The following is a 51,213-nucleotide window of genomic DNA, read 5'->3' on the forward strand; positions in this document are numbered from 1 at the left end:
GCCTCGCCGCCGGGCGCGCCGGGCGCAATTTCGGGCCGCGGGCCGGAACGGGATGGCGGGCGTTGCGCGGGACGGCCGTCGGGTCGGGGGGCAGGCCGTGCGCCAGCGGCTGGCTGGCGTGGCGAAGAAGGCTTGGCGGGACGTTGTTCTGACATTGGCCGGGATTATAATCCGCGGCATGAATGCCAGAACCGACACGCCCCCGCAGGCGCCCGCTCCTTCCGAGCCGGCCGAGCCACAGCCTGCCACCGAATCGCAGCCCGCCGTGGGCGCGCCCCAGACCGAAGCCGGCGAGCGCGGCGCGCCGGACCATCAGCAATTCGTCGACTGGCTGCGAACGGTCGCACCGTATATCCACACGTTCCGCGGCAAGACCTTCGTGATCGCGTTCGGCGGCGAACTGGTCAAGGCCGGCGTCCTCAACGCGCTGGTCAATGACGTGGCGCTGCTGCATGCCATGGGCATGCAGATCGTCCTGGTGCACGGCTCCCAGCCGCAGGTGGAAGAGCAGCTGGCCCTGCGCCATGTCGAGTCCCAGTTCTTCAATGGCGTTCGCATTACCGACAACGCCGCGCTCGAATGCGCCAAGGAAGCTTCGGGCGAACTGCGGCTGGACATCGAGGCCGCTTTCAGCCAGGGGCTGCCGAATACGCCGATGGCCGGCGCGCAACTTTCCGTGATTTCCGGCAACTTCGTCACGGCACGGCCGGTGGGCATCGTCAACGGCGTGGATTTCCAGCACACCGGCATGGTGCGCAAGATCGACGGCGAATCGGTCCGCATGTCGCTGTCCCACGGCAAGATCGTGCTGCTGTCCCCGCTCGGCTTCTCGCCGACCGGCCAGGCCTTCAACCTGACGATGGAAGACGTGGCCAGCGCCACCGCCACCACGCTGAAGGCCGACAAGCTCATTTTCATCACCGAAGTCCCGGGCGTGCTCGATCCGGTCGGCAAGCTGATGAAAGAGATGTCGCTGCGCACCGCGGTGGACCGCCTGCAGAACAACGACCTGCAGCCCGACGTGGCCTACTTCCTCGAACACCTGGTCAAGGCGCTCAAGGGCGGCGTGCCGCGTGCGCACCTGATCCCTTATGACCTCGACGGCTCGGTGCTGCTGGAACTGTTCCTGCACGACGGCGTCGGCACCATGATTTCCGACACCGACCTGGAAAGCCTGCGCGAGGCCACGCTGGACGACGTCGGCGGCATCCTGCAACTGATCGCGCCGCTGGAACAGGACGGCACGCTGGTTCCGCGCGGCCGCCACCTGATCGAGCGCGACATCGGCAACTTCTCGGTGATCGAGCATGACAGCGTGCTGTTCGGCTGCGCCGCACTGTACGACTATCCGCGCGAGAACATGGGCGAAATGGCCTGCCTGACGGTGTCGCCTGAAGCACAGGGCACGGGGGACGGCGAGCGCCTGCTCAAGCGCATCGAACGGCGCGCACGCGCGCTGGGGCTAGAGCGCCTGTTCGTGCTCACCACGCGTACCGAGCACTGGTTCCTCAAGCGCGGCTTCGTCCACGCCAACGTGGACGACCTGCCCGAAGACAAGCGCAAGCTCTACAACTGGCAGCGCAAGTCCATGGTGCTGATGAAAAAGCTGTAGGAAATGTAGGGGCAATGCCGCCATGCGGCGGCGCCCTGCCCTGCTTGGCTACAATATCGCACCAGTCGTCCACTGAACCACAAAAACGGGAGCGCAGGACGCGCGGCATGCCGCGCCGGCTTCCGACCACGCACACAAGGAGTCCCCATGGCCCGCATGGTCCAATGCATCAAGCTGAACAAGGAAGCCGAAGGGCTCGATTTCCCGCCCCTGCCCGGCGAACTCGGCAAGAAGATCTGGCAAAGCGTCTCGAAGGAAGCCTGGGCCGGCTGGCTCAAGCACCAGACCATGCTGATCAACGAGAACCGCCTGAACATGGCCGATGCACGTGCCCGCCAATATCTGCTCAAGCAGACGGAGAAGTACTTCTTCGGTGAAGGCGCGGACGAGGCAGCTGGCTACGTGCCGCCGCAGGCCTGATCTTCCTGCTCGATTGAAATGAAAAAGGGGTGCCGCCGGCCCCCCTTTTTCATTGTGGCTTGCGCCGCTGGCCGATCAGTAATCGGTACGCTGCACGCCCTCGCCCGTGCCGAGCAGCAGCACGTTCGCACCGCGCAGCGCGAACAGGCCCACGGTCACAACGCCAGGAATCTGGTTGATCGATTCTTCCAACCCCCGCGGATCGGTGATCTTCAGGCCGCTTACGTCGAGAATCACGTTGCCGTTGTCGGTCTTGTAGATGCCGCCGTCCTTGTTCATGCGCAGGCGCGGTTGGCCGCCGAGCGCCGCCAGCTGACGCGCGACCGCAGCACGTGCCATCGGAATCACTTCGACAGGCAGCGGGAAGGCGCCCATCGCTTCGACCAGCTTGCTGCCGTCGGCGATGCAGACGAAACGGCCGGCGACCGAGGCCACGATCTTCTCGCGCGTCAGCGCGCCGCCACCGCCCTTGATCATCGCGCCGCTGCCATCGATCTCGTCGGCACCGTCGACGTATACGGGAATATCGTCGACTTCATTCAGGTCGAGCACCTTGAAGCCATGCTGCTGCAGCCGACGCGTGGACGCCTCGGAGCTCGATACCGCACCCGCGAAGCGATCCTTGAACGCTGCCACCGCGTCAATGAAAAGATTGGCCGTGGAACCGGTGCCAACGCCGAGCACGGCGCCTTCCGGGACTTCCTGCTTCACGTAGTCGGCCGCGGCTTGCGCCACCAGCGCCTTGAGTTCATCCTGAGTCATGACAACAGCCAGATGGCTTTCGGGGAAAAACGCGTAGTGTAGCGGATTGCGATGGCAAGACTTCCCGCGACGGTACAATGCCTCAAACGGCGCCGCGAGTCGGCCGCCTTCCCGCCTCCCCATGACGACTGCAACGACTTACCGATCATGAACCAGCTCGAACAACTCAAGCAGTTCACCACGGTCGTGGCCGATACCGGCGACTTCCAGTTGATGAAGCAGTACACGCCCCAGGACGCCACCACCAACCCGTCGCTGATCCTCAAGGCAGTGCAGAAGTCCGAATACCGCGGACTGCTGGAGCAGGCCGTGCGCGACTACCACAACGAAGGCGGTGTCGACGCCGTGATGGACGGCGTGCTGATCGCGTTCGGCTGCGAGATCCTCGCCATCGTGCCGGGGCGTGTGTCGACGGAGGTCGATGCGCGGCTGTCGTTCGATACCGAAGCCACGGTCGAGAAGGCCCGCCACCTGATCCGCCTGTACGAGCAGCGCGGCGTGGCGCGCGAGCGCGTGCTGATCAAGATTGCGTCGACGTGGGAAGGCATCCGCGCGGCGGAGATCCTGCAGCGCGAAGGCATCCGCTGCAATATGACGCTGCTGTTCTCGCTGGTGCAGGCCGTCGCGTGCGCCGAGGCCGGTGCGCAACTGATCTCGCCGTTCGTCGGGCGGATCCTCGACTGGTACAAGAAGCAGGCCGGCGACCAGTGGGATGCTGCCGCCAATGCCGGCGACAACGATCCAGGCGTGCGCTCCGTGCGCCAGATCTACGACTACTATAAGAAGTTCGGCTATTCGACCGAAGTGATGGGCGCCAGCTTCCGCAGCACCGCGCAGATCGTGGCGCTGGCTGGCAGCGACCTGCTCACGATCAGCCCGGACCTGCTCGAGCAACTGGCGCGCACCGAAGGGACAGTCGAGCGCAAGCTGTCGATCGACCTCGCGCAGGCAGGCAATATTGCCCGTATCCCGGCCGATGAGCGCGCATTCCGCTGGCAGCTCAACGAAGACGCCATGGCCACAGAAAAGCTGTCTGAAGGCATCCGCCTGTTTGCCGCGGACTCGGTCAAGCTGGAAAAGCTGGTTGCGGAAATCGCCGGCTGAGGCGCCGACTGAAGCGGCCGCTCAGTCCATTTCCGTATCGGACCCGGACTGCGGCCACAGCAGCGGCAGGCTTGCGCCTGCTGCGGCTTGCAGTACCACATCGGCGGTCTGATCCAGCACCGAAGGCTGGGGATTCACCACGATAACGCGCGCACCGTGGTCCCTGGCCAAACCCGGCAGTCCGGCTGCCGGATACACCAGTCCCGACGTTCCCACCACCAGGCACAGGTCAGCCGTCTCCGCGGCATGCTCGGCGCGGAAGCGCGCCACGCGCGGCAGGTCTTCCCCGAACCACACAACCCCGGGCCGCATCAGCGCCCCACACAGGCTGCAGCGCGGCGGATCACCGGGAATGGCCGTCGCCTCATCGCAGCGCCCACAGCCGTTCAGCCATTTATTGGCGAACAGGTTGCCATGCAGCTCGATCACATGATCGCTGCCAGCGCGCTGGTGCAGCCCGTCTACATTCTGCGTGACCAGCGTCACCGTCTTCTGCGCAGCCAGTGCCACCAGCGCATAGTGCGCAGGATTCGGCCGGGCGGCAGCCACGAGTTCGCGGCGATGCTGATACCACTCCCACACCAGGGCGGGCTGGCGGCGGTACGCCTCTTCACTCGCAAGTTCTTCTGGATCGAATCGAGCCCAAAGACCCGTCAGCGCATCGCGGAACGTTGGCACGCCGGATTCTGCGGAGATGCCCGCTCCGGTCAGCACGAACACGCTGCGAGCCTGGGCAATCAGGTCCCGGGCTTCTTTCAGGCCAGGCCATGGTGACGACAAGGGGATCAGGGGATCATCGTTCATGCTGTCATTTCCCGCCTGTCGGCCGGGCTTCCGGGATAACGGCAATGCACTGCATGGCAATCTCATTCACGAAGTCGGACATGGATGGCACGGCGGCAACGGCCCGCTCGCACGCGGTGCCGGCGCGGCCAGACGCCACGGATGATGCAGATTCTAGCCCTTGGGACGTGGCCAGCGCGCCCCGGGCATCTTTCCTAGACTAGACGGCAAGCAACCCGACGGGTCACCCCCGCCCTTGTGCGCGCGCAACGGAGAAGGATCATGCTGACGCAGAAGACGAAGGACATCGTAAAAGCCACCGCACCGGTACTCGCGGAACATGGTTACGCCATCATCAAGTGCTTTTACACGCGCATGTTCGAGGCGCATCCGGAATTGAAGAATGTCTTCAACATGGCCCATCAGGAACAAGGGCAGCAGCAGCAGGCACTGGCGCGCGCGGTCTATGCCTATGCCGAGAATATCGAGGATCCCGGCAGCCTGATGGCCGTATTGAAGAACATCGCCAACAAGCACGCGAGCCTCGGCGTGCGCGCCGAACAATATCCGATCGTCGGGGAACACCTGCTGGGCGCGATCAAGGAAGTACTGGGTGCCGCCGCCACCGACGACATCATTTCGGCCTGGGCACAAGCCTACGGAAACCTGGCTGACGTCCTCATGGGCATGGAAAGCGAACTGTATGAGCGCTCCGCCGCGCAGCCTGGCGGCTGGTCCGGCTGGCGCAGTTTTGTCGTGCGCGAAAAGACGCCGGAAAGCAGCGTCATCACGTCTTTCATCCTTGAGCCGGCCGATGGTGGCCCCGTGATGAATTTCGAACCGGGCCAGTACATCAGCATCGCAGTCGACGTACCGGCACTCGGCTTGCAGCAGATCCGCCAATACAGCCTGTCGGACATGCCGAACGGCCGCAGCTATCGCATATCCGTCAAACGCGAAGACGGCGGCCCGAAGCCTGCGGGCTACGTCTCATCGCTGCTGCACGAACATGTCAATGTCGGGGACACCGTCAAGCTGGCGGCACCTTATGGCAGCTTCCATATCGACGTGAATGCGAAGACTCCGATCGTGCTGATCAGTGGCGGCGTCGGACTGACACCGATGGTCAGCATGCTGAAACGGGCCATACAGGATCCGCAGCGCCAGGTGGTGTTCATTCATGGCGCGCGCAACAGCGCTGTCCACGCCATGCGCGACCGCCTGCGCGAAGCCGCACGGACTTATGCAAACTTCAGCCTGATGGTCTTCTACGACGATCCATTGCCGCAGGATGTCGTGGGCCAGGACTACGATCGTGCCGGATTGGTCGATGTCCGGGCAATCAGGGACAAGCTCCTGCTGCCTGACGCCGACTACTACATCTGCGGACCGATTCCCTTCATGCGCCTGCAACATGATGCGTTGAAGTACCTGGGCGTCCACGAAGCACGTATCCACTACGAGGTATTCGGCCCGGACCTGTTTGCGGAATAGCCAGGGACGAAGGAGACGCTGCCGACTGACGGCCGGCAGCGTGACAGCGGCAAAGATTCAAGGACGCTTTACTTCAAGCGCCGCTGACGCACGGCCTCGTACAGGCAGACGCCGCTGGCAACCGACACGTTCAGGCTTTCGACACCGCCAAGCATCGGGATGCCGACCAGCTCGTCGCAGGTCTCGCGCGTCAGGCGACGCATGCCCTCGCCCTCGGCCCCCATGACAATCGCCATCGGGCCCTTCAGGTCCACGTCGTAGAGCGTCTTGTCGGTGCCGTCGGCCGTGCCGACCACCCAGATGCCGCGCTCCTGCAGTTCGCGCAACGTGCGGGCAAGATTGGTCACGGTGATGTAAGGCACGGTCTCGGCCGCGCCGCTCGCCACCTTGGCCACGGTCGTATTCAGTCCGACACTGCGGTCCTTGGGCGCGATCACCGCGTGCGCGCCGGCGCCATCCGCCACACGCAGGCAGGCGCCGAGGTTATGCGGATCGGTCACACCGTCGAGCACGAGCAGCAGCGGCGTGCCCTCGATGCCATCGAGCAGTTCGTCGAGATTCAGCGCGAGCGCCACGTCTTCGGCACGTGCCACCACGCCCTGGTGACGGTCGGTGCCGGCCATGCCGCGCAAGCGCTCTGCATCCACGGGGTGCAGGCGCACGCCAAGGCTCTCGGCCAGGCGGATGAAGTCCTGCATGCGACGGTCGCGGCGCGAAGCCTCGACATAGACATCGGTGACGCCCTTGGCGTCCTGGCGCAAGCGCGCGGTGACGGCGTGAAAGCCGATCAGAAGTTTTTGTTTAGCCATGGCGCGATTGTACTCGCCCCGCCCGGGCCATCGCGCTTGCGCGCGCCGTCGGGGCGGCCGCCGATATGGCGGCGCCCCAGACGGCTCAAGCTCAACGCTTGCGCGGCGTGCGCGAAGTCTTGCCCGCCGTCTTGGCCGGGCGCGTCTTCGAAGCCGGCTTGCGCGACTTGTCCAGATGGGCCGGCTTTGGCTTGGCGGCACGCTTGGCCGGCTTGCCGCCGGTCTTGACGTGCGGACGAAGCGGCGTGATCACGGCTTCGAACACCGGTTGCTCTTCGATCACGCGGTCCAGCGTTTCATCGAACGATTCCTCCGGCTTGGAAGTGCCGCCGAGCAAGGCCGCGAGTTGCCGGCCCTTCTTGCGCGCCGGCACCGCATGGGCGGCCGGCACGCGCGGCGGCTCGCCGACGCCGGCACGGGCCCGCAGCGTTTTGGCCGACGGCTCCTGCACCAGGCGGAAGTCGATCTTGCGCGCGTCGAGATCCACGCGCGACACTTGCACGCGCACACGGTCCGTCAGCCGGTAGCGGATACCCGTGCGTTCGCCGCGCAGTTCGTTGCGGGCCTCGTCGTACTGGAAGTAGTCGCTGCCGAGTTCGGTGACGTGCACCAGCCCTTCGACGTACAACTCGTCGAGCTGCACGAAGATGCCGAACGACGTCACGGCGCTGACGGTGCCGGCGAAATCGCTGCCCAGCTTGTCGCGCATGAAGTAGCACTTGAGCCAGGCCTCGACATCGCGCGATGCCTCATCGGCACGCCGCTCGTTGGCCGAGCAATGCAGGCCCAGTTCGTCCCAGATCGCTTCGTTGCGCCGTGCGCGCGCCGCGGTCAGTTCCGCCTTCTGCTCGGCGTCCTTGGCTTGCAGGCGCCGCGCCTTTGGCGAGATCGCGGTGTTCAGTTCGGTACCGTGCGCGAAGGCCGGCTGGTACTTGGTATGCGCGAGGACGGCCTTGATCGCGCGGTGCACCAGCAAGTCCGGATAGCGGCGGATCGGGCTGGTGAAATGCGCGTAGGCTTCGTACGCCAGGCCGAAGTGGCCGATATTGTCGGGGCTGTACACGGCCTGCTGCATCGAGCGCAGCAGCATGGTCTGCAGCATCGGCGCATCGGGGCGCGACTTGATCTTGTCCATCACCTCGGCGTAGTCGGACGCCTGCGGCTTGTCGCCGCCGCCGAGCGACAGGCCCGAGGTCTTCAGGAACTCGCGCAGGTTCTTGAGCTTTTCCTCGCTCGGGCCCGCGTGGATCCGGTACAGCGCCGGATGCTTGAAGCGCTCGAGGAAATCGGCCGCGCAGACGTTGGCCGTCAGCATGCATTCCTCGATCAGCCGGTGCGCGTCATTGCGCGTGCGCGGCAGGATCTGCTCGATCTTGCCCTGCGCATTGCAGACGATGTAGGTCTCGGTGGTATCGAAATCGATCGCGCCACGCTCGCGCCGCGCCTTGAGCAGGACCTGGAACAGCTCGTACAGGTTCTGCAGGTACGGCACCAGCTCGGCCCGCTTGTGGGCCTCGGGCCCCTTGGTGTTCGACAGGACCGACCAGACCTCGTTGTAAGTCAGCCGCGCCGCCGAGTGCATGACCGCCGGATAGAACTGGTACCCCTTCAGCTCGCCCTTCGCCGTAATCACCGCGTCGCACACCATGCACAGGCGGTCCACCTGCGGATTGAGCGAGCACAGCCCGTTGGACAGCTTCTCCGGCAGCATCGGGATCACCCGGCGCGGGAAGTAGACGGAGGTGGCGCGATCGAGCGCGTCGGCATCGAGCGGCGTACCGGGCCGCACGTAGTGCGAAACATCGGCAATGGCCACGATCAGGCGCCAGCCCTTGCTGCGCCCCATCTTCACGGGCTCGCAGTAGACCGCATCGTCGAAGTCGCGCGCGTCTTCGCCGTCGATCGTGACGAGCGGGACGTCGCGCAGGTCGATGCGGTGGTCCAGATCGGCCTGGCGCACCTCATCGGGCAGCGCCGAGGCTTCCTTGGCCGCGGCTTGCGAAAACGCATGCGGCACGCCGTACTTCCGCACCGCAATCTCGATTTCCATGCCGGGATCGTCGATATCGCCGAGCACTTCCACCACACGCCCGACAGGCTGGACGTAGCGGTCCGGGAATTCGATCAGTTCGACGCTGACCACCTGGCCGACGCGCGCCTTGCCCTGCGCCTTCGGCGGAATCAGGATGTCCTGGCCAATGCGCTTGTCCTCGGGCGCCACCACCAGCACACCGCCTTCACTGAGCAAGCGGCCAATCACGTAGCGGTTGGCACGTTCGAGAATCTCGACGATCTGCCCTTCCGGGCGGCCACGACGGTCGTAGCCGACCACACGCACCTGCGCGCGGTCGTTGTGCATGGCCTTTTGCAGCTCGCGCTCGGGCAGGAAGATATCGTCCTCGCCATCGTCGCGAATCAGGAAGCCGAAACCGTCGCGGTGCCCCTGCACGCGGCCGGTAACGAAATTGGGTTGATGGGCCAGTTCATAGCGGCCCTTGCGATTCAGTTCGATCTGCCCGTCGCGTTCCATCGCGGCCAGGCGTTTCTGGAATCCGTCATGCTCCTTGCGCGTGACGGACAGGGCCTTGGCGATATCGCCGGCCGACAGGGGCGACCCCGATGTTCTCAGTACGCCGAGGATTTCTTCACGGCTTGGGATCGGATAGTTGTTTTGATTCAATTTTTTCTGAAAACTATTTGACAAAGTTTCGGCGCTCTCTATAATGAGCGCTTCGGTTGTTTCGACACCTGCCCAGGTGGCGGAATTGGTAGACGCACTAGGTTCAGGTCCTAGCGGTGGCAACACTGTGGAGGTTCGAGTCCTCTCCTGGGCACCAGATCAGCGAGAAACCCGCAGCGCTTTCAAAGCCTGCGGGTTTTTTGTTTTCCGCCTTCGCCTTGCGCATTTGATCCGGCAATTTGCACTCCTCGATTTGCAACCAGTCGCAGTTGCATTCCGTTTGTTGATTTACCGCAGCCACATAGACTGCTGCGAACCAGTGTATCAGTTTCAGTGGCGATTCCGGCATTCTGCTGCCACCTTTACGACACAAAATCGCGACAGTCGCCTTGGATCTGCATTTTGACGCCTGAGCATCTTTCCCCACGGTTGACAATCACATTGATGTGTAACTATCATAGTTTCACATCTAATCTCCATCATGACCACGAGTAGCCGGTTCGCCGTCGCCGTCCATATCCTCACCTTGCTGGCCAGCGCCAGCGAGCCTTTGCCATCGTCACTGATTGCCGGCAGCGTGGGGACCAATCCGGCGTTGATCCGGCGGCTGATCGGGCAGCTAGCCGAAGCGGGACTCGTCACCAGCATCATGGGCAGCACCGGCGGCTCCACACTGAGCCGCCCCGCTGAACGCATTACCCTGCTGGACGTATTCCGTGCGGTCGAGACGACGGCACTGATTACCCTGCACCAGAGCGCGCCTAATCCTGCGTGCATGGTCGGCAGGGAAATCACCGGCGCGTTGCGGCAGGTGGCGGACCGCGCCCAATCCGCCATGGATAACGCCCTGGCCGAAATCACCATTGCCAGCATGCTCGCCGATGTCGAGCGCGCTGCCCAGCGCCGCAAGCGCTGAAATTTTTTTACCCCGATGTGTAACCGAATTGGTTTCAGATCAGAGCCGCCACACCAGACACGTGGCAACCGCTAACCCACTTTCATCCTGACACAAGGAGCAATCATGAATATCGCCATCATCGGCGCCACGGGCCGCGTCGGAACGCGCCTGATCGACGAAGCACTGCGCCGCGGCCACCGCGTTACCGCGCTGGCCCGCACGGCCAGCCGCCTGCCAACACGAGACGGTCTGACCACGCGCGATGTCGATGCAACGGACAGCCAGGCACTCGCGGCTGCGCTGGCCGGCCACGACATGGCCATCAGCACTGCACGTTTCGAGCAACTGAAGGCGCCGCAGATCGTGGGACCGGTCAAAACCGCCGGCGTACCGCGCCTGCTTGTGGTGGGCGGCGCGGGCAGCCTGTTCGTGGCGCCCGGCACCCAACTCGTCGATACACCGGGATTCCCGGCCGCGTACAAGAGCGAGGCATCGGCGGGACGCGACTTCCTCAATGCACTGAGCGCGGAAGCGGATCTGAACTGGACGTTCCTGTCGCCATCCGCCTTGTTCGAGCCGGGCGAGCGCACCGGCAAATACCGCGCGGGCAAGGATGAGTTGCTGGCGGATGCCGCCGGCAAGAGCTGGATCTCAATGGAGGACTACTCGATTGCAATGCTCGATGAGATCGAGCGGTCAGCACATCCGCGCCAGCGCTTCACCGTCGGCTACTGACGCCGGTGGTGCGCGGCCCCTGCATGGGGCCGCATTCCAGACGATAGCCCGTCAGCCTTGTGCGCTGTCCTGTCCGTCCTGCGAACGCTTGCCGCGCTTGAGCCAGGCCGACAGGTTGTGCGGACGAAGCGTGTCGTATTCCTCGAACGGCTGGTGGATCCACGGATTCGACGGCAGGAACGTGACGTGGTAGTCCGGCTTCACCTTGGAGCAGGCCTTGTACCACAGCACGGCCGAACGGACTTCCGTTACGGCGGGATAGCGCTCCTGCAGGTGGCGCCCCACGCGCTCGAGCGTCACGCCCGAATCCACGAGGTCGTCGACCAGCAGGATCTTGCCCGTCAGCTCGCCGCGCGTCATGGTGATGTACTGGGCAATATCGAGATCGCCCTGCTGCGTACCGGCCGCCTCGCGATAGCTGCTGGTAGCCAGGATGGCCAGCGGCACGTCGAAGATGCGTGACATCTGGTCGCCCACGCGCAGGCCGCCACGGGCCAGGCACAGGATCTTGTCGAATTTCCAGCCCGATTCGTGCACGTTCAGCGACAGGCGTGCGACCAGGCGATGGTACTCATCCCAGGATACCCACAGGTTCTCGTCGTCGTTCGTTGGCTGATTCATGATTTGCTCTTTCTGCTTACTGTCTTCGGGTCGGTTGACCGATATAGTTCGGCCCGCATGCGCGGGCCGATTTGTTCTTTTCAGCCGCAGCGCTTGTGGCGAGCGGCTGTTGCAACGTATGTACGCCGGATCAGGCCAGGTACGGGTGACGCAGCAGGATGGTCTCGTCGCGGTCCGGACCGGTCGAGATCATGTCGATCGGGATGCCAACCACTTCTTCCACGCGCTTCAGGTAGACGCGCGCCGCTTCCGGCAGCGCGTCCCACGCCTTCACGCCGAAGGTCGACTCGTTCCAGCCCGGGAATTCCTCGTAGACCGGCTCGCAGCGGGCGACAGCATCGGAGCCACGCGGCAGGATGTCCACGGTCTTGCCGTCGAGCGTATAGCCAACGCACAGCTTGATGCATTCCAGGCCGTCGAGTACGTCGAGCTTGGTCAGGCACAGGCCCGACACGCCATTGATCTGCACCGAGCGCTTGAGCGCGGCGGCATCGAGCCAGCCAGTGCGGCGCGGACGGCCCGTGACCGAACCGAATTCCTTGCCCACGTTGGCCAGACGCACGCCGACCGGATCCTGGCGCACGGGATTGTCGTTGTCGTACAGTTCGCTCGGGAACGGACCAGCGCCAACGCGCGTGCAATAGGCCTTGGTGATGCCCAGGATGTAGTTCAGGCGACCCGGGCCCACGCCGGCGCCTGCCGCAGCCGCACCAGCCACACAGTTGCTGGACGTCACGAACGGGTAGGTGCCGTGGTCGACGTCGAGCAGCGTGCCTTGCGCGCCTTCGAACATCAGGTTGCCACCACCGGCATTGACTGCGTACAGCTCGGCGGAAACGTCAGCGACCATCGGGGCCAGGCGCGGCGCAAAGGCCAGCGCGTCATCAAGCGTCTGCTGGTAGTCCACGGCTTCGGCGCCGAGGTACTGCGTCAGCATGAAGTTGTGGAAATCCAGGTTCTCGCGCAGGCGTTCGGCGAACTGCTGCGGATCGAACAGGTCTTGCACGCGCAGCGCACGGCGTGCCACCTTGTCTTCGTAAGCAGGGCCAATGCCACGGCCGGTCGTACCGATCTTGGCGGCGCCACGGCGCGCTTCGCGCGCCTTGTCGATGGCCACGTGGTACGGCAGGATCAGCGTTGCGGCTTCCGAAATGCGCAGACGCTTCTGCACTTCCAGGCCAGCCGTTTCGAGTTCTTCGATTTCGCGGAACAGGGCTTCCGGCGACAGCACCACACCATTGCCGATGTAGCAGACGGTGCCTTCGCGCATGATTCCCGACGGAATCAGTCGCAGGATGGTCTTCTTGCCGCCGATGATCAGGGTGTGGCCAGCGTTGTGGCCGCCCTGGAACCGCACCACGCCTTTTGCATGATCGGTAAGCCAATCGACGATTTTCCCCTTGCCTTCGTCACCCCACTGGGTGCCGATCACGACGACGTTGCGTCCCTGGCCTACTGCGGATGCGGACATATTGCTTTGGTCAATAGGTTAAAAACGTATTCTACTCTTGTTACCGGTCGATTCCCGCTTTTTGGGGCGATCTCCCGGTGTCAAGTCCTAGCGAGGCGCGACGACCCAGCCTGCTTCCTGGCGTACGAGTTGCCGGTCGCAGTTGAATTCGTCGAGCTCCTTGGTGTGGCCGGGCAGCGACTGGATCACAATCTCCCCTGCTGCACGCAATGCCACGATGGCGGCGCGAAGCGCCGGATCGGCATCCCACGGCGCAAAAATCGCCTGGGCGCGCACTTCGATCGGCGACAAGGCTGCAACTTCGCGCAAATCGAGTGAAAAGCCGGTAGCCGGCCGCGCACGGCCAAATGCTTCACCGACCTTGTCATAACGGCCGCCACGTGCCACGTAATTGGGCAGACCCGCCACATACGCCGCGAACATCACGCCGCTGTGATAGTGGTAACCGCGCAAATCGGACAGGTCGATATTGATGCTCGCCCCGCGCACCTGCGTGGCCAGGGCAGCCAGTTCATCGAGCGCACGGCCGATGGCCGGGCTGGCCGGCAGCGTCGCGCGGGCACGGTCGATGACCTCCACGCCGCCGTACAGGGTCGGCAGCGCCAGCAGTGCGTCGCGCTCGGTCTGGGGCATGCCTTGCGTGATCTCGCGCAGCGCCGAAACATCCTTGGTTTCCAACGCAGCGAACAGCGCGTCTTCGATCCGGCGGATCGACGGCAAACCGTCCAGCAGTGCCTCCAGGATGCCGGCATGGCACAGGTCGATGCGGATATCCGACAGGCCCGCAGCCTGCAGCGCGGCCAGCATCAGTTCCTGGATCTCGACATCGGCTTCCAGGCCGGCGTGGCCATAGATCTCGGCGCCCACCTGGATCGGCTCGCGCGTCGCGTGGAAGCCGGCCGGGCGAGCATGCAGAACGTTGCCGGCATAGCACAGGCGGGTCACGCCGGGGCGGTTCAGCAGATGCGCATCGATACGGGCCACCTGCGGCGTGATATCGGCGCGCAGGCCCATCGTGCGGCCCGACAGCTGGTCCACAAGCTTGAGCGTGCGCAGGTCCAGGTCATGCCCGGTGCCGGTCAGCAGCGACTCCAGGTATTCCAGCATCGGCGGCATGACCATCTCATAGCCGTAGGTGCGGAACAGGTCCAGCATGCGGCGGCGCAACTCTTCGATCTTGCGGGCCTCCGACGGCAGGACGTCGGCAATGTTTTCTGGCAGCAGCCAATGGTTGGACATGATGAATCTCTTCTCTGTATGACACGTTTGCGGGCAGGCGAGGCCTGCACACCCGGCGAGTCCGGTATCGGCCGGCGCGCGTCCGCGCCGTCACTTCAGGCGCCGACCTCCAGCCGGACAAAACCCCGGCAAGCCGGGGTTTTGTCATCTCGCCACAAATTCCGCGGTCTCGCTAGCGCCGCCCTCCGGACGCGCCGCTTGCCGCCGGCGCCGCAGCGCCACCGCTCGATCGCATGTAGCGGAAGAAGTCCGAGTTCGGCTCCAGCACCATGATGTCGCGCTTGTCGCGGAAGGTATTGCGATACGCCTCCATGCTGCGCCAGAACTGTGCGAACTGCGGATCCCTGCCGAAAGCGTCGGCATAGATCTGCGAAGCCTTGGCATCGCCCTCGCCCTTGATCACCTGGGCATCGCGATAGGCTTCGGCCAGCACCACTTCGCGCTGACGGTCGGCATCGGCGCGGATCTTTTCGCCTTCAGCGCCGCCGGTGGAGCGCAGCTCGTTGGCCACGCGCTTGCGCTCGGCTTCCATGCGGCGGTACACCGATTCGCTGATGGCCGGCAGCAGGTCCACGCGCTTGAGGCGCACGTCGAGGATCTCGACCCCGACCGACTGCGCATACTCCGACATGCCGGTGCGGATATTCTGCATGACCTTCTCGCGCTCGCCGGCGACCACGTCAGCGACGGTGCGCTTGCCGAATTCTTCGCGCGCCACGGCGTCGATACGCTGCGTCATGCGGTCCTGTGCGCTGCGCACATTGCCGCCGAACGCGACGTAGAACTTGCGCGGATCGGTGATGCGCCATTTGACGAACCAGTCCACCACCATGCTCTTCTTTTCAGCGGTCAGGAAGCGCTCGTTGGCGGCCACGTCGATGGTCTGCAGTCGGCGGTCCATGAACACCACGTTCTGCAGCGGCGGCGGCAGCTTGAAGTGCAGGCCCGGCTCGCGCACGACCTGCTTGATCTCGCCGAACGCGAACACCACGGCGTATTGGCGCTGGTCCACGACGAACATCATCGATGACGCCACGGCGAGCACGATAAAAGCGCCGATCGCAAAGGAAATCAGTCGGTTCATGACGGTCTCCTCAACGCGAATCGCGGTCACGGTTGCGCAGCGATTCGCGCGACCGGTTATCGGCGCCGGAATCCTGCGAGGGCGCCTGCGTGCCGGCACCGCTGGCGGGCTGCGACGGCGTCTGTGTGCCGCGGCTGTCGGCCTGGCCCTGCGCCATCAGCTTGTCGAGCGGGAGATAAAGCAGGTTGCTGCCCTGGCGCGCATCGACGAGCACCTTGGTCGAGTTGGCGTAGATCTGCTGCATGGTTTCGATATAGATGCGGTCGCGCGTCACCTGCGGCGCCTTGGCGTACTCGCCCTGCACCGAACGGAAGCGCGAAGCGTCGCCCTCGGCCTGTGCCACCACGCGCGCACGATAGGCCTCGGCTTCTTCCTTCAAGCGCGCCGCCGTACCCTTGGCGCGCGGAATCACGTCATTGGCGTAAGCCTGACCTTCGCTGATCGCACGCTCGCGATCCTGGCTGGCCTTGTTCACGTCGTCGAACGCAGCCTGCACCTGCTCGGGCGGCTGCACGCTCTGCACGTTCACCGAAATCACGCGGATACCGGTCTTGTAGGCGGTCAGGATCGACTGGATCGACTTCGCCAGCCCCTGCGCAATCTGCTCGCGGTTTTCGTAGAGCACCGCATCCATCTTGTTGCGGCCGACGATCTCGCGGACCGACGTCTCGGCGGCCTGCGTCACGAGTTCTTCATCGCCACCACGGTCGGTCTTGTTGAAGAACAGGAATTCGCTCGCATCCTGGATGGCGTACTGCACCGTGAAGCGGACATCGATGATGTTCTCGTCCTGCGTGAGCATCGACGAGTCCTTCAGGTTGCTGTCCTTGATGGAAGTGGAGCGCCCCACTTCCACGGAACGGACGGCCGACAGGTTGACGACCTCCGCCGACTGGATCGGCCAGGGCAGGCGCCAGTTGATGCCGGGGCCGGTCGAATACTTGAACTTGCCGAACTGCAGGATCACGGCCGTCTGGCCTTCCTGCACCATGAAGAAACCACTGGCCAGCCAGATGCCGACAATCGCGGCTGCGACAACGCCCACGCCCACGCCGGAGCCCTTGCCCGGCGTACGCGGGCCGCCAAATCCCTGGTTGTTGCCGCCACCGTTTTCCTTGCGGCCGAGCAGCCCGTTCAGGCGCCGGTTGAAGTCGCGCCAGAGCTCATCGAGGTCAGGCGGGCCGTCCTGCGGGCGCTGGTTCTGCTGACGGTTCCCGTCCCGGTCGTTCGCGCGGCCGTCCTTGTCTTCCTCGTCCTGGCCATCGCGTCCCCAGCGGGGATCGTTCAGCGAGAAAATTGCGCGCAGGCGCTGCCATCCCGCACGCAGCGGAAATCGGCCGCCCGGGGTCAGGCTCGATTCAGGATTCCGGGAGAACTGGGGCATGAAGTGCACGGGTCCGGGAAGTTTGTAACAGGGGGGATTCTAGCAGTCATCTGCGCCACTTTTGGCCAAATCGCGCAATCCGGCGGCGAATCTCGCCGAAAAGCATCATGACAGGCGGCGATCTTCCGCGTCGTCTCGCGGGCCTTGCCCGTCTTGCTCATCCCAATCGAATTCATCGTCCGCGCGCACGCCCTGCTCCGACAGCCGCGGATCAAACGGTGCAGGCTCGGGCGGACGGCTCGCCAGCCATTGCGCAACTTCCACGATCGACTGCCGCAACGCATCCAGGCCAATGCCCTCGCGCGCACTGAGGAACACCCGCGTCGGAACGCCGTCCTCGTCACGCTCCACACGCACGCCCTGTTCGAGCAGTTCCGGCGCAGCATCGATCTTGTTCATCACGATGATCTGCGGGATGTCGGACGCTTCGATTTCCGCCAGCACGCGGTTGACCTGTTCGATCTGCTCGTGCCGCACGGGGCTCGACGCATCCACGACATGCAACAGCAGATCGGCATGCACGGTCTCGTCCAGCGTTGCGCGGAACGCCTCGACCAGTTGCGTCGGCAGGTCACGGATGAAGCCGACCGTATCCGACAGCACCACATTGCCAAGCCCCTCCAGGAACATCCGGCGCGAGGTGGTATCGAGCGTCGCGAAAAGCTGGTTGGCCGCATACGCGCCAGCCTTGGTCAACGCATTGAACAGTGTCGACTTGCCCGCGTTGGTATAGCCGACCAGCGAAATGCTCAAGGTGTCGTTGCGCGCGCGGGCACGTCGCTGCGTGCGGTGCTGCCGCTGCAGCCGGGCAAGGTCGGACTTCAGCCGCTTGGCCCGGTCGTCGAGCATGCGTCGGTCCAGTTCGAGCTGTCGTTCGCCCGGACCGCCGCGCATGCCGATACCGCCCTTTTGTCGTTCCAGGTGGCTCCACGCACGGACCAGCCGCGACGCCTGGTACTGAACCTGCGCCAGCTCTACCTGCACCTTGCCCACGTGGCTCTGGGCGCGCTGCGCGAAGATGTCCAGGATCAGGCCGGTACGGTCAATCACGTGACGCTGCAGGAAGCGCTCCAGGTTGCGCTGCTGCGCCGGGCTCAAGGCGTGGTTGAACACCACGATATCGGCATCCAGCGCATCGGCCGCTTCCCGCAGCTCCTCGGCCTTGCCCGAGCCGATGAACAGCGCAGGGTCCGGGCGCGAACGTTTACCGGTCAGCGTATGCACCGGCATAGAGCCGGCGGTGGTGGTCAGCAAGGCAAGCTCGCTGAGGCTTTCCTGGAAATCGTGCTTGCCGAAATCCACGCCAACGAGGATGGCACGTGACGGTTCGGTGTTGGAGGTAGCTCTGGGATCCAAGCGGGGGGCGCTACGCGCGAAGTAAGACGGTTTGGGGAGATGTCCGGATATGAAGCTGGACATGAGGCCGGACGTGTCCCGGTTCAGCGGGACGGGAGCGGGCCTGCACAGGCGCGCGCTCCCTTGCGCAATTGCGGCGGTGGCGCGGCTGGCAGCCGCTCCGGTTCACCGCATGCCGGCCGCATGTGCGAGCCGGTGGCCGGCACCGCGGCAACGCCGGCTGGCATTGGCACGTTATCGGCTGGCAGAGGCCGCAAGCCGTTGCGGCCGGCAGGAAAATCAGCCCTCGGCGGAATCATCCACGCGGAAATTGACCGCGCGAGCCGGAACGACGGTGGAAATCGCATGCTTGTAGACCATCTGCGTCACGGTGTTACGCAGCAGGACGACATATTGGTCGAACGATTCGATATTGCCTTGCAGCTTGATGCCATTGACCAGGTAGATGGAAACCGGCACGTGCTCTTTGCGCAGCGCGTTCAGGAACGGGTCTTGTAGCAGTTGCCCTTTGTTGCTCATGGCACACTCCAAATTTATAGGTTTAGTGGTGAATAATGGGGACGGAAGTCCCCGGTTCAAGTCAATCGGCGCAAGCTCGCGCCAGAAAAAAGATCAAAAACGGTACCAAAGCGGCATCAGCGTGCAGAGAACCCCTGCTACCGCAAATTTAGCCGCAGTTCCAAACGAACGCAAACGAAAACTTGCCGCGCCAGGCACCCGCCAGGACCTCAGTCCTTCGAGTCCGCATACGGGTTTTTGTTCGTACGAAATTCGATGCGAAGAGGTGTCCCCTTCAATTTGAACGCCGCGCGATAGCGGTTCTCCAGGTAGCGCCGGTAGGTCTCGGAAACGGACGACAAGGCGTTGCCATGGATCACAATGATCGGCGGGTTGGAGCCACCCTGGTGCGCGTAGCGCAGCTTCGGCCGCGATACGCCGGCGCGCTTGGGCTGCTGGAATTCCACGGCCTCCTGCAGCACCCGCGTAAGCTGCGGCGTCGGCAGCTTGACCATGGCCGCGGCATACGCATCGTCCACGGAACGCATCAGCGCACCGATGCCCGTGCGTTCCCGCGCAGACACGAAATGGAAATTGGCGAAGCTCAGGAATTGCAGCTTGCGCTCGAGATCGTGCTTGATGCGATCGCGGGTATGGCCGTCGAGACCATCCCATTTGTTGACACCGACCACGAGGGCCCGGCCGGATTCGACGATAAAACCGGCAATATGCGCGTCCTGGTCGGAAATATCCTGTTGCGCATCAAGCAGCAGGATCACGACATTGGCATCGGCAATCGACTGCAGCGTCTTGACCACCGAGAACTTCTCGATGGCCTCGAACACCTTGCCCCGACGCCGCAGGCCCGCCGTGTCGATCAGCGTGTATGGCTTGCCGCCGCGCTCGAACTCCACGTAGATCGCGTCGCGCGTGGTGCCGGGCATGTCGAACGCAATCACGCGCTCCTCGCCGATCAGCGAATTGACCAGTGTCGACTTGCCGACGTTGGGTCGGCCGACAATGGCGATCTTCACGCCCTTGCCACTGCCCACCTCTTCCTCGGCCAGCTCCGGACGCTCCTGGACAGCCAGCTCCAGCGCCTCGTCCACGAGCTCGCGAACGCCGTCGCCGTGCGCGGCCGAAATCGCGTACGGATCGCCCATGCCGAGCTCATAGAAGTCGGCGGCAACCGAGGTGTACTTCATGCCCTCGGCCTTGTTGACGGCGAGCATCACGCGCCGGCCGGTCTTGCGCAGGTAGTCCGCGATGGCGCGGTCCTGCGGGGCCAGGCCCAGCCTGCCGTCGACGATGAAGATGACAACGTCCGCCTCGACCACGGCCTGCTTGGTCTGCTTGGCCATCTCGGCGACGATGCCTTCCTTGACCACCGGCTCGAAACCGCCGGTATCGATGGCAATGAACGGACGATCGCCAATGCGCCCCTCGCCGTAGTGGCGATCGCGCGTCAGGCCCGGCAGGTCGGCGACGAGTGCGTCGCGCGAGCGGGTCATGCGGTTGAATAGCGTCGACTTCCCGACGTTCGGGCGGCCGACAAGTGCAATAACTGGTTTCATGCAATAAACGGAAACGGGGGCCGGCACCTGCCGTCCCCCTGGAACTCCGGAGTCAGTTGATCCTACGGCGCCTCATGCAAAAAATGCATGGTCAGCCGCCTCTCCTGTCGGGCGGAACGTGGCACCAGGCCCCGTCCCGCATTTCGCCGCACGACCAGGGATCATGCTACCGGAATTGCGCCGCCCGTACCGACAGGTGTACGGGCCGGCGCTGCCTCATTGGCGCATCAATGGCTCATCCTTGGCTCAGCCCGGCACGTAGCCGTAGACGTCGCCGTCGCGGGTCTGGACGACCATGGTCTGCCCCGCCACCACCGGCGCGGCGCTGATGGCACTGCCATCGGTCTTCATGCGCGCCACCACGGTGCCGTCCTCACGCGAGAGGAAATGCACATAGCCTTCGAAATCGCCCATCGCTACCGAGCGCCCCAGCACCAGCGGCGCGCCGAGTCGGCGATAGCGCAGTTCGTTGTTCTTCCAGCGCTCGTTGCCGTTCTGGCGATCGAACGCGAATACCACCGACTGTTCATCGCTGGCATAGATCGCATTGTCGTCCTGCGCCGGGCCGGCCGGCGACGAGAAATCCTTGCCCCATTGCGGCTGGCCATTGGCCAGTTCCAGGCAGGCCACGCGACCCTGGAAGGTTGTCGCGCAAACCTGGCGGCCGCTGACCATAGGCTGGCCGGTCACGTCGTTCAGGCGCTCGATTTCCGACACACCCTTCGGATAGGAAACCGCGCTCTCCCAGCGCAGCACGCCATTGGCCGGCGTCAGGACGCCCAGCTTGCCGCCCGGGAAGCCCATCACGATGCCGTCGCCGGCGAAGACCATGCCCATGGCCGCGCGCAGGTTCAGCGGCGTCTGCGAACGCTGATAGATCCAGCGGCGCTCGCCGGTCTGGGCGTCCAGCGCGAGCACCCGGGTATCGGTCGTCCGCACTACCACGATGCCATTGCCGACCAGCGGCGCCGACAGGACTTCACCATTGACCTGCTTCTTCCAGATCTGCTTGCCGCTGGTGTCGAACGCGTAGACGGCACCCTTCTCGCCCGCGACGGCCGTCACCGAGCCATCGCTGCCCGGACCGGTAGTGATGTCCACGTCGGTCTTGGCCTTCCACAGCGTCCGACCGGTCGCGCCGTCCAGCGCCATGATGGTGCCGTTTTTGGCCGACACATACACGTTGTTGCCGGCCGCGGCCGGCTGCAACGCATAGGGCCCGCTCTTGCCGACGTCCGCCTTCCACGCCTGGCGCACGGACAGCGTCGCCGACACAGGCTTCAGTTCGGCCGGCGGATGCTTGTTCTCCTTGCTGAACAGCGAGCAGCCGCCCAGGGCCACAAGGCAGGCACCGGCGACCAGCGCACGGGCAATCTTGCGGTGGGACTGGCCTTGTTGTTCGGCACCGGAAAGCATGGACGTCATAGGGTTCGAATCCTGGATTGGGTTATGGCGAGTGTCCTTCACGTGCAGCGGCGATCAGGCCGTGCCCAGCGCATCGAGCTTGAACTGGATGATCTGGCGCATCGACTGGTCGTCGGCACCGAGCTTGTCCAGCGCCTTGCGGTAAGCGGTCCGCGCATCGGCACGCTTGTCCTGCGCGGCAAGCAGATCGCCCCTGCGATCGGCGTAGATCGCGACGAACGCTGCCGGCGGCTCATCCTTCAGCAGCGCCAGACCCTGGTCGTAGGCCTTCTCGTCAAGCAGCACGCCGGCAAGGCGCACGCGCGCGATATGCGAGTACTCGCCGTCGCCATGATCCATCGCCCACTGCAACTGGGTCTTTGCACCCGCCAGATCGCCGGCATCGTACAGCACTTTGGCGGCCACGAGCGCACTCATCGGGCCATAGGCGGTCTTGCCGAACTTGTCCTCGAGGTCGCCGGCGGCGCGCTTCACGCGCTCGGCATCGCGGCCTTCGGCCGCCTTGACCACCTGATCGTACAGCACGGCTGCTTCGGAAGCCTGCTTGCGCTCCCAGTACTTCCAGCCATTCCAGGCGGCGAACGCCAGCAAGGCGGCAATCAGGATCCACGTCAGGGCATTGCCGTACTGACGCCACCAGGCCTTCAGATTTTCAAGCTGTTCCTGCTCTTCCAGATCGTATGCCATGTCGAGGCAGTCTTTTTGCGGTTGGTTTGTATCTCAGGCCGCTTCCGGCAGGCTTTGCTTCCTGCCGGGCGGATCGTGCTACGCCGTTAGTCGTCGCGTTATTCGCTGGCGCCGACCATCGCGTCGATCAGGTAATCGACCAGGTTTTCAGCGGGGACCTGCGCCTGCTGGCCACCGCCTTCGGCCTGCGCGCCCTGGCGAAGTTCCTTCACCTGCACCACGCCCGCAGCCACTTCATCTTCGCCAATGATCACGGCATACGCTGCACCGCTTGCGTCAGCGCGCTTCATCTGCGACTTGAAGCTGCCGCTCTTGCCATCAGGCGTGGCATGCAGCACCACGTCCAGGCCGGCATCACGCAAGCGCTCGGCGGCAATCGTCGCCTGTTGCTGCGCCGCTTCGCCCTGATGCACGAGATAGACGTCGCAACCGACCGCGTCAGGCACCACGCCTTCCTCGCGGATCAACTCGATGATGCGCTCGATGCCCATGGCCCAGCCACAGGCCGGCGCCGCCTTGCCACCCATCTGCGCGATCAGCGGGTCATAGCGGCCGCCACCGGCGATGGTGCCCTGGGCACCGAGCTTGTCGGTGATCCACTCGAACACCGTCAGGTTGTAGTAGTCCAGCCCGCGCACCAGGCGCGGGTTGATCTTGTATGGGATGTTGTTGGCCTTGAGCAGGCGCTGCACGCCTTCGAAGTGCGCGAGCGATTCCTCACCCAGGAAATCGATCAGCTTGGGCGCGTTGGCAGCCATCTCCTGCAGCGCAGGATTCTTCGTATCCAGCACGCGCAGCGGATTCGTGTACAGGCGGCGCTTGCCATCCTCGTCCAGGATGTCCTTGAATCCTTCGAGGTACTTGATCAGCTCCTCGCGGTGCGCGGCGCGCTCATGCGCCTGGCCCAGCGAGTTGATCTCCAGCCGCACGCCGGTCAGGCCCAGGTCGTCCCACAGGCGCTGGCACATCAGGATGATCTCGGCATCCACGTCCGGGCCGGCAAAACCGAGCGCTTCAGCGCCGAGCTGGTGGAACTGGCGATAGCGGCCGCGCTGCGGGCGCTCGTGGCGGAACATCGGGCCGGTGTACCACAGGCGCTTGGGGCCGTCGTACAGCAGGTTGTGCTCGATAGTCGCGCGCACCGCGGCGGCAGTGCCTTCCGGACGCAGCGTCAGTTGTTCGCCATTCAGTGCATCAGTGAAGGAGTACATCTCCTTCTCGACGATGTCCGTCACCTCGCCGATACCGCGCACGAACAGCTGGGTATGCTCGACGATCGGCGTGCGGATCTGCTGGTAGCCGTAGGCGCGCAGCATCGCACGCGCGGCGTTCTCGAAATGCTCCCACAGCGGAGCATCGGCGGGCAGCATGTCGTTCATGCCCTTCACGCCCTGCAATGCCTTCGCGGGGCGAGCCTTGTCTTCAGCCTTGGCGCCGCTTTGCGCGGACGGATTCTCGTTTTGCGTCATTCTGTCGTTATCTTGCTGGGTGGACTGGCCAATGCCGGCTCAGGCCACCGCTTCCTTCTCTGCCCGCGCAGCGCCCGGGCCGTAATGCGTGCGAACGTACTCGTCGACGATCGCCTGGAACTCTTCGGCAATGCGCTCACCGCGCAGTGTCTTGACCTTTACGCCATCCACGAACACCGGCGCCGCCGGCGATTCGCCCGAACCCGGCAGCGAAATGCCGATGTTCGCGTGCTTGCTCTCGCCGGGGCCGTTGACGATGCAGCCCATCACGGCCACATCCATCTCCTCGACGCCGGGATAAGCGGTCTTCCACTGCGGCATCTGCTCGCGCAGGTACGTCTGGATGCTTGCCGCCAGTTCCTGGAACGTGGTGCTCGTCGTGCGGCCGCAACCGGGACACGCGATCACCATCGGCGTGAAGTTCCGCATGCCCATCGTCTGCAGGATTTCCTGCCCGACATAGACCTCCTTCTCGCGCGGTGCGCCGGGTTCCGGCGTCAGCGAAATCCGGATCGTGTCGCCGATGCCTTCCTGCAGCAGCACCGACAGCGCCGCAGTCGATGCCACGATGCCCTTGCTGCCCATGCCCGCCTCGGTCAGACCGAGATGCAGCGCATAGTCGCAGCGGCGCGCGAGTTCACGGTACACCGCGATCAGCTCCTGCACCTGCGACACCTTGCACGACAGGATGATCTGGTTGCCCGGCAGGCCGATTTCCTCGGCCTTCTTCGCCGAATCGATCGCCGAGGTAATCAGCGCTTCGATCATCACGCTCTGCGCAGGCCACGGCTCCGCGCGGCCGGCGTTCTCATCCATGATGCGCGCGAGCAGGTCCTGGTCCAGGCTGCCCCAGTTGACGCCAATGCGCACCGGCTTGTTGTACCGGCAGGCCAGCTCGATCATCTGCGCGAACTGCGTGTCGCGCTTGGCGCCCTGCCCCACATTGCCCGGGTTGATGCGGTACTTCGACAGCGCCTCGGCGCAGGCCGGATAGTCCTGCAGCAGCTTGTGGCCGTTGTAGTGGAAATCGCCCACCAGCGGCACGTTGACGCCCATGCGGTCGAGCTGCTCGCGGATATGCGGCACCGCTGCCGCCGCCTCGGGCGTATTGACCGTGATGCGGACGATCTCGGAGCCCGCGCGTGCCAGTTCCTTGACCTGAATGGCCGTGCCGATGGCATCGACGGTATCCGTATTGGTCATCGACTGCACGCGCACCGGCGCGCTGCCACCGATGGTGACAATGTTGTCGCCCCACGCGATGCTCGCCTGGCGCCTTTCGCGGCGCGGCAGCGGGCCCGGCAGGACCGGAAGACAAAGCTGTTCGTTCATAGCGTTAGCACCTCGCAATGATGCACGGTGTCGAGCCGCGTCAGGGCAGCGTCAGCCGCGCCACGTTGTTGCGATTCGCCGCCTTCAGGTCGACCGGCGTGCCGTTTCGGCTCATCGATTCCACGCCCTTCACGTTGCCGATGGTCACCTTGTACGGTGCCGCGCCGCCGCCAGCCACTTCCTGGCCGGCCTTGGCAGTACCGCCCAGCACGACCTTGCCGTTGCGGTCACGAATCTCGTACCAGGTATCGGCGGCGAACTTGATCTGCAGTTCGCCTTGCGCCTGGGTCGCTGCTGCAGCAGTTGTGGTATTGGCAACTGGCTTGGCCGTAGTGGCCGTAGTGGCCGCAATGGCGGTAGTGGCTTCCGCAACCGGCGCAGGCACCGCGACGCCACTGGCGTTCGCAGCCGGCGCGCTGGCGGGCAATTCCTCGGACGGGGCCGGAGAATCGGCACCAGCCATGACTGGCGGCAGTGCAGCGGTCACGGTGCCCGGCTCGCTACCTTGCGCCGCCGGCTCCTGCACTTCGACCGCGGCGGCCTGCGCGGCGTTGTTGCGCGCTTCCAGCCATTGCTTCATATGGTCGAGCCCGAACCAGCCGCCGGCTGCCAGGCCAGCCACGACGAGCGCCAGCCAGACCCAGCGCCCACCGGCCCCAGCGCCGCCGCCGCGCTTGCCGAAGCGCCTGCGATCGTCGAACGTCTCGTTGAGACCGCCTTCGCGCTGGCGCGCCATTTCGGTGACCTGCACGGGCCGCGGGTGGAAACGCGCAAGCAGACCATCAATGTCCACATGCAGCATGCGTGCGTACGCGCGCATTACGCCCTTGGCAAACGTGATGTCGGGCAGCGCCTCGACGTTGCCGGCTTCGATCGCCACAAGCTTCGGCGCCGCGACCTTCAGGCGGGCACTGACGTCCTCGACGGACATCCGTTGCGATTCCCGCGCCTGGGCCAGCAGCGCGCCGATCTCGCGCGCCACGGCTTCACGTTCCGAATCGGTCGCGCCTCCGCCGACGTGTCCCGTCGATGCGGCCTGGCCTGCGGCGCGCTCTTGCTCACTCATCCCATGCTCCTTGTTCGTAGGCGCTCAACTCGCGCGAGTCGGGGAAACGCTGGCGCAGTTGTGCCACCAGGGCACCCTGCGCCGCCGCGTCGCCCTGACGGCGCGCAATGCGCGCACCCAGCCAGAGGGATTGCGCGCTTGCGAATTTGCTGTTGTTGACACGCTCCGCAAATTGCTGAGCCTGCCTGAGGTCGCCACGCCGGTAGTAGACCAGCGCCAGGTTTGTATTGGCGACAGGATTGTTCCGGTCGTAGCCAAGCGCCGCCTTCAGATTCTTCTCGGCCTCCGCGCCGGCGCCATTGCGCAACTGGCACGCCCCGAGGCTGATCAGCGGCTTGGCGGGCCCGCCGGCAGAAGGCGCTGATAGCGCGCGTTCGAGCATCGGCACCGCCTCGCCATACCGGCCTTCCTGGCACAGGAACCAGCCGTAGTTATTGAGCAGGTCACCGTCATTGCCACGCATGGAAACCGCGGTGCGGAAACTGTCGTCGGCCAGCGCCTTCTCGTTCATTGCCATGTAGACCAGCGCGCGCACATGGTAGGCGTCGGCCATGGTCGGGTCGGCGGCAATCGCCCGCTTCACCTCGTCGAGTGCGACCGAATTCTGGCCGGCCTCAAGGTAATTGGTGGCAAGCTGCAGCCGGATGCTGGCGCGGCGCCTTGCATCAGTCTGGTCGGAAGTAGTCTGGAGGTCCTGCGTCGGTGCCGGCGGCAACTGGCAGGCGGACAACATCAGCAGCCCCAGCAGGGCTGCAGCGATCAGACGAATCATGCAGGGCGAGCCTCCCCAGCCTGGCCAGTCGCGGCGACCGGCACCAACGGTGTGATCTTGCCGAACTTGCCGCGCTCGGCAAGCCGGGTGCGATCCTTGACTTCCCCGGCAAGCTGGCCGCACGCCGCGTCGATATCGTCGCCGCGCGTCTTGCGGATCGTGGTCACGATGCCCGCATCCATCAGCACCTGCGCAAAGCGGCGGATCTGATCATTGTTGGAGCGCTTCAGGCCCGATTCGGGGAAGGGATTGAACGGGATCAGGTTGAACTTGCACGGCACGTCGGCCACAAGCTTCAACAGTTCCCGCGCATGTTCGACGCCGTCGTTGACGCCATCGAGCATGCAGTATTCGAAGGTAATGAAATCGCGCGGCGCGAATTCCAGATAACGGCGGCATGCCGCCATCAGTTCGGCCAGCGGGTACTTCTTGTTCAGCGGCACGAGCACATCGCGCAGGGCGTCGTTCGACGCGTGCAGCGACACGGCCAGCGCTACTGGCAGGTCTTTCGACAGCCGGTCCATCATCGGCACTACGCCGGAGGTGGACAGCGTCACGCGGCGGCGCGACAGACCGTACGCGTTGTCGTCGAGCATCAGCCGCATGGCCGGCACGACGGCATCGTAGTTCAGCAGCGGCTCGCCCATGCCCATCATCACCACGTTGGAGATGACGCGGTCGTCCTTGGGCCCGCGGCCGAGCTGTTCGCGCATGGCGAACTCCGCCATCCACAACTGGCCGATGATTTCGCCAGTGGTCAGGTTACGCGAAAAACCCTGCTTGCCGGTCGAGCAGAACCGGCAGTTGACGGCGCACCCCGCCTGCGAGGAGACGCACAGCGTGCCGCGCGTTTCCTCGGGGATGTACACCGTCTCCACCGCGTTGCCGTTGCCGACATCGAGCAGCCACTTGCGCGTGCCGTCAGCCGACAGGTTGTCGGTAATGGCGGCCGGCGAACGGATCTCGGCCCGCGTCGCGAGCTTTTCGCGCAGCGACTTGGCGAGATCCGACATGGTGTCGAAACGGCTGGCACCGAACTGGTGGATCCAGCGTTGCAGCTGCCGCGCACGAAACGGCTTCTCGCCGAGCTCGCCGCAATAAGCAGTGAGCGCGTCCGCATCCAGGTCGAGCAGGTTGACGAGATCGTTCATGACGGCAAACTCAGCTTCCGTGTCAGTCTAGTCTTGGAATTGACCAGACAATCAACGGGTATAAACGTTCATGCCCGGGAAGAAGAAGGCAATTTCCACAGCGGCGGTTTCAGCAGCGTCCGAACCGTGCACGGCGTTCGCGTCGATGCTGTCGGCGAAGTCGGCGCGGATGGTGCCCTTGTCGGCCTTCTTCGGGTCGGTGGCGCCCATCAGGTCGCGGTTCTTGCCGATGGCGCCTTCACCTTCCAGTGCCTGGATCATGACCGGGCCGGAAACCATGAAGTCGACCAGGTCCTTGAAGAACGGACGCTCCTTGTGGACAGCGTAGAACTGCTCGGCTTCGCCGCGCGACAGGTGCACCATCTTGGCAGCAACGATCTTCAGGCCGGCGGCCTCGAAACGGGCGTAGATCTGGCCGATAACGTTCTTGGCCACGGCATCCGGCTTGATAATCGACAGGGTGCGTTCGATCGCCATGAAAAACTCCGAAAAATGAAGGGGTTACAAATGGATTAAACGTGCAATTCTAGCACGAGACGATGACGGTTTCGAGCACAGCCCCCCTTTGGCCAAAGTGGGCCGGCAAGAGCGGAAAACGCCATATCCGGGGCGTCGAACGGGCCACCTGCTGTTGACCACACAATGCACGGAACGCAATACATATAAAACCGTCCAACGTGAGCAACAAATCTGGCCTTTACTGCATGAATGTGACCAATGTGACACTTTAATCCTCTTGCAATTCCGCAGGCGCGGTGCCACATTGGCGTTGCGTCGGCTCCGGGTCGCTCCGGCGCCTCACCATTCAGAAACAGGAGTCACCATGGATAACAAGCTGAACACCTACGGTTTCGGCAATGCGTCGACGGTCAGCGATGTCGTCGTGCGCAATCGGGTCTTGCGCAACACTTACTGGCTGCTCGCCATTTCGATGATCCCGACCGTGCTCGGGGCATGGATCGGCGTGGCCACGGGCTTCAGCTTCATGGCCGGCAGCCCCGGCCTGTCGCTGATCCTGTTCCTCGGCATCGCGTTCGCGTTCTTCTACGGCATCGAGAAGACCAAGAACAGCAGCATGGGCGTGGTCCTGCTGCTGGCCTTCACGTTCTTCATGGGCCTGATGCTGTCGCGCCTGATCGGCGCGGTGCTGCAGTTCTCGAACGGGCCGGCACTGATCATGTATGCCTTTGGCGGCACAGCGGCGGTGTTTGGCGCCATGGCTACCATTGCGACGGTCAGCAAGCGCGATTTCTCGGGCCTCAGCAAGTTCCTGTTCGTCGGCGTGATCCTGCTGATCCTGGCGAGCGTGGCCAACATCTGGCTGCAACTGCCGTCGCTGATGATCACGGTGTCGGTGATCGCCATCGGCATTTTCTCGGCGTACATCCTGTTCGATGTGCAGCGCGTGGTGAATGGCGGCGAGACCAACTACATCACGGCCACGCTGGCGATCTACCTGGACGTCTACAACGTGTTCACGAACCTGCTGGCCCTGCTCGGCATCTTCGGCGGCAGCCGCGACTGACGCGACTTCGCGCAGAACAAGAACGCCGGCCACGTGGCCGGCGTTTTTCATTGGGCGGCTGGCGTTGCCGCCCGCTCACTGCATTCAACCCCGCTCGAACACGGCGATCGATTCAACGTGCGACGTATGCGGGAACATGTTCACGACACCCGCACCTGCGAGGCGGTACCCGGCCTCGTGCACGAGCAGGCCCGCATCGCGCGCCAGCGTCGCCGGGCTGCACGACACGTAGACAATACGTTGCGGCAGCACGTCGCTGCCCTGCTGCGACAGTTCGCCCAGCGCCTTGCACACCGCCAGCGCGCCTTCGCGCGGCGGGTCGATCAGCCAGCGATCGAAGCGACCCAGCGCGGCGATATCCTCCGCAGTCACTTCGAACAGGTTGCGGCAGGCGAACTCCGTCTTCTCCGCCAGGCCGTTGTAGCCGGCGTTCGCCAGCGCGCGGGTCGTCAGCGCCTCGCTGCCTTCGATGCCCATGACCGAGCGGCCCTGCGTGGCCAGCGGCAGCGTGAAGTTGCCGATACCGCAGAACAGGTCGAGCAGGCGGTCTTGCGGCTTGGCGTCCAACAGGCGCAGCGCACGCCCGATCAGCACGCGGTTGATGTGGTGGTTGACCTGCGTGAAGTCGGTCGGCTTGAACGGCATGCGGATGCCGAACTCGGGCAGCGTATAGGCCAGCTCGCGGTCGAGCGGATAAAACGGCACAACGGTATCCGGGCCCTTTGGCTGCAGCCAGAACTGGACATTGTGCTGGTCCGCGAAGGCGCGCAGCAGATCCTTGTCCGCGTCGGTCAGCGGCTCGAGGATGCGCAGCACCAGCGCCGTGACTTCATGGCCGACTGCCAGTTCGATCTGCGGCATGCGGTCGCGAATCGAAAGGCCAGTTACCAACTCGCGCAACGGCATCAGCATCGCCGAGATATGTGGCGGAAGGATCTCGCAGCTCGTCATGTCGGCCACATAGCTGCTCTTGCGCTCGTGGAAGCCCACCAGCACCCCGCCCTTCTTGGCGACGTACCGCACCGTCAGGCGTGCACGATAGCGATAGCCCCAATCGGGCCCGGCGATCGGCCGGAACATCACTTCCGGTCGAACCTTCGACAGGTGCCAGAGGTTATCTTCGAGCACACGCTGCTTGATCGCCAGCTGTGCGCGCGAGTCCAGGTGCTGCATGGAGCAGCCCCCACACACGCCGAAGTGCTTGCAGCCCGGCTTGACGCGCATCACCGATTCGCGGCGGACTTCTACCAGATGGGCCTGTTCGTAGCTCGGCTTGCGGCGGAAGCTCTTGTAGCTGACGGTCTCGCCGGGCAACGCGCCCTCGACGAAGATGACCTTGCCGGGCGTGCCGTCTTCATTGACCAGGCGGCCAACACCGCGGGCCTCCATGTCGAGGCTGTCAATGGAAACCACGGGATCGGAACCGGGCGCGACGGCAGCCGGAGAGGCAGATGCCGCACGCGGCGCTGCCGGCATTTCTTGTGGGGAGGACACGGCTTGGGACACCAGACGAAACCTGACGTATTGTTTTGCGAAAGCGCGATTGTAGTCCAGACACGCGCTGCGACGCCGGGGCAGCGCCAACGCAATGCGCCAGGAGCGATGCAATGGAACTCATTTCATGGAATATCCAGTGGGGCCGCGGCGCCGACGGACGCGTCGACCTTTCGCGCAGCGTGGCCACGATGCGCGCGATGGCCGATGCCGACGTCATCTGCCTGCAGGAAGTCACACGCGGCTTCGGCGACCTGCGCGGCACGCCTGGCGCGGACCAGGTGTCGGAATTGGCCGCGCTGTTGCCCGGTTATCGGCTGCTGTTCGCCCCCGGTGTGGACCGCTTCGGCAGCGACGGCGGCCCGCGCCAGTTCGGCAACGTCATTGCCACGCGCCTGCCCGTGCATGAAGTCTTCCGCCACGCGCTGCCGTGGCCAGCGGACCCCGACGTGGCATCCATGCCTCGCGTCGCGGTCGAAGCGACGCTGCAGGTCGGCAGCCGGCGCTTGCGTGTCATCTGCACGCACCTGGAATACTACTCGGCCCATCAGCGCGCGGCCCAGGCAAACGCCCTGCGCGACTGGCATGCCGAGGCATGCGGACATGCGCTGCGGCCCGGTCGCAGCGAATCGAGACCGGGGCCGTTCACACCGGAGGCGCGGCCAACGGAAGCCGTCCTTTGCGGCGATTTCAACAGCAAGCCCGACGACATCGCCTACCGGCGCATGCTCGAACCGTTCGAAGACGACACCACGCCGTGGCGCGACGCATGGATGCACATCCATCCGGGTCAGTCGCATGCGCCGACCTGCGCAATGTACGACAAGGAGCAATGGCCCGAGCCGCCCTTTGCGTGCGATTTCGTCTTTGTCACCGAGAACCTGGCAGATCGCGTCAGGCGTTGCGAAGTCAATGCAACGACGAAGGACTCGGATCACCAGCCCATCGTGCTGTCACTGGATATATGAGAAAGGCCCGCGGAATAGCGGGCCTTTAGCTGACTTACTCGAGCTCTTCGTCTTCCGGCGTCAGGCGCTTGAGCCGGAATGCCTGGAGGTACTCCATCCATTGCTCGCCCGGCAGTTCCGCCAGGGATTCCTGGACAAGTTCCATCTCGAGATCGAACTCGCGTGGCGTCACGCCTCCGCGCATGAGCTGGAAGCGGCAGTACATCAGGTACGTGTTGACGACGTCGGTTTCGCAGTAGGCGCGGATCGCCTCGAGCTGGCCGTCCTGGAACGCGCGCCACACCTTGCTGCCGTCCATGCCCATCTTGCCCGGGAAGCCGCACAGCTTCGCCAGGTCATCCAGCGGCGCACTGGCGCGCGGCTGGTACATGGCAAGCAGGTCCATCAGGTCAAGGTGCCGCATGTGGTAGCGGCTGATGTAGTTGTTCCACTTGAAGTCGCGGCTGTCGTCGTCGCGGCCCTCGCCCATTTCCCAGTAGCGCGGCGCGGTCACGCCGTTGACCAGGCCACGGTAATGCAGCACGGGCAGGTCAAAGCCGCCACCGTTCCAAGACACGAGCTGCGGGCTGTAGCGCGCGATCAGTTCGTAGAACTTCTGGATCAGCGTCGCTTCGCCATCCTCAAGGGTTCCCAGCGAGCCAACATGAAACACGGCCGACCCATCACGCTGCGTACGGCGCAACACGCACGAGATCGCTGCGACGCGCTGCAGGTAGTGCGGCAGGAAATCGCTTCCGGTCTTTTCGCGGCGGGCTGAGAACGCATGCTCGGCGACTTCCTCGTCGCTCATCGATGCGGGATGGTCATGCAAACGGCGCAGGCCGTCGACATCGGGAATGGTCTCGATGTCGAATACCAGCACAGGGGTCATAGAACAGCGTCCTTTCTGACACCTTGCGAAGCGAAATGCCGCTTGAGCTTGACCAGGGCCTCCTGCTGGATCTGGCGCACGCGTTCGCGCGTCAGGCCCATCTCCTCGGCCAGCTCTTCGAGCGTGGCCGGTTCGATATGGTTGAGGCCGAAGCGGCGCTCCACCACATAGCGGTGCTTTTCCGACAGGCGGGCCAGCCACAGCTTCATCAGGCCTTCGAGCTCTCGGTGCGCGACTTCCTGATCCGGCGCGGCATTGTGCTCGTCGGAAAGGAAGTCCAGCAGGCTGGAGCCTGGGTCCAGGTCAAACGGCGTATCGAGCGAGGTGGTATGTTCGTTAAGCGCCAGCACGTCCTGCACCTCGTCAGGCGTCTTGCCCAGCAGGTGGGCAATATCTTCGAGGCTGGCGTCGCGGCCGTCGGTGCCGCCTTTTTCGAGATGCCGCTTGGCGCGCAGCACCTGGTTGAGTTCACGGATCACGTGGACCGGCAGCCGTACCGTGCGCGCCTGGTTCATGATGGCGCGCTCGATGCTCTGGCGGATCCACCAGGTCGCGTAGGTAGAAAAACGGAAGCCGCGCGACGGATCGAATTTCTCGATCGCGTGCATGAGGCCGAGGTTGCCTTCCTCGATCAGATCCAGCAGCGGCACGCCACGATTGAGATAACCCTTGGCAATACTCACGACCAGACGCAGGTTGCGTTCGATCATGACCTGCCGCGCCGAGAAATCGCCGTCCTTGGCCAGCGTCGAGAAATGCAACTCCTCGGGAGCGGACAGCAGCGGCTTGATACTGATGCGATTCAGGTAGTGCTGGACCGTATCGGCAGCCAGCTCGGTATGCAGCACGGTACGGAAGTCGTCATGCTCGGGCGCCGCGTCGGCGCCATTCTCGCTTTCCGATTCCTCTTCGTCTTCTGCCTCGTCCTCGTCATCCTCGCGCAGCTGACGATCGCTGTCGTCGCTGAGCAATTCGGCTTCGCGCAGGCCGACTGTTGCCGTGGTCGAGATCGGCTCATCGGTCGCGGGAATCAGATCGGCACCGACATCCTTGTCGAAGGGCTCGAGTTCAACGCGACCGTCGGATTTGGCCACACCAGCCTTCACTTCCGGCTGCTTGGGACGGCGAGCCCTGCTGACGGTTTCGGAGGAGACAGTTTTCTGGCGTGGCATGAACCCTCACTGTGGTGGCAGATACCGCATCGGATCAACCGGTTTTCCGTTCTTGCGAACTTCGAAGTGAAGTTTTACCCGGTCGGTATCACTATTGCCCATCTCCGCAATCTTCTGTCCCTTTCGGACCGTTGATTGCTCTGCCACGAGCACCTTGTCGTTGTGGCCGTAGGCAGTAAGAAATGTCTCGTTGTGTTTGATGATGACAAGATTCCCGTAGCCGCGCAAGGGGCCAACGTGAATCACCCGACCATCGTCGGCAGCGAGCACGGCATCACCTTTCTTGCCCGCAATATCGATGCCTTTATTGCTCTTGTCATCAAATTTACCGACCAGTTGGCCGGTTGCCGGCCATGCCAGTTTCATGGCGGTGTCCGCGACCGGGCCTGATGTAGCGGCGGACGCTGCGGCACCTGCCGCAGGCGCGGGGGTGGCTGCAGCGGGCGGTACCGGCGTGCCAGCCGGCCGCGCCTGATCGATGGGCTGCGACTGGATCGAACCGGGTGTCACCGGCGTCGTGGTCACGCCCTGGCCGGCGTTGACGTCGGCACCCGGAGGCACGACGCGCAACAACTGGCCGACCTCGATCTGGTTGGCGTTGCTGATATTGTTCCAGCCCGCGACATCACGGTACGACTGACCGTTCTCGAGTGCGATGCGGTAAAGGGTATCGCCTCGCTTGACTCGATAGTATCCAGGAGGTGCCGGCTCCAGCGGTGCTGCAGGGGCAGTGCCGGCAGTAGAAGTCCGGTCCACCACGGGCGCCGGCATCGGCGAGTTGGCGCAGGCGGCCAGCAGCGCCACCAGCGTGGAAGCCGCCACAAGCTGGCCTGCGCGTGCAAATTGTTGCGAATTCACGATCTTGTGCATAGTTCGACTCAGATGGTGCCCGATTTTAAGGGCACAAAGAAAACGGCTTCAAGCGCGGTCCGGTGAAAACGATGCCGATTGAGCCGCTCGATTAGCAGCAGCTGCTGCGTGACCGTCTGGCCCGATCCGCCCGGTGGCGGCACTACCGCCACGGGCGCGATCAGCCGGCCGCCGATGGCGAGCTGCTCGAGCAGGGCCTGTGGCACCTCCATGCCGGCGGCGGCAAGGATGATGGCCGAAAACGGCGCCGCCTGCGGCAGGCCTAGCATGCCGTCTCCATAGTGCAGCCGGAGGTTCGGCACACGCAGCGGCCGCAGGTTTGCCTTGGCCTGCTCGTGCAGTGGCCGGATGCGCTCGATGGAAAAAACTTCACGCGCAACAAGGCTCAGCACCGCGGCCTGATAACCGCAGCCGGTGCCGATCTCGAGCACGCGCTCAACCGGTGTGTCCGCCGAAAGGCCTTCGCGCAGCAGTTCGATCATGCGCGCGACCACGGAAGGCTTCGAGATCGTCTGCTGATGGCCGATGGGCAGCGCTGCATCTTCATACGCCTGCGATGCCAGGCCGGGCTCGACAAACAGATGGCGCGGTACCGTGCCAATGGCGGCCAGCACGCGTTCGTCGCGGATACCCGAGGCGCGCAGCCGCGCTGCCAGTGCGCCGCGCGCGCGGTCCGACGCCATGCCACCTCCGCCCGCTGTCGCGGCCGAGGCGCGTGCCTCCACGGCGCTGGCCGCGGCCGTCGGTGCCGATGGCTGCTTGTCGCGAGCTTTGGTCTGCGCCCGCGCAGCACCCGGCGCACCGACCGCGGGCATGCCGGCGGTACGCGCCGGTGCCGGCTTGCGCTGTACTACCGCATCCAGCGGCAGAGGAAACTTGCTGCGAGGGGGCGTCGGGCTCATCGGGGCTGAGGCACTGCGGCTGGACTGGCTAGTTCAGCCACTGGGCAAGCGCCTCGAGCTGGCCACGATGTGTGAGGTCGAGTTGCAACGGCGTCAGCGAAACATAGCCTTCGGCGGTCGCGTGGAAATCCGTGCCTTCGCTTGCATCGCGCGCGTCTCCTGCGGCGCCGATCCAGTAATTGAGATCGCCGCGCGGATTCACCTGCGCGATCACCGGCTGGGACGGATGCCGCTTGCCGAGCCGCGTGGCACGGTAGCCCTTGATATGTTCGAACGGGAGGTTCGGGATATTGACATTCAGCAGGAACGGCTCGACCGGCGGCGTCGCAATCGCGCGCTCGACAATGTCGCGCGCCACGCGTGCGGCGGCATCGAGATGTTCCCAGCCCTTGTGCAACTGCGAAAAGGCAATGGAAGGAATACCGAGCAGGTAGCCTTCGATAGCGGCGGCGACGGTACCCGAATACAGCACGTCCTCGCCCATGTTCTGTCCCTGGTTGATGCCGGACACCACCAGGTCGGGTTTTTCGTCGAGCAGGCCGGTCAGCGCGATATGCACGCAGTCGGTCGGCGTGCCGTTGACGAAGCGGAAACCCTTCTGCACGCCTTCCCGCGCTTCGTAGATCGAAAGCGGTCGCTGCAGCGTCAGCGAATTGGAAGCACCGCTGTGGTTTTGCTCGGGCGCGATCACCGTAATGCGGCCCAGCGGCGCGAGCGCGGCATGCAGGACGGCCAGTCCCGGCGCGAGATAACCGTCGTCGTTAGCTAGAAGGATGTGCATCCCGCGATTGTACCTGACGACGACTGCGCAAGCGGCCTCTCAAGGCACTGCAAATCCGCCCCGCCACGCGTCGCCGGCGCATCCGCAAACACGCGCAAACGGGTGAAAACCCATAACAGAACGATCGTGCTATTTGCGTTACACTTGGTCCTTGCCGTCTGCCTGCGTGCGGTCGGCACACGGCACGATTAGCCGCCCATACATATCACCGGAGACATGATGAAAGCCGTTCTGTGCAAGGCCTGGGGGCCGCCCGATTCCCTGACCGTTGAAACCCTGCCGGATCCGGTGCCGGATCAGGGCGAAGTGGTCATCGAGGTAAAGGCCGCCGGGGTGAATTTCCCGGATGTGCTCATCATCCAGAACAAATACCAGGCCAAGCCGGAACTGCCGTTTACGCCGGGTTCGGAACTGGCGGGCATTGTGACTGCCGTCGGCGCAGGCGTCACGCACGTCAAGCCCGGCGACAACGTTATTGCTTATCTCGGCAACGGAGCATTCGCTTCGCACGTGAAGGCGCCGGCCAACAAGGTCGTGCCAATGCCGCCCGGCGTGGATTACGAAACTGCGGCAGCATTCACCCTCACCTACGGCACCTCGCACCACGCCGTCGTCGACCGTGGCGAACTCAAGGCCGGACAGACCATGCTGGTGCTCGGCGCGGCTGGCGGCGTCGGGCTTGCCGCGATTGAAATCGGCAAGGCCATCGGCGCGCGCGTTATCGCGGCCGCATCTACGGACGAGAAGCTCGCGGTCTGCAAGGAGCACGGTGCCGATGCGCTGATCAACTACAGCACCGAAGACCTGCGCGAACGCGTCAAGGCACTGACCGATGGCAACGGTCCGGACGTGATCTACGACCCGGTGGGTGGCGTCTATGCCGAACCGGCGTTCCGCTCGATCGCATGGCGCGGCCGCTATCTGGTGGTGGGCTTCGCCAATGGCGAGATCCCGAAGATTCCGCTGAACCTGGCGCTGCTCAAGGGGGCTTCGCTGGTGGGCGTGTTCTGGGGCGATTTCGTGCGACGTGAACCGCGTGCGAACCAGGCCAATATGGCGCAGATGCTCGGCTGGATGAAGGAAGGCAAGCTGCGCCCGCACATCTCCGCGCGCTACTCGCTGGAGCAGGCTCCGCAGGCGCTCAAGGACATGGAAGCGCGCAAGGTGACCGGCAAGGTGGTGATCGTTCCCTGACCGGGAAGGAGTCGATGGTTCCCTGAGGGGAACCGCCACAAAAAAATAAGGACGCAGAGCGTGCGGCAACGCTCTGCATCCCCTGCTGGGGCAATGCGCCCCAAGCTGTCTTCCACCTTCACGCACACCCCTACTGGCAGCGGAAGACAGTTCCCAATCAGGTCAGCCACCACACGGTCGCTGACTCGACATGACGACTTTCCGCGATCAGAAGCGGTGCTGCAGGCCGGCCATCACGCCGGTCTGGCTGTTGGCATACCCGACGAAATCGCGCGACAGGCTGACGTTCTGGCCGTTGCGGGCCTTGGCATAGCCAGCTGACAGATAGGCCAGCGTGCGCTTCGAGAACGAGTACTGCGCGCGCAGCGAGAACAGGATCGGATCGGCGTCGTTGCCACCCTTGATGTTCTGCTTGTAGACCGCGCCATACAGCGTGAACGCCGGCGTGAAGTCATAGCTCGCACCGCCCCAGTACATATCGCTGCGCTCCGACGCCGCACCGGTGGTCAGCGTGCGCTTGTAGTTGCGATAGCCGGCAAACAGCGACAGGCTGCCGAAGTCATAGCTCGCGCCCGCGTGGATGCCCTGGATGTAATCCGTGGCATCAGCCGGCGTGGTACTGCTGCCAGCACCGTTCTGACGGTCCCAGGTCGCCGCGGCGGCGAACTTGCCCACGTTGTAGCCAACGCCGAGGGCGTACTTCGACGCGGTCTTGAAGTCGCCCGCCACTTCACCCATGGCCGCGGTCGCGCCCAGCTTCAGGCCGCCGAACGTACCGTCATAGCGGACCGCATTCGAGGCGCGCGAGAACAGGCCGTCCTTGCGGCCGCCGGTCGCGGTGGACGATGTCGCCCACGAATAGTTCGGCGCGTAGCCCATCGGGTCGAACGGCAGCATGAAGTCGTACGTCGTGGTGAACGTGCGGCCCGTCACCACCTGGCCATAGTTGCTGCTGAGGCCGACCGTGGCGCGGCGATCGAACAGCGTGCCGCTCGTATCGAGATTGCCGGTATCGATGGCGATGCCGCTTTCCAGGTTGAACACCGCCTTCAGGCCGCCGCCGAGATCCTCGACGCCGCGCATGCCCCAGCGCGAGGTATTGCGGCCGCCCGAGGTCAGCTTGACCACAGAGCCATTGGGCCCGGCATGGTTCACATACTCGACCCCCGCGTCGACCAGGCCATACATGGTCACGCTCGACTGGGCGCAGACCGATCCGGTGCCCGTCAGACCGATGCAGGCCAGAGCCAGTGCCGTACGTTTCATTCTTCTCTCCTTGCTTTGCTTGTTGTGGTTTGTGGTAACAGCCACCGCGTTCGCCCGAGGATCGTGTCCGCCGGCAAAGCCGGCGGCGAATCGCGGTGGCATGACGGCCGCCCCGCGTCGGCCGCAGTACCGGCAGGACCGCATGCCGGCACACCCACCACAACCTGTCCCCTGGTCGTTATGGCGCTCCATCCGCTGGCGGTGGAACACTCGAATGAGCGGCATCGTAGGGGACGGGCACTTTCAGTTCGCTTTCGTGCGAAAGCGGATTGGCGCGTGATGCACCAACTCGGGGTTGGGAGTTTCCCTAGTTTCAAAGACGGTGCACTTCGCTGTATCTGTCTGGGCCATTCCATCCATTGAATTGCCCCAGGGCTGTGCGCCGTGGCGGGACACGGACATGCACGCCTGGCCGCACGGCCATTGGGCCGGTGCAGCAAGCGCCGCCTTGCCCGTCCCACAGCGCTGCCTGCCTTGCCGCTTTGAATTACCCCGATGCGTATCCTGCTTGCCGAAGACAACCTGATGCTGGCCAACTCGCTGACCCAGGCCATGACCCAGGCCGGGTTCACCGTCGACTGCATGCACGACGGCCGTAGCGCCGACCACCTGCTGGCCACGCAGGACTATGCGTTGCTGATCCTCGACCTCGGCCTGCCGCGGCTGGACGGACTCGAGGTGCTGCGCCGGCTGCGCCAGCGCCGCAACCGGATGCCCGTGCTGATCCTGACCGCGCATGGTTCGGTGGAGGACCGCGTGCGCGGCCTGGACCTGGGCGCCGACGACTACCTGGCCAAGCCTTTCGACCTTTCCGAACTTGAAGCGCGCGCACGCGCGCTGATCCGGCGCAGCCACGGGCATGAATCCACCCAGCTGAGCTGCGGCCCGCTGCACTACGACAGCGTCAGCCGCGCGTTCACGATCGACGGCGAACTGCTGCAGCTCACGCGGCGCGAGCGATCGGTGCTGGAAGTGCTGTTGCTGCGTGATGGCAAGGCCGTCAACAAGTCAGCCCTGTCCGAGAAAATCTTCGGCATCGACGAGTCGGTCAACCCGGATGCCATCGAGATCTACATCCACCGCCTGCGCAAGAAGCTCGATGGCAGCGGCGTGGCGATCGTCACGCTGCGTGGGCTCGGCTACCTGATCGAAGCGCGGCCACAGCCCGCGCCATGAATATCCGGGGCAGGACACCGAGCCTGCGCCTGCAACTGTCGCTGTGGCTGCTGCTGCCGCTGCTGGGACTGCTGGCGCTGGATGCGTGGCTGACCTATGAGCGCGCCATGTCGGCCGCGCACACGGCGTTCGACCGCACGCTCGAGGCATCGCTGCGCGCCATGCGCGAGGGCATTGCCCTGCGCGACGGCCGTCTCGAGATCGACGTGCCGAACCTGGCGCTCGAACTGTTCGACGACAAGGCAGGCCCCCACGTCTTCTACCAGGTGCGCGACGAGCACGGCGAGACCGTAACCGGCTACACCGATCTGCCGGGACCGCCCGGCGCGCGCCCGCCGCTCTACCGGACCGTGTTCTACGACACAGTATTTCGCGAACAGCCATTGCGCATGGCCGCGCAGGCGCTGCCGATCCACGACGTGGGCTCGGCCCGCAGCCAACTCGTGTGGGTCGTGGTGGGCGAAACCATCGAGCCGCGCCAGGCACTGGCGCGCGAGATCCTGATGGGCTCGCTGCTGCAGGAACTGGTGCTGGTAGCGCTGGCGCTCGGCATCGTCTGGCTTGGCGTGCGCCGCGGGCTGCGGCCACTGCACCGCTTGTCGGATACGGTGGCGGCGCGCAGCGCGAGCCAGCTCGACCCGATCGAGCATCGCGACCTGCCTTCCGAAATGAAGCCGCTGGTGCGCGCGCTGAACCAGTACGTGGATCGCCTGCACCGCATGCTGCAGGCACGCAAGCGTTTCTTCGCTGACGCCGCGCACCAGCTCAAGACGCCGCTCGCCGTCATCCAGGCCGAATCCGAACTGGCATTACGCGAGCCCGACGGCGAGCGCGTTCGCGAACACATGCGCCTGCTGCACGGCACGGTGCGCCATGCGGCCAAGGGCGTGCAGCAATTGCTATCGCTGTCCAGGCTCGATCCGGACAGCGGCTACGCGCCCACGCTGCGCGACGTGCCGCTCGATGCCGCAGCGCGTGCGGTGGCACTGGAATGGGTATCGGTCGCACGCCGGCATGGCGTGGACCTGGGATTTGAAGGCGATGACACCGTCACGGTGCGCGGGCAGATGGAACTGCTGCAGGAACTTACCGGCAACCTGATCGATAACGCCATCCGCTATGCAGGCGACGGATCGACCGTCACCGTAAAGGTTGCCCGGGAAGCAGGCGACACCGCTGTGCTGCAGGTCGTCGACAACGGCCCCGGCATTGCCCCCGCCGAGCGCGAAGATGTGTTCCGACGCTTCTACCGTGGCGAAAGCGGTCAGGGCGTGGAAGGCACCGGGCTTGGGCTGCCAATCGTCAGGGAGATCGCCAGGCTGCACCAGGCCACGGCGGGCCTCGATGACACCCCCGGCGGCGGGCTCACCGTGACGGTGCGCTTTCCCGCACCGGGTGGCGAGCCGCTGACCTAGTCCATCCTCAGAGCTTTTCAGTCTCGCCGGTCTTCGGCTGCCACTTCATCAGCCGCTTTTCGCCAGCGCCGACCATCCAGTCCAGCACCAGCGCGAACGCCGTCAGGACCACGATACCCGCGAACACCGTGTTGATGTCGAACGTGCCCTCGGCCTGCAGGATCAGGTAGCCCACGCCGCGCGCGGAGCCGAGGTATTCACCCACCACCGCGCCGACAAAGGCCAGGCCGACCGACGTATGCAGCGAAGAAAACACCCAGCTCGTCGCGCTCGGCAGATAGACATGGCGCAGCAGTTGCTGGCGATTGGCACCAAGCATGCGCGCATTGGCCAGCACCACCGGGCTGACTTCCTTCACGCCCTGGTAGACGTTGAAGAACACGATGAAGAACACCAGCGTCACGGCCAGCGCCACCTTGGACCAGATGCCCAGACCGAACCACACCGCGAAGATCGGCGCCAGGATCACGCGCGGCATCGAGTTCATCGCCTTCACGTACGGGTCGAGGATCGCCGATGTCAGCGGGCTCAGTGCGAGCCACAGGCCGACACCCAAACCGGCCACGGTGCCAATGCCGAAAGCCAGCACGGTTTCCAGCAGCGTCACACCGAGGTGCAGGTAGATATCGCGCTCGACGATGAACCAGTTCCAGATGCGCTGCGCCACCATCAGCGGCTCGCCGAAGAAAAATGCGACCTCTTGCGAGCGCGTGGCAAAGTGCCACACGCCGAGAATCACCACGAGGACGAGCAGCTGCCAGACGCGCAGCATGCCCTTGGAGTCAGGACGGAATGCCATGGGAATTCGGATTCGATGTCAGGTTGGCCGCGGCAATCAGGCCGCGTTGCGCTGCTGCGCATAGCCCTTGAGGACCTCTTCGCGCAGCACGTCCCAGATCGCGGCGTGCAGTTCGACGAAGCGCGGATGGTTGCGGATCTCCGCGACATCGCGCGGGCGCGGCAGGTCGATCGCGAACTCGCCGATCGGATGCGTGCCCGGACCGGCCGACAGCACCACCACGCGGTCGCTCATGGCGATCGCCTCGTCGAGATCGTGGGTGATGAACAGCACCGCCTTGCGCTTGGCGGCCCACAGGTCCAGCACCTCGTTCTCCATCAGCTGGCGCGTCTGGATATCGAGCGCGGAAAACGGCTCGTCCATCAGGATGATGTCCGGGTCCAGCACCAGCGTCTGCGCCAGGCTCACGCGCTTGCGCATGCCGCCCGAGAGCTGGTGCGGATAGCGGTCGCCAAAGCCGCCCAGGCCCACGCGCCGCAGCCACTCCTCGCCCTGCTTCACGGCCTCGGCGCGCGGCACGCCGCGGAATTCGAGTCCGGCCACGACGTTGTCGAGCGCGCTGCGCCATGGCATCAGCGCCTCGGCCTGGAACATGTAGCCGGCGCGTTTGTTGATACCGCGCAGCGGCTCGCCGAACACGCGGACCTCGCCGCTCGACGGCTCCAACAGGCCGGCGCCGACATTGAGCAGCGTGGATTTGCCGCAGCCGGTCGGGCCGACCACCGATAGAAACTCGCCCGGCTGGATTGCCAGGGTAACGTCCTTGACCGCGGTATAGCGCTGGCTGCGGTCATCGCGCGAGACAAAGGTGCAGGTGACCTTGTCGAGGGAAAGTGCGGGAGTGCTCATGGGAAACCGTCTCGTTCGCCGCATGCCGGCACGTACTAGCGTAGTGGCCGGCGCGGATCGAGGGTGATGATGGCCGCTGGCCCCGCAATGCAAAGGCCCGCTGCGCACAGCGGGCCGGGGCGCCGGCGGCGCGGGCTTACTTGTACTTCGCGTTGGCCTTCTGCACGAACGCGTTGGTGTACGTGTCTTCGAGCTTGACTGACTTGCCCTTCAGCTCGACGTCAAACTGCTGCAGCATGTTCAGCGCGGTGCGCGGACCATCGGCCGGCATCATGCCGTCCGGCGAGATCGCTTCCTTGACCTTGTCCCACGCAGCCAGGTACAGCGCGCGGTCGCCAAGCAGATAGCTCTCGGGCACGGTCTTGACGATGTCGGACGGGCCAGCCTTCTGCAGCCACTTCAGCGCACGAACCATCGCGTTGGTCAGTGCCTGGGTGGTGTTCGGGTTCTGCTGGATAAACGCTGCCGACGCGTACAGGCAGCCTGACGGCATATTGCCGCCGAACACGGTCTGCGTGTCCTTGAGCGTGCGGGTATCCGAAGCGATGCGGACCTCGTTCTTCTGCGTCAGCATCGAGATCACCGGGTCCAGGTTGGCCATGGCGTCGATCTGGCCCGAACGCATCGCTGCCACCGCGCCGGCGCTCGCGCCCACGCCGATGAACGACACGTCGGACGGCTTGAGGCCGGCCTTGGCCAGCACGAAGTTGGCCATCATGTTGGTCGACGAACCCGGAGCAGTCACGCCGATCTTCTTGCCCTTCAGGTCGGCAATCGACTTGAAGCCCGGCATGGTCTTGTTCGACACCACCAGCACGATCTGCGGCGCCCTGCCCTGCAGCACGAACTCCTGATAGCGCTGGCCCTTGGCCTGCAAGCCGATGGTGTGTTCGAACGCGCCGGACACCACGTCCGCGCTGCCGCCGACCACGGCCTGCAGCGCCTTGGCGCCGCCGGCGAAGTCGACGATCTCGACGTCCAGCCCTTCTTCCTTGAAGTAGCCCAGCCGCTCGGCAATGGTCAGCGGCAGGTAATAGAACAGGTTCTTGCCGCCGACGGCGATCGTCACCTTGGTTTTCTCGGGCTTGCCCTGAGCCTGTGCCTGACCGAAGGTGAACCACCCTGCCAGGAACAAAGCCAGCGCGATCAGCAACTGTTTCCAGAATTTCTTGTTATACATTCGATTCTCCTACCCGTTGGGATCTGCAAACGGCGTGCCGCGCCGCGGCCAAGTGCGATGCTAGCGGAGCTTTCGCGGCCCCGCATCGGGGCGAACACCTAAAGCCGGCCAAATCGCGGCCGGCCTCAGCATACGCCCCATAGCTTTCGATCGGCTTGCCGTTCGCGCTTATTCGGCGTGGATGTCGGCGGACTTGATCACCTTGCCCCAGCGCGCCAACTCCGCCTTCTGGTACTGCGCCAGTTGCTGCGGGCCCATGAAGACAGCCTCGGCCCCAAGTTCCTCGGCTTTCTTGCGGAACGCATCGGTGCGCATGATCTTCTCGATCTCGCCGGCCAGCTTGTCGATCACCGGCTTGGGCGTGCCCGCCGGCGCGTACATCGCGAACCACGATGACACGTCGAGGTCGGGGTAGCCCGCTTCGGGGGCCGACGGCACGTCCTTCAGGCTCGGCAGACGGGTCTTGCTGGTCACCACCAGCGGACGCAGCTTGCCCGCGGCGATATGACCCATCAGCGGCGGCGGCGTGGTCATGGTCAGGTCCACATTGCCGCCAAGCAGGTCGGTCATGGCCGGACCGGTGCCCTTGTACGGCACGTGGGTAATGCGGATGCCAGCCATCTGGTTCAGCAGCTCCGTCGAGACGTGCTGCAATGAACCGTTGCCCGACGACGCATAGTTGAGCTTGTCCGGATGGCTCTTGGCGTAGGCCACCAGTTCCTTGAGCGACTTCACCGGCAGGCCCTGACGTACCACCAGCACTTGCGGTGCCGACAGCAGGTTGGCGACCGGCGCGAAATCCTTGACCGGATCCCACGGCAGGTTCTTCACGAGCAGCGGCGTGATGACGTGGAAACCCGAGTACTGCACCAGCAGCGTATAGCCGTCAGGCTTGGCGCGCGCGACGACCTGCGCCGCAATGCTGCCGTTGCCGCCCGGGCGGTTGTCCACCACGACGGCCTGGCCCAAGGCCTTGGCCAGCGGCTCGGAAATCATGCGCGCCGCGAGGTCGGTGGTACCTCCAGCCGCCGCCGAGACCACCAGCGTGACCGGGCGAGTCGGGTAGCTGCCGTCTTGCGCAAAGGCGCGCGGCGCGGTGGTGACGATGGCGCCGCCAAGGGCGAGCATGGCCGCGGCCATCAGCTTGCGGCGCACAGGCAGCAGGGAAAAGGATTGCTTCATGGAATGTCTCCGGTATGGGTCTTGACCTGTCTTTTTTGTCGTCGCACCGCTTCCTGCGGCGCGCTTGCCGCAGGAACCTAGTCCTGGCCGGCGAAATGCTCTGCCAGCCAGGCTGGCGGCTGATGCGTGCGCAGACGCGGGCCGGCGCGCAGCAGCTGGCTGCCGATGTCTCGCTCCACCAACGCGGGAATGCCGGCGACGACATCGAGCAGCGCAGGCAGGTCCACGCCGGTCTGCACGCCCATGCAGGCAAACATGTGCGCGAGTTCCTCGGTGCTGACGTTGCCGCTCGCACCCGGCGCATAGGGGCAGCCACCGAGGCCTCCGGCCGCGGCATCGAAGCGCGTGACGCCGGTCTCCCAGGCCGCCACGGCATTCGCCAAACCCATGCCGCGCGTATTGTGAAGATGGATGGTCAGGCCCGTATCCGGCAGGCGTTGCTGGAACTGCTCGCACATCTGCGCGACCTGGTTCGGATAGGCCATGCCGGTGGTGTCGCACAGCGTGATGCCTAGCGCGCCGGCCTCCGCGAAGCTGTCGGCCAGCGCCATCACGGCATCGGTGCTCACCTCGCCCTCGAACGGGCAGCCGAACACCGTCGACAGCGATACATTGACCGGCACGCCAGCCGCGCGGGCCTCGGCGATCATCGCCAGCAACTGCGCCTGCGATTGCGCACGCGTCATGCGCAGGTTCGCGCGGTTGTGGGTTTCGCTGACCGACATCACCAGATTGACCTCATCGGGCCGGCACGACAGCGCACGCTCCAGGCCGCGCAGGTTCGGCACCAGCGCGGTGTAGCGCACACCAGGCTGGCGGTGCATGCGGTGCATCAGGGCTTCGGCATCCGCAAGCGCCGGGATGGCCTTGGCCGATGTGAACGATGTGGCTTCGATGCGCGCGAAGCCGCAGGCGGACAGTGCATCGAGGAACGCGACCTTGGCGTCGGTAGGCACAACGACCGGCTCGATCTGCAGGCCATCGCGCGGAGACACTTCATTGATCTCGATACGAGCCGGGCCGCGCAAGGCCGGGGCAGAGAATGCGGCAGCGCTCATGCGATCACCTTGCGGGCGCGCAGATCGGCAATCGCTGCCGCGTCAAACCCTGCCTGTTCCAGGACGGTATCGGTATGTTCGCCAAGTGTCGGCGCACGGTCGTGGATCGCCCCGGGGCTGCCCGACAGTTTCGGCACGATGCCGGGCACTTCCACGGTCAGGCCGCCGGCCGACGTGACCGATTCGATCACGCCACGCGCACGGTAGTGCGGGTCTTCTGCGATGTCCTTGACGGTGTAGATGCGCCCGGACGGTACCTCGGCCTCGCGCAGTACCGCGAGCACAGCTTCCACACTTTGCGTGCTGGTCCAGGCAGCGATAGCGGCGTCGATTTCCTCGACCCGCTTCACGCGGCCATCGTTCTGCGCGAGCGCCGGATCCTCGGCAAGGTCCGCGCGGCCGATCGCATGCATCATGCGCTTGAAGATGGCGTCGCCGTTGGCGGCCACCAGCACGTACTCGCCGCTCTGGCACGGATACGCATTCGACGGCGCAATGCCGGGCAGCGCGCCGCCGGCCGGCTGGCGCACCGCGCCGAATGCCGAGTATTCCGGCAACAGGCTTTCGCTGAGATTGAACAGCGATTCGTACAGCGCGACGTCGATGACCTGCCCTTCCCCGCCGCGCGCATCGCGCTGGTAGAGGGCCAGCAGCACGCCCATCGCACCGTGCAGTCCGGCGATGGTGTCGCCCAGCGACAGGCCCGCACGCACCGGAGCCCGCCCAGGTTCGCCAGTCAGGTGGCGCAGGCCGGCCATGGCTTCGGCCACGGCGGCAAACCCCGGTTCATCCTTCTTCGGGCCCGTCTGGCCGTAGCCCGACACGCGCAGCATGATCAGGCGCGGATTGTCGGCGTGCAGCACGTCCCAACCCAGGCCCCACTTCTCCATGGTGCCGGGGCGGAAATTCTCGATCAGCACATCGGCTTCGGCTGCCAGCTTGCGCACCAGCGCCTGGCCTTCCGGCTGACGCAGGTCGATGCAGACCGATTCCTTGTTGCGCGACTGCGCTTCCCACCAGACCGATGTGCCCTCATGCAGCATGCGCCATTTGCGCAGCGGATCGCCCAGCCCGGGCGGCTCGACCTTGACCACGTGGGCGCCAAAGTCGGCCAGGGTCTTGGCGGCGAAAGGACCGGCAATCAGTTGCCCGAGTTCGAGGACGCGGATGCCCTCGAGAATCTGTTGCGCCATGGTTGTCTCCGTACCGTGCGGCCCGCTGGAAGTGGCGGGCCGTATTTGCGTTTCGACGGAGTTTGCACCAGCGGCCGGCTGGCCGGAATCGGCAATCGGTGAAGCGGGCTTTCTCGGAATGCGAAAGGCCTGCGTCTTCCAGATGTGATTAGAACGGCGCGCGGTCGCCGCAGAGATGGGAAATGAGCAATCGCGCCGAAACCGTGAGGCCAGCCGGGTCGCGCATGCCGATCAGCAGCGAGCGCTTTGCCCAGGCGTCTTGCAGCGATACCAGCGACAACCCCATCGACTTCACATGCGGCTCGGCCGCGATGCGCGGCAGCACGCCCACGCCAAGACCGGCCATCACCATGCGGCACATGGCGTCAAAGCTGCGCACCTGGATGCGCAGCCGGAACGGGCGGTCCAGCCGGCTGCTTTCCTCGAGCAGGCGCGCGGCGAGCGAGGTCACCTGCGGCAGGCTGACGAAGTCGAATTCGAGGGTGTCGGCGTAGCGCACCGGCCCGCGCTCGGACAAGGGGTGGCCCGGCGGCGTGACCATGACCAGTTCATCCTGGCGGTACTCCACCGTCACCAGGCCCGCGCATGGCGTGCGGTCGGCAAAGATGCCGACATCGGCACGGTTCTCGACCAGCGCCGCGACGATGTCGCTGCTGTTCTGCTCTTCGAGCTCGATGCGGATGGTGGGATGCAGCCGCATGAAGACCGCCAGGTCATCCGGCAGGAACTGCGTGATGGCGGAGGTATTGGCGCAGACGCGCACCTGCCCGCGCACGCCGCTCGCATAGTCGGACATCACGCCGGCCATGCGCTCCACGTCCTGCAGGATCGTCAGCGCATGGTGGTAGCAGGCCTGCCCCGCCTCGGTCAGCTGTACGCCCGCGGCATGACGGAAAAACAGCGGGGCGCCCACGGCCGCCTCGAGGTCCGAGATGCGCTTGCTTGCGGCGGCCACGGCCAGGTGCGACTGCCTGGCGCCTGCCGAAATGCTGCCCTGCCGGACCACGGCCACGAACAAGCCGAGCGTGACAAGATCGAAGCGGGCCAGGTTCATTGCGGGCGGTGCCGGAGACGGTTAGGGGAAATCAGTTCGGATCGGGCCATGGTGCGGCGTGCGCCAGGCCTCAGAGGTTGCGGCGGTCCATCACCGCGCGGGCAATGGTGCCGGCATCGACGTACTCGAGCTCGCCGCCAACCGGCACGCCGCGCGCGAGGCGCGACACCTTGAGCCCGCGCGCCTTGAGCATTTCGCCGATGTAGTGCGCGGTGGCCTCGCCTTCGCTGGTGAAATTGGTCGCGACGATGACTTCGCCCACCGGGCCGCCCATCTCCGGATCGGTCGCTCGCGCGAGCAGGCGGTCCAGATGGATTTCCTTTGGACCGATGCCGTCGAGCGGCGACAGCCTGCCCATCAGCACAAAATACTTGCCGCGATAGGTCAGCGTCTGCTCGATCATGATCTGGTCGGCGGGCGTTTCCACCACGCACAGGATCGAGCCGTCGCGCCGGTCATCGAGGCAGGTCTCGCAGATTTCCTTCTCGGTGAAGGTATTGCAGCGCGCGCAATGGCGGATGTGGTCGGCCGCGCCGCGCAGCGCGTCGCCAAGCTTGCGCGCGCCCTCGCGGTCGTGCTGCAGCAGGTGGTAGGCCATGCGCTGGGCGGACTTCGGCCCCACGCCGGGCAGCACCCGCAGCGCCTCGATCAGCGCCTGCAGCGAGGTCGGCGGCGCAGCCTTCACGGCCGCCCTCCCACGTACTGCCTGGACATTGCGCGCGTCTTGATCATGCCTTCGGCGTGCCTCAGAACGGCAGCTTGAAGCCCGGGGGCAGCGGCAGGCCCGAGGTCATCGAGCCCATCTTTTCCTGCGTGGTTGCCTCGGCCTTGCGCACGGCGTCGTTGAACGCGGCGGCAACCAAGTCTTCCAGCAGATCCTTGTCGTCAGCCAGCAGGCTCGGATCGATGGTGACGCGCTTCACGTCGTTCTTGCAGGTCATGACCACCTTCACGAGGCCGGCGCCGGACTGGCCCTCGACCTCGATCTGGGCGAGCTGCTCCTGCATCTTCTTCATGTTTTCCTGCATTTGCTGGGCTTGCTTCATCAGCCCCGCCAGTTGACCTTTCATCATGATGGAATGCTCCTGGATTCGATAGAAAGCGGATGGAAGGCCGCGCGCCGCGCGGCCCGGAAATTCAGGCCACGCGCGGCTGGATCGAGCCCGGCACGATCTGCCCGCCGAAGTCGCGCAGCAGGCCTTGCACAAACGGGTCGGCCTCGATATTGGCCTCGGCCTCGCGCTGGCGCTCGGCACGGGCCTGCGCATCGGCGGCGGCGGCCGTATCGGAGACCGCGCCGATTTCGCACTGCACGCGCACCGTCACGCCGAAATGATCCGACAACACCTGCTGCAGGCGTTCGGCGACACCGTTTTCGCCAAGCGCCGCAACTGGAATACGCAGGTTGAAGGTACGCCCGACCACCTGGGTCAGTTCGCTCTGGTAGGCCAACTGCTGCGGCAGGCCCTTGAGCGGCAGGCTGGCAGCCAGCGTCGGCCACTCCCCCGTGAACACTGGCGGCGTGCCGTCTTCCGCGGCGGCGGGCGGACGCGGCGGAACAGCCTTTGCCACGGGCCGCGGGCGCGGCGCCTCGGGAGCCGGGGCTTCCGGTTTCGATGCGCGCGCCGGCGCTGCTGCCTTCGTCGGCAGGCTCACGGGCTCGTTGTCATAGGGGCCAAAGACCGGCAGGTCAGGAGGCAGGTCTTCCCACGGGGGGATGTCGCTGCCGCCCGATGCTTCCCACGGCGGAACACTTTCGGCTGGCGGTGCAGGCGCTGCGGCCGGCGGCACCGGCCTTGCCGCTGGCGCAGGGCGCGACGCGGCGGCGGCGGGTGCCG

The 51,213-nt window shown here is 64.8% G+C and carries 48 protein-coding genes and 1 tRNA gene; 12 read left to right on the plus strand and 37 right to left on the minus strand.

Annotated features, from left to right (window positions below):
• Positions 1-178: 178 nt before the first annotated feature.
• Positions 179-1,612: an amino-acid N-acetyltransferase gene (argA, locus tag KHO41_RS33490; protein ID WP_211957534.1), complete on the plus strand. Its 1,434-nt coding sequence runs from the start codon at positions 179-181 to the stop codon at positions 1,610-1,612.
• A 147-nt stretch (positions 1,613-1,759) separates the two neighbouring features.
• Positions 1,760-2,032 (plus strand): oxidative damage protection protein, encoded by a 273-nt coding sequence (locus tag KHO41_RS33495; RefSeq protein WP_011298229.1) that lies wholly within the window; start codon positions 1,760-1,762, stop codon positions 2,030-2,032.
• Between the two features lie 75 nt (positions 2,033-2,107).
• On the opposite strand, the gene rpiA is transcribed toward KHO41_RS33495, so the two are convergent.
• A complete protein-coding gene (rpiA, locus tag KHO41_RS33500) occupies positions 2,108-2,794 on the minus strand; it encodes a ribose-5-phosphate isomerase RpiA (RefSeq protein ID WP_211957535.1) in 687 nt (228 codons plus the stop codon).
• Between the two features lie 147 nt (positions 2,795-2,941).
• Between rpiA and tal the strand changes: the two genes are divergently transcribed.
• On the plus strand, positions 2,942-3,898 hold the full coding sequence (gene tal, locus KHO41_RS33505; RefSeq protein WP_211957536.1) for a transaldolase: 957 nt from the start codon (positions 2,942-2,944) through the stop codon (positions 3,896-3,898).
• A 21-nt stretch (positions 3,899-3,919) separates the two neighbouring features.
• Here tal and KHO41_RS33510 read toward each other — a convergent pair whose 3' ends face one another.
• Positions 3,920-4,702, minus strand: a complete 783-nt coding sequence (locus KHO41_RS33510) for an SIR2 family NAD-dependent protein deacylase (protein WP_244874156.1) — start codon at positions 4,700-4,702, stop codon at positions 3,920-3,922.
• A gap of 261 nt (positions 4,703-4,963) precedes the next feature.
• Between KHO41_RS33510 and hmpA the strand changes: the two genes are divergently transcribed.
• Positions 4,964-6,175 (plus strand): NO-inducible flavohemoprotein, encoded by a 1,212-nt coding sequence (gene hmpA, locus KHO41_RS33515; protein WP_211957537.1) that lies wholly within the window; start codon positions 4,964-4,966, stop codon positions 6,173-6,175.
• 68 nt (positions 6,176-6,243) lie between these two features.
• On the opposite strand, the gene rlmB is transcribed toward hmpA, so the two are convergent.
• Both rlmB and rnr read right to left on the minus strand, forming a co-directional pair.
• Complete coding sequence (gene rlmB, locus KHO41_RS33520; protein ID WP_041679986.1) at positions 6,244-6,984, minus strand: 23S rRNA (guanosine(2251)-2'-O)-methyltransferase RlmB; 741 nt, start codon at positions 6,982-6,984, stop codon at positions 6,244-6,246.
• Positions 6,985-7,075: 91 nt separating this feature from the next.
• Positions 7,076-9,664 carry a ribonuclease R gene (rnr, locus tag KHO41_RS33525; RefSeq protein ID WP_211957538.1) on the minus strand — a complete coding sequence of 863 codons (2,589 nt, stop codon included), beginning with the start codon at positions 9,662-9,664 and terminating at the stop codon, positions 7,076-7,078.
• Positions 9,665-9,734: 70 nt separating this feature from the next.
• Between rnr and KHO41_RS33530 the strand changes: the two genes are divergently transcribed.
• The 3 genes from KHO41_RS33530 (at position 9,735) to KHO41_RS33540 (ending at position 11,297) form a co-directional block, all read left to right on the plus strand.
• A tRNA-Leu gene (locus tag KHO41_RS33530) sits at positions 9,735-9,821 on the plus strand.
• 324 nt (positions 9,822-10,145) lie between these two features.
• Positions 10,146-10,580, plus strand: a complete 435-nt coding sequence (locus KHO41_RS33535) for an Rrf2 family transcriptional regulator (RefSeq protein ID WP_011298235.1) — start codon at positions 10,146-10,148, stop codon at positions 10,578-10,580.
• 105 nt (positions 10,581-10,685) lie between these two features.
• On the plus strand, positions 10,686-11,297 hold the full coding sequence (locus tag KHO41_RS33540) for an NAD(P)-dependent oxidoreductase (protein WP_211957539.1): 612 nt from the start codon (positions 10,686-10,688) through the stop codon (positions 11,295-11,297).
• 51 nt (positions 11,298-11,348) lie between these two features.
• On the opposite strand, the gene KHO41_RS33545 is transcribed toward KHO41_RS33540, so the two are convergent.
• From KHO41_RS33545 to ndk, 16 genes are all read right to left on the minus strand, one after another.
• On the minus strand, positions 11,349-11,918 hold the full coding sequence (locus tag KHO41_RS33545) for a phosphoribosyltransferase (protein ID WP_211957540.1): 570 nt from the start codon (positions 11,916-11,918) through the stop codon (positions 11,349-11,351).
• A 130-nt stretch (positions 11,919-12,048) separates the two neighbouring features.
• Positions 12,049-13,389, minus strand: a complete 1,341-nt coding sequence (locus tag KHO41_RS33550; RefSeq protein WP_211957541.1) for an adenylosuccinate synthase — start codon at positions 13,387-13,389, stop codon at positions 12,049-12,051.
• An 87-nt stretch (positions 13,390-13,476) separates the two neighbouring features.
• Positions 13,477-14,628 (minus strand): ATP phosphoribosyltransferase regulatory subunit, encoded by a 1,152-nt coding sequence (locus KHO41_RS33555; protein ID WP_211957542.1) that lies wholly within the window; start codon positions 14,626-14,628, stop codon positions 13,477-13,479.
• Positions 14,629-14,800: 172 nt separating this feature from the next.
• On the minus strand, positions 14,801-15,712 hold the full coding sequence (hflC, locus tag KHO41_RS33560) for a protease modulator HflC (RefSeq protein ID WP_211957543.1): 912 nt from the start codon (positions 15,710-15,712) through the stop codon (positions 14,801-14,803).
• Between the two features lie 10 nt (positions 15,713-15,722).
• A complete protein-coding gene (gene hflK / locus KHO41_RS33565; protein ID WP_211957544.1) occupies positions 15,723-17,096 on the minus strand; it encodes an FtsH protease activity modulator HflK in 1,374 nt (457 codons plus the stop codon).
• A gap of 105 nt (positions 17,097-17,201) precedes the next feature.
• On the minus strand, positions 17,202-18,452 hold the full coding sequence (hflX, locus tag KHO41_RS33570) for a GTPase HflX (RefSeq protein ID WP_211957545.1): 1,251 nt from the start codon (positions 18,450-18,452) through the stop codon (positions 17,202-17,204).
• 279 nt (positions 18,453-18,731) lie between these two features.
• Entirely contained in the window at positions 18,732-18,971 is a 240-nt protein-coding gene (gene hfq, locus KHO41_RS33575) for an RNA chaperone Hfq (RefSeq protein WP_006577126.1), read from the minus strand.
• Between the two features lie 209 nt (positions 18,972-19,180).
• Complete coding sequence (der, locus tag KHO41_RS33580; RefSeq protein WP_211957546.1) at positions 19,181-20,524, minus strand: ribosome biogenesis GTPase Der; 1,344 nt, start codon at positions 20,522-20,524, stop codon at positions 19,181-19,183.
• A gap of 246 nt (positions 20,525-20,770) precedes the next feature.
• Complete coding sequence (gene bamB / locus KHO41_RS33585) at positions 20,771-21,949, minus strand: outer membrane protein assembly factor BamB (protein ID WP_376988765.1); 1,179 nt, start codon at positions 21,947-21,949, stop codon at positions 20,771-20,773.
• 54 nt (positions 21,950-22,003) lie between these two features.
• Positions 22,004-22,636 carry a tetratricopeptide repeat protein gene (locus KHO41_RS33590; protein ID WP_211957547.1) on the minus strand — a complete coding sequence of 211 codons (633 nt, stop codon included), beginning with the start codon at positions 22,634-22,636 and terminating at the stop codon, positions 22,004-22,006.
• Between the two features lie 98 nt (positions 22,637-22,734).
• A complete protein-coding gene (gene hisS, locus KHO41_RS33595; RefSeq protein ID WP_211957548.1) occupies positions 22,735-24,105 on the minus strand; it encodes a histidine--tRNA ligase in 1,371 nt (456 codons plus the stop codon).
• 39 nt (positions 24,106-24,144) lie between these two features.
• The gene (ispG, locus tag KHO41_RS33600) at positions 24,145-25,437 is read right to left on the minus strand and encodes a flavodoxin-dependent (E)-4-hydroxy-3-methylbut-2-enyl-diphosphate synthase (protein WP_211957549.1); all 1,293 of its coding nucleotides are present in this window, start codon (positions 25,435-25,437) and stop codon (positions 24,145-24,147) included.
• A gap of 40 nt (positions 25,438-25,477) precedes the next feature.
• A complete protein-coding gene (locus tag KHO41_RS33605; RefSeq protein ID WP_211957550.1) occupies positions 25,478-26,503 on the minus strand; it encodes a RodZ domain-containing protein in 1,026 nt (341 codons plus the stop codon).
• Positions 26,496-27,275, minus strand: a complete 780-nt coding sequence (gene pilW, locus KHO41_RS33610; protein WP_211957551.1) for a type IV pilus biogenesis/stability protein PilW — start codon at positions 27,273-27,275, stop codon at positions 26,496-26,498. Before pilW ends, KHO41_RS33605 begins: the two co-directional genes overlap by 8 nt.
• The gene (gene rlmN / locus KHO41_RS33615) at positions 27,272-28,426 is read right to left on the minus strand and encodes a 23S rRNA (adenine(2503)-C(2))-methyltransferase RlmN (RefSeq protein ID WP_211957552.1); all 1,155 of its coding nucleotides are present in this window, start codon (positions 28,424-28,426) and stop codon (positions 27,272-27,274) included. Before rlmN ends, pilW begins: the two co-directional genes overlap by 4 nt.
• Positions 28,427-28,477: 51 nt before the next feature.
• Complete coding sequence (ndk, locus tag KHO41_RS33620; protein WP_211957553.1) at positions 28,478-28,903, minus strand: nucleoside-diphosphate kinase; 426 nt, start codon at positions 28,901-28,903, stop codon at positions 28,478-28,480.
• 346 nt (positions 28,904-29,249) lie between these two features.
• Here ndk and KHO41_RS33625 point away from each other — a divergent pair, with 346 nt between their 5' ends.
• Entirely contained in the window at positions 29,250-29,951 is a 702-nt protein-coding gene (locus KHO41_RS33625; protein WP_211957554.1) for a Bax inhibitor-1/YccA family protein, read from the plus strand.
• An 84-nt stretch (positions 29,952-30,035) separates the two neighbouring features.
• Here KHO41_RS33625 and rlmD read toward each other — a convergent pair whose 3' ends face one another.
• On the minus strand, positions 30,036-31,427 hold the full coding sequence (rlmD, locus tag KHO41_RS33630) for a 23S rRNA (uracil(1939)-C(5))-methyltransferase RlmD (RefSeq protein ID WP_211957571.1): 1,392 nt from the start codon (positions 31,425-31,427) through the stop codon (positions 30,036-30,038).
• Positions 31,428-31,558: 131 nt separating this feature from the next.
• Between rlmD and KHO41_RS33635 the strand changes: the two genes are divergently transcribed.
• Positions 31,559-32,413, plus strand: a complete 855-nt coding sequence (locus KHO41_RS33635; RefSeq protein ID WP_211957555.1) for an endonuclease/exonuclease/phosphatase family protein — start codon at positions 31,559-31,561, stop codon at positions 32,411-32,413.
• A gap of 34 nt (positions 32,414-32,447) precedes the next feature.
• Here KHO41_RS33635 and KHO41_RS33640 read toward each other — a convergent pair whose 3' ends face one another.
• The 5 genes from KHO41_RS33640 to surE are packed head-to-tail and all read right to left on the minus strand — an operon-like array spanning position 32,448 to position 37,009.
• Complete coding sequence (locus KHO41_RS33640) at positions 32,448-33,284, minus strand: 3'-5' exonuclease (RefSeq protein WP_211957556.1); 837 nt, start codon at positions 33,282-33,284, stop codon at positions 32,448-32,450.
• Positions 33,281-34,456: an RNA polymerase sigma factor RpoS gene (rpoS, locus tag KHO41_RS33645; protein WP_211957557.1), complete on the minus strand. Its 1,176-nt coding sequence runs from the start codon at positions 34,454-34,456 to the stop codon at positions 33,281-33,283. The genes KHO41_RS33640 and rpoS overlap by 4 nt, the downstream gene beginning before the upstream one ends.
• Before the next feature lie 6 nt (positions 34,457-34,462).
• Positions 34,463-35,326: a peptidoglycan DD-metalloendopeptidase family protein gene (locus KHO41_RS33650; RefSeq protein WP_211957558.1), complete on the minus strand. Its 864-nt coding sequence runs from the start codon at positions 35,324-35,326 to the stop codon at positions 34,463-34,465.
• Positions 35,327-35,334: 8 nt separating this feature from the next.
• Positions 35,335-36,228 carry a protein-L-isoaspartate(D-aspartate) O-methyltransferase gene (locus KHO41_RS33655; RefSeq protein WP_211957559.1) on the minus strand — a complete coding sequence of 298 codons (894 nt, stop codon included), beginning with the start codon at positions 36,226-36,228 and terminating at the stop codon, positions 35,335-35,337.
• Positions 36,229-36,256: 28 nt separating this feature from the next.
• The gene (gene surE / locus KHO41_RS33660; protein ID WP_140950594.1) at positions 36,257-37,009 is read right to left on the minus strand and encodes a 5'/3'-nucleotidase SurE; all 753 of its coding nucleotides are present in this window, start codon (positions 37,007-37,009) and stop codon (positions 36,257-36,259) included.
• A gap of 219 nt (positions 37,010-37,228) precedes the next feature.
• Here surE and KHO41_RS33665 point away from each other — a divergent pair, with 219 nt between their 5' ends.
• Positions 37,229-38,203: an NADPH:quinone oxidoreductase family protein gene (locus tag KHO41_RS33665; protein WP_211957572.1), complete on the plus strand. Its 975-nt coding sequence runs from the start codon at positions 37,229-37,231 to the stop codon at positions 38,201-38,203.
• Between the two features lie 207 nt (positions 38,204-38,410).
• Here KHO41_RS33665 and KHO41_RS33670 read toward each other — a convergent pair whose 3' ends face one another.
• Positions 38,411-39,469 (minus strand): porin, encoded by a 1,059-nt coding sequence (locus KHO41_RS33670; protein ID WP_211957560.1) that lies wholly within the window; start codon positions 39,467-39,469, stop codon positions 38,411-38,413.
• A gap of 495 nt (positions 39,470-39,964) precedes the next feature.
• Between KHO41_RS33670 and KHO41_RS33675 the strand changes: the two genes are divergently transcribed.
• Complete coding sequence (locus KHO41_RS33675) at positions 39,965-40,645, plus strand: response regulator (protein WP_211957561.1); 681 nt, start codon at positions 39,965-39,967, stop codon at positions 40,643-40,645.
• Complete coding sequence (locus tag KHO41_RS33680) at positions 40,642-42,060, plus strand: sensor histidine kinase (RefSeq protein ID WP_211957562.1); 1,419 nt, start codon at positions 40,642-40,644, stop codon at positions 42,058-42,060. Before KHO41_RS33675 ends, KHO41_RS33680 begins: the two co-directional genes overlap by 4 nt.
• Before the next feature lie 7 nt (positions 42,061-42,067).
• Here the strand turns inward: KHO41_RS33680 and KHO41_RS33685 are convergent, their stop codons facing one another.
• The 10 genes from KHO41_RS33685 to KHO41_RS33730 all read right to left on the minus strand — a co-directional run.
• The gene (locus KHO41_RS33685) at positions 42,068-42,859 is read right to left on the minus strand and encodes an ABC transporter permease (RefSeq protein ID WP_140950595.1); all 792 of its coding nucleotides are present in this window, start codon (positions 42,857-42,859) and stop codon (positions 42,068-42,070) included.
• Positions 42,860-42,895: 36 nt separating this feature from the next.
• Positions 42,896-43,708: an ABC transporter ATP-binding protein gene (locus KHO41_RS33690; protein WP_211957563.1), complete on the minus strand. Its 813-nt coding sequence runs from the start codon at positions 43,706-43,708 to the stop codon at positions 42,896-42,898.
• Between the two features lie 136 nt (positions 43,709-43,844).
• Positions 43,845-44,888 carry an ABC transporter substrate-binding protein gene (locus tag KHO41_RS33695; RefSeq protein ID WP_211957564.1) on the minus strand — a complete coding sequence of 348 codons (1,044 nt, stop codon included), beginning with the start codon at positions 44,886-44,888 and terminating at the stop codon, positions 43,845-43,847.
• 168 nt (positions 44,889-45,056) lie between these two features.
• Positions 45,057-46,070: a Bug family tripartite tricarboxylate transporter substrate binding protein gene (locus KHO41_RS33700; protein WP_211957565.1), complete on the minus strand. Its 1,014-nt coding sequence runs from the start codon at positions 46,068-46,070 to the stop codon at positions 45,057-45,059.
• Between the two features lie 77 nt (positions 46,071-46,147).
• Complete coding sequence (locus KHO41_RS33705) at positions 46,148-47,128, minus strand: hydroxymethylglutaryl-CoA lyase (RefSeq protein ID WP_211957566.1); 981 nt, start codon at positions 47,126-47,128, stop codon at positions 46,148-46,150.
• The gene (locus KHO41_RS33710; protein ID WP_211957567.1) at positions 47,125-48,321 is read right to left on the minus strand and encodes a CaiB/BaiF CoA transferase family protein; all 1,197 of its coding nucleotides are present in this window, start codon (positions 48,319-48,321) and stop codon (positions 47,125-47,127) included. The genes KHO41_RS33705 and KHO41_RS33710 overlap by 4 nt, the downstream gene beginning before the upstream one ends.
• Positions 48,322-48,469: 148 nt before the next feature.
• Positions 48,470-49,375, minus strand: a complete 906-nt coding sequence (locus tag KHO41_RS33715; RefSeq protein WP_011298270.1) for a LysR substrate-binding domain-containing protein — start codon at positions 49,373-49,375, stop codon at positions 48,470-48,472.
• A 70-nt stretch (positions 49,376-49,445) separates the two neighbouring features.
• Positions 49,446-50,060 (minus strand): recombination mediator RecR, encoded by a 615-nt coding sequence (recR, locus tag KHO41_RS33720; RefSeq protein ID WP_211957568.1) that lies wholly within the window; start codon positions 50,058-50,060, stop codon positions 49,446-49,448.
• 61 nt (positions 50,061-50,121) lie between these two features.
• A complete protein-coding gene (locus KHO41_RS33725; protein ID WP_008647477.1) occupies positions 50,122-50,448 on the minus strand; it encodes a YbaB/EbfC family nucleoid-associated protein in 327 nt (108 codons plus the stop codon).
• A 64-nt stretch (positions 50,449-50,512) separates the two neighbouring features.
• Positions 50,513-51,213 (minus strand): DNA polymerase III subunit gamma/tau C-terminal domain-containing protein (locus tag KHO41_RS33730; RefSeq protein ID WP_280519724.1); only part of this gene is annotated, 701 nt, incomplete at its 5' end.

Source organism: Cupriavidus numazuensis (genome assembly GCF_905397435.1).
Taxonomy (GTDB): domain Bacteria; phylum Pseudomonadota; class Gammaproteobacteria; order Burkholderiales; family Burkholderiaceae; genus Cupriavidus; species Cupriavidus numazuensis.

Bases quoted from the DNA above. Each gene is read 5' to 3' on its own strand.
- argA (WP_211957534.1), top strand. From the start codon at position 179: ATGAATGCCAGAACCGACACGCCCCCGCAGGCGCCCGCTCCTTCCGAG.
- KHO41_RS33495 (WP_011298229.1), top strand. From the start codon at position 1,760: ATGGCCCGCATGGTCCAATGCATCAAGCTGAACAAGGAAGCCGAAGGG.
- rpiA (WP_211957535.1), bottom strand. From the start codon at position 2,794: ATGACTCAGGATGAACTCAAGGCGCTGGTGGCGCAAGCCGCGGCCGAC.
- tal (WP_211957536.1), top strand. From the start codon at position 2,942: ATGAACCAGCTCGAACAACTCAAGCAGTTCACCACGGTCGTGGCCGAT.
- KHO41_RS33510 (WP_244874156.1), bottom strand. From the start codon at position 4,702: ATGAACGATGATCCCCTGATCCCCTTGTCGTCACCATGGCCTGGCCTG.
- hmpA (WP_211957537.1), top strand. From the start codon at position 4,964: ATGCTGACGCAGAAGACGAAGGACATCGTAAAAGCCACCGCACCGGTA.
- rlmB (WP_041679986.1), bottom strand. From the start codon at position 6,984: ATGGCTAAACAAAAACTTCTGATCGGCTTTCACGCCGTCACCGCGCGC.
- KHO41_RS33535 (WP_011298235.1), top strand. From the start codon at position 10,146: ATGACCACGAGTAGCCGGTTCGCCGTCGCCGTCCATATCCTCACCTTG.
- KHO41_RS33540 (WP_211957539.1), top strand. From the start codon at position 10,686: ATGAATATCGCCATCATCGGCGCCACGGGCCGCGTCGGAACGCGCCTG.
- KHO41_RS33545 (WP_211957540.1), bottom strand. From the start codon at position 11,918: ATGAATCAGCCAACGAACGACGACGAGAACCTGTGGGTATCCTGGGAT.
- KHO41_RS33550 (WP_211957541.1), bottom strand. From the start codon at position 13,389: ATGTCCGCATCCGCAGTAGGCCAGGGACGCAACGTCGTCGTGATCGGC.
- KHO41_RS33555 (WP_211957542.1), bottom strand. From the start codon at position 14,628: ATGTCCAACCATTGGCTGCTGCCAGAAAACATTGCCGACGTCCTGCCG.
- hflC (WP_211957543.1), bottom strand. From the start codon at position 15,712: ATGAACCGACTGATTTCCTTTGCGATCGGCGCTTTTATCGTGCTCGCC.
- hflK (WP_211957544.1), bottom strand. From the start codon at position 17,096: ATGCCCCAGTTCTCCCGGAATCCTGAATCGAGCCTGACCCCGGGCGGC.
- hfq (WP_006577126.1), bottom strand. From the start codon at position 18,971: ATGAGCAACAAAGGGCAACTGCTACAAGACCCGTTCCTGAACGCGCTG.
- der (WP_211957546.1), bottom strand. From the start codon at position 20,524: ATGAAACCAGTTATTGCACTTGTCGGCCGCCCGAACGTCGGGAAGTCG.
- bamB (WP_376988765.1), bottom strand. From the start codon at position 21,949: ATGACGTCCATGCTTTCCGGTGCCGAACAACAAGGCCAGTCCCACCGC.
- KHO41_RS33590 (WP_211957547.1), bottom strand. From the start codon at position 22,636: ATGGCATACGATCTGGAAGAGCAGGAACAGCTTGAAAATCTGAAGGCC.
- hisS (WP_211957548.1), bottom strand. From the start codon at position 24,105: ATGACGCAAAACGAGAATCCGTCCGCGCAAAGCGGCGCCAAGGCTGAA.
- ispG (WP_211957549.1), bottom strand. From the start codon at position 25,437: ATGAACGAACAGCTTTGTCTTCCGGTCCTGCCGGGCCCGCTGCCGCGC.
- KHO41_RS33605 (WP_211957550.1), bottom strand. From the start codon at position 26,503: ATGAGTGAGCAAGAGCGCGCCGCAGGCCAGGCCGCATCGACGGGACAC.
- pilW (WP_211957551.1), bottom strand. From the start codon at position 27,275: ATGATTCGTCTGATCGCTGCAGCCCTGCTGGGGCTGCTGATGTTGTCC.
- rlmN (WP_211957552.1), bottom strand. From the start codon at position 28,426: ATGAACGATCTCGTCAACCTGCTCGACCTGGATGCGGACGCGCTCACT.
- ndk (WP_211957553.1), bottom strand. From the start codon at position 28,903: ATGGCGATCGAACGCACCCTGTCGATTATCAAGCCGGATGCCGTGGCC.
- KHO41_RS33625 (WP_211957554.1), top strand. From the start codon at position 29,250: ATGGATAACAAGCTGAACACCTACGGTTTCGGCAATGCGTCGACGGTC.
- rlmD (WP_211957571.1), bottom strand. From the start codon at position 31,427: ATGCCGGCAGCGCCGCGTGCGGCATCTGCCTCTCCGGCTGCCGTCGCG.
- KHO41_RS33635 (WP_211957555.1), top strand. From the start codon at position 31,559: ATGGAACTCATTTCATGGAATATCCAGTGGGGCCGCGGCGCCGACGGA.
- KHO41_RS33640 (WP_211957556.1), bottom strand. From the start codon at position 33,284: ATGACCCCTGTGCTGGTATTCGACATCGAGACCATTCCCGATGTCGAC.
- rpoS (WP_211957557.1), bottom strand. From the start codon at position 34,456: ATGCCACGCCAGAAAACTGTCTCCTCCGAAACCGTCAGCAGGGCTCGC.
- KHO41_RS33650 (WP_211957558.1), bottom strand. From the start codon at position 35,326: ATGCACAAGATCGTGAATTCGCAACAATTTGCACGCGCAGGCCAGCTT.
- KHO41_RS33655 (WP_211957559.1), bottom strand. From the start codon at position 36,228: ATGAGCCCGACGCCCCCTCGCAGCAAGTTTCCTCTGCCGCTGGATGCG.
- surE (WP_140950594.1), bottom strand. From the start codon at position 37,009: ATGCACATCCTTCTAGCTAACGACGACGGTTATCTCGCGCCGGGACTG.
- KHO41_RS33665 (WP_211957572.1), top strand. From the start codon at position 37,229: ATGAAAGCCGTTCTGTGCAAGGCCTGGGGGCCGCCCGATTCCCTGACC.
- KHO41_RS33670 (WP_211957560.1), bottom strand. From the start codon at position 39,469: ATGAAACGTACGGCACTGGCTCTGGCCTGCATCGGTCTGACGGGCACC.
- KHO41_RS33675 (WP_211957561.1), top strand. From the start codon at position 39,965: ATGCGTATCCTGCTTGCCGAAGACAACCTGATGCTGGCCAACTCGCTG.
- KHO41_RS33680 (WP_211957562.1), top strand. From the start codon at position 40,642: ATGAATATCCGGGGCAGGACACCGAGCCTGCGCCTGCAACTGTCGCTG.
- KHO41_RS33685 (WP_140950595.1), bottom strand. From the start codon at position 42,859: ATGGCATTCCGTCCTGACTCCAAGGGCATGCTGCGCGTCTGGCAGCTG.
- KHO41_RS33690 (WP_211957563.1), bottom strand. From the start codon at position 43,708: ATGAGCACTCCCGCACTTTCCCTCGACAAGGTCACCTGCACCTTTGTC.
- KHO41_RS33695 (WP_211957564.1), bottom strand. From the start codon at position 44,888: ATGTATAACAAGAAATTCTGGAAACAGTTGCTGATCGCGCTGGCTTTG.
- KHO41_RS33700 (WP_211957565.1), bottom strand. From the start codon at position 46,070: ATGAAGCAATCCTTTTCCCTGCTGCCTGTGCGCCGCAAGCTGATGGCC.
- KHO41_RS33705 (WP_211957566.1), bottom strand. From the start codon at position 47,128: ATGAGCGCTGCCGCATTCTCTGCCCCGGCCTTGCGCGGCCCGGCTCGT.
- KHO41_RS33710 (WP_211957567.1), bottom strand. From the start codon at position 48,321: ATGGCGCAACAGATTCTCGAGGGCATCCGCGTCCTCGAACTCGGGCAA.
- KHO41_RS33715 (WP_011298270.1), bottom strand. From the start codon at position 49,375: ATGAACCTGGCCCGCTTCGATCTTGTCACGCTCGGCTTGTTCGTGGCC.
- KHO41_RS33725 (WP_008647477.1), bottom strand. From the start codon at position 50,448: ATGATGAAAGGTCAACTGGCGGGGCTGATGAAGCAAGCCCAGCAAATG.